A 57,671-nucleotide genomic window follows, 5' to 3' on the forward strand; every position below is an offset into this window, starting at 1 on the left:
CACCTGAGAAAATGCATCAACAAAATATTCTAAAAAGAAAAACATATAAATCAAAAAACCTGAACAATAAATCTATTGTTCAGGTTTAATTAATTATTTTTAATCTTTAATAATCTGTATTGATTATTTAGGACTAGACAAGAGTGGAATAATCAAATGTCGCTCAATATACTTCCGCAACAACCCCATAAGAGTAGAATAATCAAATGTCGCTTAATATACTTCCGCAACAACCCCATAAGAGTAGAATAATCAAATGTCGCTCAATATACTTCCGCAACAACCCCATAAGAGTAGAATAATCAAATGTCGCTCAATATACTTCCGCAACAACCCCACAAGAGTGGAATAATCAAATGTCGCTCAATATACTTCCGCAACAACCCCATAAGAGTGCAATAATCAAATGTCGCTCAATATACTTCCGCAACAACCCCACAAGAGTGCAATAATCAAATGTCGCTTAGCGACCTATTTGAAGGCGTTTAGGCCAGTAACATCCATTCCTGTAATTAGTAAGTGAATATCGTGCGTACCTTCATAAGTAACCACGCTTTCTAAGTTCATCATGTGTCTCATAATAGAATATTCGCCACTAATTCCCATACCACCTAACATCTGTCTAGCGTCACGAGCAATCGTTAAAGCCATATCCACATTATTTCGTTTCGCCATAGAAATTTGTGCGGAGGTAGCGGTTCCATTCTCACGCATCACACCAAGACGCCAAGCTAATAACTGTGCTTTTGTTATTTCGGTAACCATTTCTGCTAATTTCTTTTGTTGTAATTGAAACTGTCCAATTGGCTTACCAAACTGAATACGCTCTTTACTGTAACGTAAAGCAGTATCGTAACAATCCATGGCAGCACCAATCGCTCCCCAAGCAATACCAAAACGAGCAGAATCTAAACACCCTAAAGGAGCGCCAAGACCAGATTTGTTTGGTAATAAGTTTTCTTTTGGCACTTTTACGTTGTCGAAAATTAATTCGCCAGTAGCACTCGCACGAAGAGACCATTTGTTATGTGTTTCCGGCGTAGTGAAACCTTCCATGCCACGTTCTACAACGAGACCATGAATACGTCCGCTTTCATCTTTTGCCCAAACGACAGCGATATTGCAAAAAGGTGCATTAGAAATCCACATTTTTGCACCATTTAAAAGATAATGATCTCCCATATCTTTAAAATTGGTAACCATTGCACCCGGATTACTACCATGATCAGGTTCTGTTAATCCAAAAGAACCAATCCATTCTCCCGAAGCTAATTTTGGTAAGTATTTATTGCGTTGTTCTTCGTTTCCGTATTTCCAGATTGGGTACATCACTAAAGACGATTGTACAGAAGCTGTACTACGAACTCCAGAATCACCACGTTCTATCTCTTGCATGATTAAACCATAAGAAATTTGGTCTAATCCAGCACCTCCATATTCTTCCGGAATGTAAGGTCCGAAAGCGCCAATTTCGGCCAATCCTTTAACTATTTGTGTTGGGAATTCTGCTCTTTGCGCATAATCTTCAATAATAGGAGAAACATCACGTTTTACCCATTCTCTTGCGGCATCACGAACTAATTTGTGCTCTTCGGTAAGTAATTCATCAAGGTTGTAATAATCTGGTGCTTCGAATAAATCGGCTTTCATTCTAATTATGATATTTTAAGCTTCTAATTTTTGAGAATTACCCAAAATAGAAGGCGTTATTTTATAAGTTTAACAAAAGTAACGAAATCGTTTTCATTGCCAAATATAAATATCACATTTTAAGATAAAAATCTTTCGTCAAATTTATGTAGTCTTCTGTGTATTGGTGTCTTGCGGTTTCTATAATGAGTTCTTCTTTCTCTATATCGCTTTCGCGGAAAGAAAATTCTAAAAGACTTCGTTTAATTTCGGAAGTAGACGAACCCTGAACATGTAAAATTCTATTCGGAAATAATTTGGACTGGGAAGCCAACGCTATAAAATTTGCTTCTTCCTTAAACGGAATAATAACCGAGAAAATACCGTCTTCTATTAATAAGGAAGCAACACTTTCTACTAAATGATCAAAAGGCATGGCATCTTGAAACCTTGCTAAATCACGTTGTACGTTTTCAGTTTTAAAGTCTTCGGAATAAAAAGGAGGATTTGATATAATCAAATCATATTTATCTTCAATCTCTTCGGTGAACTCTTCTAAAGCAGCGTGATAACAAAAAAGGCGGTCTGCCCAAGGTGCATTTTCAAAATTATCAACACATTGTTCATACGCATTTTCATCAATCTCCATCGCATCTATAACTTCTGCTTGACTGCGTTGTGCCAACATAAGAGACAGAACACCTGTTCCTGCTCCAATATCCAGAATGGCAAAAGGGTTTTGTTTTACAGAAGTCCAAGCACCAAGTAATACCGAGTCTGTACCAATTTTCATAGCACATTGATCTTGATTTACTTGAAATTCTTTAAATTGAAAAGGTTTGCTCATAATAAAAGGCCTTCCTTTTGGGAAGGATTTAGGATGGGATTATTCTTCTAAATACAAATCAATCAATCCTTCAGGGGTTTCCACAAGAATTACTTTATTTTCTTTATCCACTTTTTTAATAAAATGGTCGTTCATCGGAATTAAAATTTCAATACCATCTCTATCTATTTCAAAAAGGGCCTGTGCTGTGGTGTCGTTAATTCCTGTAATAATTCCAACATCACCAAAGTTGGTGTCTTTTACAGTAAAACCTATAATCTCATGAAAGTAGAATTTATCACCTTCTAGTTTTGGTAGAAATTCTAGAGGTAAATATAGATTACTCTTTAATATGGCATCTGCATCTTCTTCTGTGTTTACGTCTTCAAACTTGATACGTAATAATTCCGATTTATGTAATTGTGCATTTTCAATAAAAAAAGGAATAAGGTTTCCTCTTAAATCTATAAAAACAGATTCTAAACCATCATAAATATCTGGTTCATCTGTATCTAGTTTTACTAGAATTTCACCTTTAAAACTGTATTTTTTTACAATTTTACCTAGAAAAAAACAATCTTCTTTTTTCATAATAATGCAATTATTTTGTCACACTGAGCGCAGTCGAAGTGTTTCGTACTAGTATAACATAAAGGTTTCGACTGCGCTCCACCTGAAATGGATTGAAAAGTGGAGTGTTTATATATGTAATAAACAACATTATTTCCAATAAAAAACTCCAATACAATTGTATTGGAGTTTAAAAGTATAAAAAATATTTTTTTTATTCTTCTTCGTTAGATGCTTCTTCTGCAGGAGCATCTTCTGTAGTTTCTTCTACAACTGGAGCTGCTGCTGCAATTCTAGCTTCGTTAGCTGCTTTTTCAGCTTCAAAAGCTTTCGCTTTTGCATCTGCTTCCACCTTAGCTAAACCATCTGTTTTTGCACCAACTTTACCTTCTTTTTCTTCTAACCAAGCAGTAAACTTCGCTTCTGCTTGCTCTTCTGTTAAAGCACCTTTAGTTACTCCACCTTTTAAATGTTTTTTTAACAAAACACCTTTGTAAGATAAAATAGCTTTCGCTGTATCTGTTGGTTGTGCACCATTTTCTAACCATGTTACTGCACCATCAACATTTATTTCAATAGTTGCTGGGTTAGTATTTGGGTTGTAAGCACCTAATTTCTCTAGGTATTTACCATCTCTTTTCGCGCGAGCATCTGCTGCTACGATCCAGTAATAAGGTTTTCCTTTTTTACCGTGTCTTTGTAATCTAATTTTTACAGGCATAATAATTAATTCATTGAGGTTCTCGACCTCTGGTTATTAATAAGTGTGCAAAGATACTATAAATAATTTATATTCAACTTTTTATATTAATCATTTTTTTATGCTATTTTTATGCTCTCAAATTATATAAAATTTATGAAAAAGATATTCCTATTTGTTATTTCCGCTTTATTTATGGTGAGTTGTGGTGAAGAACTTGAATCTAATACGCCAGCTTTACAAGGTAAAAAAGATGGTACGTTATGGAAAGCAGATTATTATAGTGCTGAAATTAATAGTAGCGGACAGTTAATCATTAACGGAGGGAGAGGAAGTGAAATCGTTACCTTAAAAATAGGAGCGGCTGTTGGTACTTATGTTTTAGGAGAAGGAAGTGCTAGTGAAGCTGTTTTTACAAGTATTCAAGATGTGATGCATTCTACAAATAATGAGCCAGATGAAATTATTCAAATTTATCCGGCGGATGGGGAAATTGTAATTACAGATTATGCAGATTCTGGTAATAAAGTGTCGGGTACATTTTGGTTTAATGCATTTTCGGACTCTGGTTTGAATAAAGTGAATTACAGTCAAGGAGTTTTTTACCAAATCCCAGTTTCTGGAGGTGGAGGTTCTACTGTTGTTGCTTGTGATGATGCGGTTGCTGCTACCGAAGCGGCTTTAGTAATTTATAATGCTACAGATAATACTAGTTCCAATTATCCTCCTGCGTGTAATGCGTATAAAGCGGCATTAATGCAACAAATTACTAGTTGTGGTGATGATACAAATACTTTACAAGATATTATAGATGGTTTAGATTGTACACTTCCTTGTGATGTAGCTACCGCTAATACCGATGCAGCTTTTGCAATTTACGATGTTACGGATAGCTCAAGTGCTGATTTTGCTTCCGTGTGTAATGCGTATAAAACAACATTAGAGCAACAAATTACTAGTTGTGGTGATGATACAAATACCTTACAAGATATAATAGACGGTTTGGATTGTGGTGTAGGTACAACTCCTGGCGTATGTCAAACCTGTTCTATCACTTCATTTCCAGATACAGAATATTGTGATAATGGTGATGGGACAATGACGGTGTCTATTGCTGGAGCTCCGGGATCTACTTTAGATGTTCCAGGAGGTTCTTTTAGTGCTTATATGCAAGCACTAGAAGGGGCAGGGTATTCTTGTAACTAAAAGATTTAAAATATATATTTAAAAGCGCAATCCATTTGGTTGCGCTTTTTTTTGTTTAAAACTGTTTATAACTTTCCGCCGCTAAAAGGTCAATTTTTCGTAATTTTATCGTTCTCTTTTATTTATAAGAAAACACCTCTATGTACTTAATTTTTGATACCGAAACTACTGGTTTACCGAAACGTTGGGACGCTCCAATTACCGATACCGATAATTGGCCTCGATGTATACAAATAGCTTGGCAACTGCACGATGCTATGGGAAACTGTATCGAAAGTCAGGATTATTTAGTACAGCCAGAAGGATTTAATATTCCGTATGATGCAGAGAAAATTCATGGTATTTCTACCGAACTAGCACAAGAACAAGGTGTGCCTTTAGCAACCGTTTTAGAAAAATTTAATGAGGCTTTAGGTAAAACGAAGTTTGTTGTTGGACAGAATGTAAAGTTTGACCTGAATATTATGGGAGCGGAGTTTGTTCGTGGAAACGTAGCAAATCCATTACAAGAACTTCCTGTTTTAGATACCTGTACCGAACATACCGCAAGTCTGTGTGAGCTTCCAGGTGGTAGATACGGTAAATTTAAATTACCAACCTTAACCGAGTTGCATCAGTTTTTATTTGATGCTCCTTTTGGTGAAGCGCATAATGCAACTGCCGATGTCGAGGCAACCACGCGTTGCTTTTTTGAGTTAGTTAGAAGAGAAGAATATACACAAGAACAGTTAGATGTTCCCGATGATTATTTTCAGAAGTTTTCCGAAGAGAATCCAAAAACCATAGCGTTAATAGGTTTAAAACATATTAATCTGAAGCGCGAAAGTGCTAAGATTAATGAGCGATTACAAAAAGCACAAGCGACAGATATTTCTTCCGAAGAAATAAAAGAAAATATAGCGAGTCTGCAAACTGTAGATTTTACGCATTTGCATAATCATTCGCAGTTTTCGGTATTACAATCTACTATTAGTGTTCCAGATTTAGTGGCTTCCGCAGCAGAATATAATATGTCTGCAGTCGCACTTACAGATCATGCGAATATGATGGGGGCTTTTCATTTTGTGAAAGCGGTAAACAATCATAATAAAAGTGTAAAAGCTAAAAATGAAGAAGCTGTAGCAAGAGGAGATGCGGCAACATTAAACGAAATGAAACCCATTATTGGTGTGGAGTTTTTTGTTTGTGAAGACCATTTAGATAAAACTAGAAAAGATAATGGGTATCAAATTGTACTTATTGCTAAAAATAAAAAGGGGTATCACAATTTAGCCAAATTATCGTCGCATGCCTTTGTAAATGGATTTTACTATTTGCCAAGAATTGATAAAAAACTGATAGAAGAATACAGGGAAGACCTTCTTTGTTTAACAGGGAATCTTTATGGTGAGGTACCAAGTAAGGTTTTAAATGTAGGAGAAAATCAAGCGGAAGAATCCTTATTATGGTGGAAAGAACTGTTTGGTGATGATTTATATATAGAGTTAATGCGTCATAATCAAGATGACGAAAACAGAGTGAATCCTGTTTTAATTAATTTCGCTAAGAAGCACGATATTAAACTCGTAGCTACCAATAATACCTACTATTGTAAAAAAGGAGATGCGAATGCACACGATATTTTGCTGTGTGTAAAAGATGGTGAAAAACAAGCGACTCCTATTGGTAGAGGACGTGGTTATAGATATGGAATGCCAAATCAGGAATACTATTTCAAGTCTCCTGATGCCATGAAAAAATTGTTTAAAGACGTTCCGGATGCGATTTCAAATATACAGGAAGTTGTAGATAAAATTGAACCTTTTCAGTTGGCTCGTGATGTATTATTGCCGGCGTTTGATATTCCAGAAGAATTTGTTTTTGAAGAAGACAAAGCCGATAACGGAAAACGTGGTGAAAATAAATTCCTTAGACATTTAGTGTATGAAGGTGCTAAAAAGCGCTATGGCGAAGAACTTTCAGAAGAAGTTGTAGAGCGTTTGGATTTTGAGCTTAGCGTTATTGAAAAAACCGGATATCCTGGGTATTTCCTAATTGTAGAAGATTTTATCCGCGAAGCCAGAAATATGGATGTTTCTGTTGGTCCTGGTCGTGGTTCGGCAGCAGGTTCTGTGGCAGCATACTGTTTAAAGATTACCAACATTGATCCTTTAAAGTATAACTTGCTTTTTGAGCGTTTCTTGAATCCGGATCGTGTAAGTATGCCGGATATTGATATCGATTTTGATGATGAAGGTCGTGGTCGTGTGATGGATTACGTTATCGAGAAATACGGAAGCAATCAGGTGGCGCAAATTATTACCTATGGTACGATGGCTGCCAAATCTTCTATTCGTGATACTGCACGTGTTTTAGATTTACCATTATTTGATGCGGATAGAATAGCTAAGTTAATTCCTAATATGTCTAAATTAGGAAAGATTTTTGGAGCCGACGAAAAGAAGCTGAAAAGCATGTTTCGTGCGGAAGATTTAGAAAAAGTAAATGAACTTTTAAATATTTCGGATGGAGATGATTTACCTGCCGAAACCGTAAATCTAGCAAGAACACTAGAAGGTTCGGTTCGTAATACCGGAATTCATGCCTGTGGTGTAATTATTACACCAGATGATATTACCAAGTTCGTTCCAGTTTCTGTAGCAAAAGATTCTGGTTTATATGTCACACAATTTGATAACTCGGTTGTAGAAGATGCCGGACTATTAAAAATGGATTTCTTGGGGTTAAAGACTTTAACTTTAATAAAAGATACCGTAAAGATTGTAAAGGCAAAACATGATATTCTATTAGATCCAGATAGTTTTCCTTTAGATGATGTAAAAACCTACGAACTCTTCCAAAGAGGAGAAACCGTTGGTGTTTTTCAATATGAATCGCCAGGAATGCAGAAGCACCTTAAAGATTTAAAACCAACGGTTTTTGAAGATTTAATTGCCATGAATGCATTGTATCGTCCTGGTCCAATGGAATATATTCCTAGTTTCGTAAAACGTAAACATGGAGATGAAGAGATAGAATATGACCTTCCAGCCATGGAAGAATATCTAAAAGAAACCTACGGTATTACAGTATACCAAGAGCAGGTAATGCTACTTTCCCAAAAGCTAGCAGATTTCACGAAAGGGGAAGCCGATGTACTGCGTAAAGCGATGGGGAAAAAGCAAATTGCGGTTCTAGATAAGATGAAACCAAAGTTTATTGAGCAAGCAAGTGCGAAAGGGCATGATGCCAAAAAACTAGAGAAGATCTGGAAGGATTGGGAAGCCTTTGCAAGTTACGCCTTTAATAAATCGCATTCCACATGTTATGCTTGGATTGCCTATCAAACCGCATATTTAAAAGCACATTATCCTGCAGAATATATGGCAGCGGTACTTTCAAATAATATGAACGATATCAAATCGGTTACCTTCTTTATGGAAGAATGTAAACGTATGAAATTAAATGTTCTTGGTCCAGATGTCAATGAAAGTTTCTATAAGTTTTCTGTAAATCAAGATTATGCCGTTCGTTTCGGAATGGGCGCAATTAAAGGGGTTGGTCATGGTGCTGTAAAAACCATTGTAGATAATAGAGAGAAAGAACCCTATAAGTCCATTTTCGATTTAGCAAAACGAATCGATTTACGTGCAGCAAATAAAAGAGCTTTCGAAAACTTAGCATTAGCAGGAGGATTTGATGGTTTTGGAGATGCGCATAGAGCGCAATATTTTCATGATGAAGGCGACGGCATTACCTTTTTAGAAAAAGCCGTAAAATATGGTGCAAAACACCAAGAGAATGAAAACTCAGCACAGGTAAGTTTGTTTGGAGCCGCTAGTGATGTGCAAATAGCAGAGCCCGAAATTCCGCCATGTGAAGAATGGGGAACCATGGAGAAACTAGCGCAAGAAAGAGAAGTAGTAGGTGTTTATATTTCGGGACATCCTTTAGATGACTTTAAAACAGAAATGAAAACCTTCTGTAATGCCAATATTTCGTTATTTAATGATCTAGATACTTATGTAAATCGCGAACTTACTTTTGGTGGTGTAGTTAGAGATATACAACATCGCGTAAGTAAACAAGGGAAAGGTTGGGCGATGTTTACTATCGAAGATTATACCGATAGTTTTGAGTTTCGAATGTTTGGGGAAGAGTATCTAAAATTTAGACATTTTTTAATGCAAAACAATTTTGTGTATGTGAAAATATTTATCCGTGAAGGTTGGGTGAATAAAGACACCGGAAAGAAAAGTGATCCTAGAATGCAATTTAATAGTTTTCAGCTGTTGCACGATGTGATGGAAACCTACGCTAAAAAGCTATCTATTCAATTAAATATTAAAGAATTAGAAGTCGAAAAAATTAGAAAACTAAAGGAGTTATTACAAATGCATCCTGGAAATCAAGCGTTAAATTTTGTGGTTTATGATAATGCCGAACAAATAAAGCTTCCTATGATTAGCCGAAAACAGAAAGTAAAAGTAAGTCAAGAATTGTTGAATGAATTAGATGATCAACAGGTGTATTATAAGTTGAATTAGAACGCGCGCAAAGGATGGATGCGGCATCCTTTTTTGCTATTAAAAGCAAAAAAGATATAGTGGAAAGCCTGGTTTATGCGCCCAAATAAAAAACGAATATAGACATAACCAATAAAGCGATAAATAGAACAAATTGGCAGTTTGTAAGCTTTGGCAAAATTTTTGACTAATATTGCATATTAACATGAAGTAAAACTCAATTAAAACATAAAATTATGGCATTAGAAATCACAGATGCAAACTTTGAAGAAACAGTATTAAAAAGTGACAAACCAGTAATGGTTGACTTTTGGGCAGCTTGGTGTGGACCATGTAGAATGGTAGGACCAATCATTGACGAAATAAGCACAGAATACGACGGTAAAGCAGTTGTAGGTAAGTTAGACGTAGATGCAAACCAAGAATTTGCAGCCAAATATGGTGTGCGTAACATACCAACGGTTTTAATTTTTCAAAACGGAGAAGTTGTAGGTCGTCAAGTAGGTGTTGCTCCAAAAACTGCGTATGCAGAGGCAATCGATGCGCTTTTATAGTATATAAAGTAAAAGAAAAGATAAAAGGTTTGCTGTTATGGCAAACCTTTTTTAGTTTAGGGCTATTATAATTATGGCGTTTTTTCGTTTGCAAAAAAAGCAAAAGAAAACCAGGCTTGGAGTTTATCCTGAGCGGAGTCGAATGGGCTAAATCTTTTTATTTGACTACTTCTCGACTAGTTATACTAGCTACCTTCAAACAAAATATATGTTGTTTGAAGGTAATGCTCGAAGAGACAAATAAAAAGGATATCGCTGCAATCCTTAACGCAAACCACCTCGACTTTATGCTTTTGTATAAAGCCACTCCTTCTTAAAAAAGGAGGAGAGTAACACATATAAAATGAACTTAAGAGACGAACTTAATAAAGCTGGCGGATTTAAAAACCTGGAACTCCTTGCCAAGCAAGTGGTAGAAGGTTTTATTTCTGGTATGCATAAAAGTCCGTTTCACGGCTTTTCAGCAGAATTTGCAGAACATAAAATTTACAATCAAGGTGAAAGTACTAGACATATTGATTGGAAGCTTTTTGCAAAAACAGATAAGCTATACACCAAACGTTATGATGACGAAACGAATCTGCGTTGTCATATTATTCTAGATAATAGTAGTTCTATGCATTATCCTGAAATGCAAGATTTTTCTATTAACCATTTAAATAAAGTGGCTTTTTCTGCATTAGCGTCTGCATCATTAATGCATATGTTAAAAAAACAACGGGATGCAGTAGGATTAAGTATTTATAGTGATGCGTATGATTTTTATGCGCCAGAAAAAGGAAGCGAACGTCATCATCAAATGTTGCTAGGTCAACTTAGTGATGCGGTAGTTACAAAGGCGCTAAACAAGAAAACCGAAACGTACAACTATTTACACCTAATAGCTGAAAAGATGCATAGAAGGTCTTTAATATTCCTTTTTACAGATATGTTTCAAACTAGTGAAGATGAAGTGAAGCTATTTGAAGCATTACGCCATTTAAAGCATAATAAACATGAAGTAGTGTTATTTCATGTATTTGATAAAAAGAAAGAGCTAAGCTTCGATTTCGATAACAAACCAAAGCGTTTTATGGATGTGGAAACTGGAGAGTACATAAATTTATACTCAGAAACGGTAAAAACCAATTATGAAAAGGCAGTTTCAGAATATTTTGATACCCTAAGATTGAAATGTGGTCAATACAGAATAAAATATGTGGAAGCAGACATAAATAAAAATTATGATAATATACTGACAACCTACATGATAGAGCGACGGAATTTTATTTAATGATTTTTTTTTAAAAAAAACCTTAAAAAATGTTTGAAATACTAAATAAGCAATGTATATTTGCACTCGCAATAAAGCAACGGTCTGGTAGTTCAGTTGGTTAGAATACCTGCCTGTCACGCAGGGGGTCGCGGGTTCGAGTCCCGTCCAGACCGCGAAAATTGCTAAAGCTTCTCTTCGGAGAAGCTTTTTTTAGCAATACCATTTAGTTGTGTTGTTTGATAGATGTTAAAGTCTATCAATGGTTTAAGTAGTTAAACCGATGGAAAGCTTTCCTTTTTCACTTGTGAAATTGTGAAGCTTTTTTATTTTAAAGCATTTTCTATTTCTATATAAATTATATAAAATCTTAAACCTGAATGCCTTCATTCGGGTTTAAGATTTTATCATTAGTCAATTTACGTTCTAGAATAATGCAAGTCTTCAAGTATGGAACTACAAAATATGGAGGTATTTATAAAGCCCTATTTCAAAGTCTCCCAAGTAAAAGAAGCTAGTAAATTAGATTTTTTTTGTTTAAATATATTGTGTTGTTTGATAGGTGTTTAGGTCTATGGAGTGGTTTACATAATGAAACCAATACATAGCCTTCTTGTTTTACTTGTGAAATTGGGTTGCTTTTGGATTTTAAATACTTTTTTTGCACAATATAAATATAAATTGTACATTTGACCGACGAAATAAGCGTTTTGTCGTATTTTTTGTTTTCTTAATTTAGTATTTCTATATATTTGATAACCTTAATTGGATTTTTCAAAAAATTAGAAATCAACCTATTAAGGTTCTTTAATTCATTTTATTTATTCCCTCAATAAATTCAAAATAGATTTAGTGTCTACTTTGTTTTTTTACAGTAAGTTTTCTATTTCTCTTGTATAAAGATATTTGCCTTAGCAGATGCTTTGTATAAAGTATATATAAAAGATTATTAACTATAAAATTAAATAAAATGAAATCCCTAAAAATTACAGTATTAGTAGCAGTAGTATGTGCAATCTTCGCATCTTTAACTCCACAAGACAAACCAGCTCACGAAAAAGATAAAAATAGCGAGACTATTGTAAAAGTGACTCTTAAAAAAGAAAAAAAAGGAATTAAAATTCCACAACAAAGTTAAAATATATTATTTTTAAAAAAAGGGTGTTTCTAAAGAGATATGGAAACCCCTTTTTTATTTAGCTATTTATTTATTTTGAATGCTGTTTAATTAAAAAAGTATAAATTTGATTTAATACATAAATAAGTCATTGAATAAACTTTTACTTTTTATCATTACAGTGCTGTATGCATCTAATTTATTTTCTCAAAATAAAAAAGTAGATAGTATTGTTATATTACGAAATCTTGCGAATAACAACGAGATTGAAGTTGATATGCGTTTTGAATATGCTAGAAAAGCGATTAAGAATTCTATAGTTACCAATCAGGACTCTACGGTGTTAACTAGCAAAAGGGTGCTCTCTTACCTGTTTCTTATCCATGGAGACTATGATTCGTTATTTAAAATTAATCATGAAAATTTAAAATTAGCAACTAAAATACAAGATTCTATAGCGCTTGCAAATACAAACAATATTCTTGGTTTGTATCACCATATCAATGAGAAGCATGATAGTGCTTATTACTATTATTTTAAAGCCGTTAAATTATTTGAATCTTTAGAGGATATAAAGAATCAAGGAGAAGTATTAGCCAACATGGCAGATATACAAGAAACGGAAAGAGATTATATAGGTTGTGAAAACAATGCTATTCGATCCATTGCTTTAATAGAACAGTTGCCTGAGAACGATTATAACCTAGAAACCTTATGGTACGCAAATAATCTAATAGCAATAGTTTCTGCCGAATTAGAACAGTATGAGAAGGCATTAGAATATTATAATAAAACACTTGCTATTTGTGATAGAATGAAGGATTCTTACGAGAAAAGATTGTTTTCTAATATCAATATAGCTGCTTTGTATAGAAGAAAAGGAGATTATATTACAGCAGAAAGACTTTATGAAAAGTTATATAAAGATACTACTGTTTTTGAGTATGATCCAACTTCTTATTCTATAATTCTGTCTGGATTGGCTAATGCAAAATTTATTAATAAAACAGCTAGCAATAGCGAAGTGCATCAATTATTTAATAAAGCGTACGCTATTAGTAAAAAAGAAGCCGATGATGTTGGCCTTTTATCTATTAGTATGGATGTATCCGAATTTTATTTAGAAACTAAAAATCTAGATAGCGCTAGATATTATGTAGATAATGCGTATCAAATTGGTAAAGAATTAGTAGCAAATGAAACGATATTAGAAGCACTTCTATTAAAATCGAAAATTGAAACAGGAGAAAAAGTTAAAACAAGTCTAGATGCCTATATAAAATTAAGCGATAGTTTACAAAAAGCAGAACGCTCTATTAGGAATAAATTCGCAAGAATAGATTATGAAACAGATCAAATAAAAGCAGAAAAGGAGCAAGTTTCCAAAGAACGATTTTTGTTTTTATTGCTCTCCATAGGTTTGTTTGTAACGCTTGCTCTATTGTATGTGGTAATTACACAACGCTCTAAAAATAAAGAATTAAGGTTTGTTCAAGAACAGCAAGAAACGAATGAAGAAATTTATAATCTCATGCTTTCACAACAAGATAAAATTGATGAAGCTAGAAGTACCGAAAAGAGAAGAATTTCTGAAGAACTTCACGATGGTATTTTAGGAAGACTTTTTGGAACTAGGCTGAGTTTAGATAGTTTAAATAGGAGTACTACCGAAGATGCGATGAAGTCTAGAGAGAATTATATAGATGAGTTACAAGCTATCGAGCAGGAAATTAGAAAAGTGTCTCATGAGTTAAATACCGATTTTGTTTCCGGGTCCGGTTTTGCAGATATTATTAAGGCATTATTAGAAACGCAAACAAGAGCTTATGAGTTAGACTATAAGCTTATCCACAGTGATTCTATACATTGGGATAATGTTACCAATAAAACTAAAATTCATATCTATAGAATATTACAAGAATCCCTTCAAAATATATATAAACACGCTAATGCTTCCTTAGTAGAAATTAGCTTTAGTATAAAAAATAATGTAATTTGTATCGCAATTTCAGATGATGGTTCTGGTTTTGAAGTAAGCAAATCCAAAAAGGGAATTGGTATTAAAAATATTACCTCCAGAGTCAAAGAAATTAAAGGAGTATTAAAAATTAAATCGCAAATAAATAAAGGAACAACCATTACCATTAAAATTCCAATCTAGCAAAAACGCCCTAACTGAATGCAAGAAATAATTAAAATATTAATGACAGATGACCACCCTATGATTATAGAAGGTTATCAAAACACACTGTTAGCGACCAAAAAAGAAACCCAAGAATTGCAAATAGATATTGCAAATACCTGCGATCAATCTATAGCGTTAATGCAAAAGTCTAAAGAGGAGGAAAGTCCTTATGATATTTTGTTTATGGATATTAGCTTACCTCCTTCGTCTGACGGAACCATAACTTCGGGAGAAGACCTTTCTAAATACGCTAGAGACCTTTTGCCAGATGCTAAAATTGTTATCCTTACCATGTTTAACGAGCCATATAGAATACATAATATCATTAAAGAAATTAAACCGGAAGGTTTTGTTATAAAAAGTGATTTAACTTCTAGAGAATTGGCTAGTGCATTTCAGGCCGTTTTAAATAATCCTCCATTTTATAGCACCACGGTTACCAAATATTTAAAAACAGCTTTAGAATCTGAAATTGAAATAGACGACATTGATCGAAGAATTTTGTATCTACTTTCTCAAGGGATAAAAACAAAAAGCTTAACAAAACATCTTGGTATTTCTACTAGTTCTGTTGAAAAAAGAAAAAAGAGCTTAAAAGAAGTTTTCTCTATCACAGATAGCCAAGATGAAACCTTACTAAAGGAAGCTAGAAATAAAGGTTTTCTATGATTTTTGTGCGAATTATCTTTTTCTAAATGTTAATTTTTGAAATTTATTCATTTTTTTGAAACCTTCAAAGTCTTGAAAAGCTTGAATAGTGTGGTTTTTCCGTAAGTCAATTACGGTTTTTCCGTAAGCGTGTTCTGTATATTATATCTATCTTAGTACTATCAACAACGCATAGTTAGTTAATCCCCTCAGATAAAATTATGTTGATTATAGCATGAACTAAGTCTTATAATTTCATTTTTATGAAATTGTAAGACTTTTTCTATTCCCACGTGTTTGTTAAAAGCTGAAAATACTGGCTTTATATTCCCAAAAAGTCATAATAAAAAATCCAAAGTAAACGATAGCAACAATAAACTTTAAAAAAGTTCCTGTTAAAAAACCTAAAAAAGAACCAAAAGCCGCTTTTATGGCAGTTTTAGAATCTGCTTTATTAAGTAGTTCTCCTATAAGTGCACCAACAAAAGGCCAAATTATAATACCAAAAACACCAAATATTGGAAAAAATATAGAAATCAATAAGCCAACAGTAGTACCAATCATGCCCATTTTACTTCCTCCAAATTTTTTAGTGCCAAGCGCAGGTATGATATAATCTAAAGCAAAAACAAGTAGTGCTATTATTAAGGTAATAACCAAAAACCACTGATCATTTGGTACCGCTGTGGTAAGATGTAAAAGTAAAAGTCCAATCCAACTCATTGGTGGGCCAGGAAGCACAGGAAGAAAACTACCAACGAGTCCAATAATTATAAATAGAAAGCCCATAAAGGCTAAAAATATATCCATGTATTTTTTCTTATAAGACGAAGATAATTAAACAATGTTACATTTTTGTAACTAAAAAATTAGTTCAAACTAAAAAATTAGTTATATTTGTATTGTTGAACTAAAAAGTTAGTTATAAATATGAAGCAACTTACAAAAGCAGAAGAAGATATAATGCAAGTACTTTGGCACCTTGAAAAGGCGAATGTAAAAGCAATAATTGAGGAGCTTCCAGAACCTAAACCAGCGTATAATACAGTATCCACAATTGTTAGGATTTTAGAAAGTAAAGGCTTTGTAGATTATGAAAAAAAGGGAAAAGGACATATTTATTTCCCATTGCTTCAACAACAGGAATACAGTAATCAATCTATAAATAAATTAGTAGATAATTACTTTCAAGGCTCTTTTAAAAGCATGGTTTCTTTTTTTATGAAAAAGAACGATATAAGTTTAAATGATTTAGAATCGGTACTTAAAGAAATAGATAAACAAGAATAATATGTTGCACTATATATTACAAACCATCGTTTTTCAATTGCTGTTTTTAGTAGTTTATGATCTGTTTTTAAAAAGAGAAACCTTTTTTAATTATAATAGAATATATCTGTTATCCACGGGATTGCTTTCTTTGATATTGCCTTTTATTCAAATGGAAAGTTTTAAAAATATAGTTACTCAAAAATATAGAATACTACTTCCAGAAGTCATTTTAGGTGATGCTAATAATGTCAATGCAATAACGGTTGTAAATCAAGACGTGTATGCGATTTGGAATTATATTTTATACATAGGGATCTGTATTGCAGCATTCGTATTTGCTTATAAAATCATTCAAATAATACGGTTGATTATTGATAATCAGAGATATAAAAAAGGGAATTTAATAGTTGTAAGATTAAAAGAAAGTAATACCGCTTTTTCCTTTTTTAATTATGTGTTTTTGGGTGAAGATATTGAAGAGAAAGACCATGATGCAATTTTTAAACATGAGCAAATTCATGTACTACAAAAACACACCTTAGATTTATTGTTTTTTGAAATATTACGAATTCTTTTCTGGTATAATCCAATGGTTTATATGTATCAAAATAGAATAGCAAACGTGCATGAGTTTATTGCCGACAAAAAAGCAGCTAAAAACAATAACAAGAAATATTATGAGAATTTATTATCACAAATTTTTAATGTGAAACAAATCTCATTAGTCAATCCATTTTTCAAACAATCATTAATCAAAAAACGAATCGTTATGTTACAAAAATCAAAATCAAAAAAGAGAAACCTTATCAAGTATGCTATGCTATTGCCAGTACTTGCGTGCATGTTAATTTACACTTCCTGTTCACAAGAAGAAGGAACAGCAGTACCATTAGATCAGGATATGGAGCAAGTGGTTGAAAAATTTAGAAACCAATTACAAACAGAAAATAGTACATTAACAAAAGCAGAGCGTCTGGAACTAGCAGAATATATTATTGACGAATTTAAAGCCAATGTTGAAGATAATGGTAAAACAAGTTCTGGAAGTATTAGTGCATCTAGCATTACTAGCAGTGATGAGGTCCCTTTTTCCGTTATAGAAAACGTTCCTGTTTTTCCTGGATGTGAAGGAGAAGTAGATAACAAGGAAAGAAAGAAATGTATGGCTGGAAAAATTAGCAATTTTGTAAACAAGAACTTTAATATAGGTTTAGCGCAAGAATTAGGATTAAAATCAGGGAAACACAGAATTAGCGTTCAGTTTATAGTAGATAAAAACGGGGATGTAGTCGATGTAAAAGCAAGAGCACCACATCCAAAATTAGAAGTAGAAGCGATTAGAATTGTAAGCTTATTACCTAAAATGAAACCGGGTATGCATCTGGGTAAAGCGGTGTCGGTTCCTTACGGATTTCCAATACAGTTTCAAATAAATGAATAAACTTCTTTCCTTTTTTTGTCTATTTATAATTTTTAAAACCGAAGCGCAAACTTCGGTTTTAAAAATTGCAGATAGTTTATATGTTTATGGTAATTATTCTCTTGCTATAACAAATTATAAGCTACATAAAAAACAACAAGAAGTATCTTATAAATTAGCGCAAGCATATCAAGCAATAGGGAACCATGAGGAAGCTTTAAAATATTACAAACGAGATGCTCTTTTTAGTCCAGAAAATCAATTAGCGAAATATCAATATGCTAAACTATTAGCAAAAACAAAAAAATTTAATGCAGCATCTGGTTTGTTTTATGAGCTTATAGATTTAGATTATAAAAATCCAGAGTATCATTATCAACTAGGTTTAGTTTTAGAAAAATTAAAAGATTCTTCTAGTCAGAATAGATTTTATAGTGCGTATCAATTAGATAGCACGCACCAAAAAGCTATTTATCAATTGGCTAAGTTTCAGCTTAAAAATAAAAATTATGCACTTGTAGAAAAGTATACCAATATTGGACTACAAACATATCCTAATAATGCAGAGCTTATCAGCCTAAAAGCGCAAAGTTATTATAGCCAAGAAGAATATAGAAAGGCAATAGAAAGCTTGGTTCGATTAATTAATTTAAATGAAACTTCTTTATTTATATATGAAAAATTGAGTTTTAGTTACGCTAAAATCGATGCTTATGATAAAGCAATAGAACACCTTTTGATTGCTTTAGAAATGGAACCTCAAAATGCTTCAAATGTATTTATATTAGGTCAAATGTATGATAGGAAAGGAAATCCTGAAATAGCAGAAAAGTATATGAAGCAGGCTCTGGATTTATTCGATATTCCATTGGATGATAAATTTATACAGTTAGCGGTTGTACTCAATCAGCAAAAAAAATATAAGGAAGCTATAGCTATTTTAAATACGGTGATACATGAAAATCCAGGTAATATGCGCGCATGTTTTTTTATGGTAATGGCAAAAGATAAGTATTATAAAGATGTAACAGCCAGGTTAGAAGCCTTTCAAGCCTTTGAAAATAGTTTTCCTAACAATATATATTCTTCCATTGTAGAACAGCGAATATCCCAATTGAAGTCCGAAGAATTTAATACCATAGAAAATTAAAATTGTAAAATTGTGTTTTTATACTATCCAATATTGGATAAAGGTACTTCATCGTATTTTCGTGCATTTCCTTTGTTTTTTTTATAATTCGGAATTTTGTAGCGTTAAAATCTATTTTTTTTATTTATTTCGTAGAATGAGAAATAAAGTACTATTTATAATTGGGCTGTTATTTTGTACAATAACGGTGTCTTCGCAAGTAAATTTAAATTGCCAGCAAACGTGTGTTGTTGAAAAAACAGAATATACAGGAGCGCTTTTAGGCGTGCGATTAAAACCAAATTGTGGAGATAAAGGAGCTTATATTGCTGAAATAGTAACTAATTCTGCGGCAGACAAATCTGTTTTAGAAGTTAATGATTTGATATTGTATGCAGAGGATATAGAAATAAAGTTTCCTAAGCACTTTATAGATATTGTTGCAAAAAGCAAACCATTTCAGGAAATTCATTTGGTTTATGAAAGAAATGCAAAGGTATATTCTACACAAGTAGTTTTAGACGCCAAAACTTCAAAAATAGTAAAACAAGAAGTGTGTTGTGATACTTTTAATTTAAAGGAAAGCATAGCGATTTATCCTAATCCTGCAGTTAAAAACCTACATGTAACCTTTAAGGAAGCCGTTCAAGAAAACTATACTTTTGAAATTTTCAATTTAAATGGAGTCCGTTTTTTTAGCGAAGAAAACGCCAAATTAAATAACAACCTTACAAAAGCTATTTCTGTAGAAAATTTAGAAGATGGTGTGTATGTTTTAAAGATCCAACAAGGTTCTAACGCGCACTCTAGTATGTTTGTGGTTAAGAAATAATCACATTTAATTTATAAATTGTACATTTCGGTTTTCTTTAACATATGCAAAGGATTCTGCTTTTTTTATTGTTTTTAGGAGTAACTTCCTGTAACTATTTTAATGTGAAGAAAACATCTTCAGAAGCTATTCTTGAAGAAGAACTACAAACGTTTAACTGGAATGAAGTGGACGTGTACCCAAGTTTTGAAACCTGTACTACTTCTTCAGATCAAGAAAACAAGAAAAAGTGTTTTCAAAATACCTTAACCGAAGCTATTTATAAGCATTTAGCTGCAGAGAAAATAGTAGTGACGCAAGACATTCAAGATACTATTTTAGTGCATTTTCAAATCTCTGAAACTGGCGAGTTACATCTTATGGATGCGAAAATGGATTCTGTAACGATTCTAGAAATCCCCAATATGAAAGTTTTATTACATCAAAGTTTAGATTTTCTTCCGGAGATATATCCCGCAATTAAAAGAGGACAACAAGTAAAAACGCAGTTTACACTTCCTATTAAAATTCAAGTAGATTGATTTTTTAATTCTTGAAATTGAAATTCGGAAGGATTTTTAATACCTAATCGCTAGCTTTTTCATCAACCTTAAAATTTCTACATACAACCAAACTAAAGAAACTAAAAGGCCCCAAGTGGCAAGCCATTCTTTACTTTTTGGAGCGCTATTTTTTTGTCTTTCTATATATTGAAAATCTAGAAGTAGTGTTAATGAAGCTACAATTGCAGCAATAACATTAAATGCAATAGCGATTAAAGAAGTCCCCCAAATAAAGGACTGAAATCCAAAAAAGTTTAAAATCCAAGAAATAATATATACTAAAAATATACTGGAAGCCGCGGTGATAATAATGCTTTTTAGTTTTTGTGTAACTACTATAATTCTAGTTTGATACAGCAAAAGTATGGTAAAAAAAGTGATGATAGTAACACCAATTGCCTGGTAAGGCATATTCGGAAATTTGGCATGCGCAAAACTACTTATTCCTCCTAAAAAGAAACCTTTGGCAATGGCATATAAAGGCACCAAAAAAGGAGCCCAATTGTGTTTGTAAGATATAATGACGCTAATAATTATAGAAGAAATTATTCCGCCATAAAGAAACCATTGCATGTCAAAGCCAGCTCTGTAAAGACTCCAAACATATACGGTGATTACTGCAATAATAGCGATGCAAAAAAGCGATTTAATAACAATACCAGAAACTGTCATTTTAGGAGCAGACGATTTTTTATCCTTCCAAAAGTAATTAGAAAAAGCAGGATTGGATGTTTTATCTAAACGCATAGTGTATTCATATTTCGTGTAAAACTACAAAATATAAAGGGGAAAACAGTTATTTGCTGAAAGCCCTACCTTTCCATTTATAATTAGAAAAAATGGAAACAAAAACAACGTAAACACTAAAAAAGGGATATAGAAAACAGCTGAATAAATAAGACGATAAAAAAGATTCTTGATGATAAAAACGAACCGTTTTAAACAACAATAAAAAGTCGATACTACACTTGATTAAAAATAGATATAAAAGTATTTTAAAATTAAAAACACCAACAATACTAACTGTCAATGCAGCAATAAGGGAAGCATTCATTAGTAAAACAATTAGCCCGGCTATTTTAGCAAAACTATTTTTATAATTAGCAGATTTTGAAGCCCAACGTACACGTTGCGAAATTAATTTGCTAATCGTTTTTTCAGCTTCGGTAGTTACAACTGCGTGTTCACATTTTAAATAATGTACTTTTTTAGCATCTTGTTTTACAGCCTTTTCCAATAAGAAAATATCATCTCCACTTGCAATATTCGTGTTCCCTTGAAAACCGTTCACCGTTTTAAAAAAATCTTTTTTATACGCTAAATTTGCGCCATTACATAAAAAGGGTTTATGTAACCCAAAACCACCAATGGTTGCACCTTGAAGGCTTAAGAAATCTAGTAATTGGAAGCGATCTAAAAATGAATTTACATGGCTATACGTGACGGGAGCAACTATAAAATTCGCATCGTTTTTCTGTATAAACGCATCTAAAGTATCTAGCCAAAATTTGGATACAATACAATCTGCATCTGTGGTAAGGATCCAATTGTGTTTCGCAATTTGTATGGCAGAAGTGATAGCATCTTTTTTAGGTGAATTACTTTTTCGTTTGTTCTTAATAATCTTTATGTTAGTTCGAGTGTATTTGTCGGCAGATAAATGGGTGTCGAGAATGTTTTTAATAACTGCAACCGAGTTATCTTCAGAAGCATCATCTATCAAAATAACTTCAAATAAATGTTTCGGGTATTTTAAGGCTGCAATAGATTTTAAAAGTTTCGGTAAATTTTCAGCTTCGTTTCTAAACGGAATTAGTATAGAAAACATAGTTTTAACTTCTACATCTTCCAAAGAAAAAGGCTTTACTTTATCAAAACCAATGGCTAAACTTCCTATTAAAAATAAGTAAGCAATGGTAATAGCAACAAATAGTAAAAGGATCATTCTGCTTTGTTTTTTGGAAGTTTAAAGGTAAGCACATAAAAGCTCCCAAGTATACTTGGGAGTACGAAATTTAAAATCCACATGAGTAGAATAATACTTAGAATGGTAAATGCATCGATACCAATTTTGGTAAAAATATAAACAGCTACACTTCCTTTAATAATAACGTCTAATATAAATATGGAAGGAATTACAGACGAAATTAAATACATACTTGTTATGGCAATCATGGCTTGAAAATACGAAAGGCCAACACCAAAAAGATCAAGTAAAAAATAAAATTGAAACGAAAAAACCAAGTATCTTAAAAGCGATACTATAAAACTGGACACTATTATTTTTCTTGCAATATTTTTAACGAAACTTTTTACTTTCTCTATAGAAAACCCTTTTATTTTAAAACGTTTTTGTTTTAACCCTAAAACAGAAAATATAGAAATAACGGCTATAATAATTAAGAATCGCGGTACTCTTGAAAAGTTAAAATCGACCGGATATGCCATGGCAAAATAGTACAAACCAAAAATACCAAAAAGCAAGGTGATGGACATTTGCATCATGTTTCCAATAAAGTTTAAAAGGACAACCCGTTTTCTGTGTTCAGTAGTAAAATATAAAGCTTTAGCACCATAATCACCTATTCGATTTGGTGTTAAAAGTGACGCTGTTAAAGCACCTAAACTTTGTTTTAAGGCTTCATAAAAAGATATTTTTTTAATAGAAGATACTAAAATTCGCCATTTTGAAATTTCTAAAAACCAATTAAAAATGCTTATAAAAAGTAAAAAAATCACGTTTTTTAAAGAGAAAACATTGTTTTGGTTCGAAAAAGCAACAAATTCGTTGAAGTCTAAATCGTTGTTTGTGGTTAGTTTATTATAAATAAAATAAAAAGCACCAATTACAATACTTAATTTAATAAGTACAAAAAAGAATTGTTTAGTTTTGTATGGTAATGTTCTATACATGATGTGCTAAAATGCGCAAATTAAAACAATATTGCCTTATGATAATACCAATTCAAATATTTAAGTCCGCCATATTCTTTGTACTACTAAGTTTTATATCGTTTTCTGGATTTTCACAAAGCGAAACAAGCACTTGGAAGGCACAATTTGCTGTCGGAATTAATAGTCCGAGTCAAAGCGCATTTGTTTCTACCTTTGAAGCAAAACCTATAAATTTCCCAACAGTTCATATGGGCTTACAACGTATGTTTAGCAGAAACCTTGGCGCTAAATTAGACTTTGGTTATAACCGACTTTCTAATGCAAGCAATTCACCAGAATTTAAAGTAAACTACTCTAGAGTTAATGTACAGGCGGTTTATGACCTTGGTAGTTTTATTCGATTACCGCAAAACTATGCTATTATAGCCCATGCCGGACCAGGATTTACTTTTGTAAAACCATTAGGAGAGTATACAGATAATAAAGAATCCTTTTTAAATGCAATGGCTGGTTTGGAGTTTCATTACGGAATTTCCCAAAGCCTTTCTTTGTTTTTAGACACTTCTTATATTTATGCCTTTAGTGGTGATTATGATAATATTGGTGATGGATTTGGAACTTTTAACGGAAACCTTTTAACAGCAACTATTGGTATTTCTATTTCATTAAGTGGTTGTTATTATTGTGAATAATGAACGAAGACAGAATTATTTTAGGAATAGATCCAGGTACGACCATAATGGGTTTCGGACTAATACGAGTACGGAACAAGAAGATGGAATTCTTGCAATTAAACGAATTAGATTTAAAGAAATATAAGGACCATTATCTAAAACTGAAGCTTATTTTTGAGCGTACTATCGAATTGATTGATACACATCATCCAGATGAAATTGCTATTGAAGCTCCTTTTTTTGGGAAGAACGTACAAAGTATGCTGAAGCTTGGTAGGGCGCAAGGAGTTGCAATGGCTGCAGGTCTTTCCCGTGAAATACCAATTACCGAATATCTACCAAAAAAGATAAAAATGGCAGTTACCGGAAATGGTAATGCGAGTAAAGAACAAGTTGCAAAAATGCTTCAAAGTTTGTTAGGTTTAAAAACCTTGCCAAAGAATTTAGATTCTACAGATGGTTTGGCTGCTGCAGTTTGCCATTTTTATAATTCAAATAAAGTTACGGTTGGTAAAAGTTATTCTGGTTGGGATGCTTTTGTAAAACAGAACGAAGATCGTGTGAAAAAGTAGTTGCATAGAATCGTTTTTAATTTGTCTTTCCGCACCGGATGCGGAATCTATTTTTAAATAAATTATAACCTAAAACCAAAAGTTATCTCAGGCATATACATACACATACCATTTTGCAAGCAAGCGTGTCATTACTGCGACTTCCATTTTTCTACTTCTATGAAGAAGAAAGACGAGTTAATAGATGCACTAATTTTAGAGTTAGAACTTCGTAAAAACGAATTGCAAGATCAAGAAGTAGAAACTATTTATTTTGGAGGAGGAACACCGTCATTACTTACTGATGAGGAATTAGTTTTGTTAATAGAATCGGTATATAAGAATTACAAAGTTTCTGCAAATCCGGAAATTACGCTAGAGGCAAATCCAGACGATTTAACCGAACAGCGAATTATAGCATTATCAAAAACACCAATCAATAGATTGAGTATTGGTATTCAGTCTTTTTTTGAAGACGATTTGAAAAGCATGAACAGAGCACATCATGCAGAAGAAGCAGAAAAGTGTCTGGAATTAGCAACGCAATATTACGATAATATTACAATTGACTTGATTTATGGGATTCCAGATATGCCTCTTGATAAATGGAATGCAAACTTACAAAAGGCATTTGGTTTTGGCGTGAATCATATTTCAAGCTACGCTTTAACGGTAGAACCTAAAACGGCATTAGCTACTTTTATTAAAAAAGGAAGTTATCCACCAATAGACGAAGAGCTAGCATTAGAACATTTTAATCATTTGGTTGCCGAAACCGAAAAGCAAGGTTTTGTGCATTATGAAATTTCAAACTTCGGTAAACCCAACTATTTTTCTAAGCATAATACAAGTTACTGGCAAAGTAAAAGCTATTTAGGTATTGGTCCGTCGGCACATTCGTTTAACAAAACACAACGTAGTTGGAATGTTGCAAACAATACCAAATACATACAATCTATACAAAACAAAAAACTACCAAATACAGTAGAAATCTTAAGTGTTCAAGACCAATATAACGAATACGTAATGACAGGATTACGTACTATTTGGGGTGTTTCCTTACAAAAAGTAGAAAACGATTTTGGAGTAGATTATAAAAAATATTTATTGCAGGCTTCACAAAAATATATTGACGAAGGATTACTTGTCACTTCGAGTGATTTTGATGCGAATCAAAATAGTATCGAGAAGTTAAAAACAACGCAAAAAGGTAAGTTTTTAGTAGACGGAATTGCTTCGCAGCTATTTATGATTTAGTATATTTGGGTATAAAAATTAAAAATCACTAAAAAAAGAATTTATTAGATGATGGAATTATCTCAGACTAATTTAAAGTCAATTTATAAAAATGAGTAAAAAAAATTATTCAAAATTATCTATTATAATTTTTACTTTACTAATCTTTAATTGTAGTTCATCCCACGATAAAGATAATGAAAGTGTTTTAACCATTTCTAATAAAGCAAGAATTGCAGGTGTTTGGTATGAATTTGGTCAATGTCAAGATCAAAATAGTTTTATGTTTAATGAAGATTTAAGTTATCAACTTCTAAATTCAGGAAATATAGATTGTAGTAATAATGAAACGAGTACTTATAAATACACAGGTACTTATAATATTGTAGATAATGAGTTATTTTTTTATCAATTAACCGATGGAATTATTATTCAAGGCAATGGCGTTTCTGTACAAGAATTTGAATTGTTTGCTTCTAGAAAACAGACAATAGAAGTGTTAGATGATTCATTTTTACAGATTAAAACGACTATAGTTACAGATTCCGGAGTAGCAACTTTTAGCGATGTTTATGAACGATAAAAAAGAATAAATGATAGCAACCATAGAAACCAATTCAAAAAAATATAAAATAGATTTTTCTAAACCATTAGATATTTCTATTCCGCTAATAGCATCTGTAAAAAATGTAAATGCATGGTATTTAAAGGAACCGACAATAGAGCCAGTTCAAGATAACGGTTGGATAGCAAGTGTAAAAGAAGGTGCAAGCATCAATTTTAATAATATATGTTTCAATCCGCATGCGCATGGTACACATACTGAATGTGTTGGTCATATTGTAGAAAAAGTACACTCTGTAAATACAAGTTTAAAGAAGTTTTTCTTTCTAGCGGAAGTCATTACTGTAGCTCCAGAAAAACTAGGTGACGACTTTGTAATCTCTAAAAAACAGATCCAATTTGCCTTAGGAAACAAAAAACGAAAAGCGGTAGTGATACGTACGTTGCCAAATACAAGTGAGAAATTGTCTGCGCAATATTCACATAGCAATCCGCCTTATTTATTAGAAGATGCAGCAGTTTATTTAAGAGAAAAAGGCGTGGAGCATTTACTTATAGATTTACCAAGTGTGGATAAAGAAAAAGATGAAGGCAAGCTTTTAGCGCATAATGCTTTTTGGAATACCAAAGGAAAAGTGCGATTGAGCGCAACCATAACCGAATTTATTTTTGTACCAAATAATGTGGAAGATGGCACGTATTTTCTTAATTTACAGATAGCTCCTTTTGAAAACGATGCTTCACCAAGTAAACCAATTTTATACGCACTTTTAAACGATTAATTTTTGGTACATTAATTGCTTATTATAGAATAAAACCAATCAAATAAATGGAAGCCTTTTTAGGAATTATTATAGGAGTATTAGCAAGTTTAGGTGTTGTTACTTATTTTAAATCGTTTAAAAATAAACAACTTGTAAACTCGCAATCGCTACTATTATTAGACAAAGTAAAAACAGTTTGTAAATTTATAACTGTGGAAGGCGATTTCGCTGAAATTTACCATTACGAAGATGTGAAAGAACGTTTTTTAAAAATGGTAAATAGTAAGAAGAAAGCATTAATAGTAATAAACGCTAAGGCATATGTTGGCTATGATTTAAGTAAAATTCAATTGGAAGCAGATAATAAAAACAAACGGATTATTCTAGCACATTTTCCGCAGCCAGAAGTATTATCTGTAGAAACGGATTTGAATTATTACGATAAAAAAGACGGTTACTTTAATAAGTTTGAAGCTTCCGATTTAACCGGATTAAACCAAGAGGCTAAACAACATATTTTAGACAAAGTTCCCGAAAGTGGTTTAATACAAGCCGCACAAAAAGAAGCTTTACAAACCATCAATTTAATGGAAAGTATAGTAGAAACTATTGGTTGGAAACTCGATTATTCCGCGTTAAAACTAGAAGAAGCTCCTGTGAAAAAATTGAAAAATTAAAATTCTCCTTTTCGCTGGAAAGGCTGGTGTGTTATTATGAATATAGAACAACTTCGAGAATATTGCCTAGCTAAAAAAGGAGTTACAGAACATTTTCCTTTTGATGAAACAACACTGGTATTTAAAGTGCTAGGTAAAATGTTTGCCTTAACTTCTTTAAAAGGTTGGGAAGTCGGTACGCAATCTATAAACTTAAAGTGTGATCCAGAGTATGCACAAGAACTTCGTGCAACATACCAAAGTATTGAACCAGGTTATCACATGAGTAAAAAACACTGGAATACCATACAAATACATACCACCGAATTACAACCTTCGTTTGTAATACAACTAATTAATCATTCTTATGACATGGTTGTTAAAGGGTTATCTAAAAAGCTTCGCGATTCTTTATCCTGATGTATGAATAATATTGCGATTTTTCGCATTCAACAATTTATACCGCAGTTCATCGAACATATTAGGTGTAACTAATAATAAATCACATATTTACAGAGATTGATAGCGCTTAATATTTTATAATTTAAAACATTTAAAAGATGGCACTAGAAATCACAAATTCACTTGACGCGTTTATAGTTACAGGAATTCTTAACAAAACAAACGTAAAAAAATTTCAAATTTATTTCAAAAATATATTTAGCACCACGAATGAATTGGTGATAAATATTGACGAACTTAAAAGTATAGATAATGAAGGCGTCTCTGCTTTCGAAGATATCTACAAACAATCCTTAAAAGCACATAAACCCTTTTTCATTACAGGTTTAGGTAGTAAAGAAATATTCGATCATATCACCACTATTGACGCAGCGTAATTAATAGTAAGTATTCGATTATAGCACCAAATTCTATTACTAAAAAACAAAACCATGAAACTTATAATTACAAATAATGACAATATATATAGGGTAAAAGGAAACCTGATAAAGATGAATATATCCATTTTTAAAAACGGATTAAAAGATATTTTTAATCAAGCAGATGATGTTATCTTAAATCTACAAGAATTAAGTGCAATAGATAATCAGGGCGTAGTTGCCATAGCGCAATTACATAACGAAGCACTTTCTAAAAACAAAAAACTCTCTATAGTTGGCTTGGGTAATGGTCAAGTATCCAATCGCTTTAAATCAAGTCAAGTGGCTTAACACCATTTCTTCTTGCTGTATTGTTGGAATAAACGTACTTTTGTTTTTCAAAAATTTACTGAAATGAGTTTAGAAAGAGAATTAAATAAACGAGCAGATGGCAAGTGTGAATTATGCCAAAATGAAGAGCATTTACAACTATATACTTTAGCGCCTAGAAAAGATCAAAGCCTAATAGAAACACTTACAGCTTGTAAAACATGTGTAGATCAAATAGAAGATCCAGAAAGTACAGATCCTAATCATTGGCGTTGTCTAAATGATAGTATGTGGAGCGAACACCAAGCAGTCCAAGTTGCAGCATGGCGAATGTTATCCCGTTTAAGAAAAGAAGGATGGCCACAAGATTTGTTAGACATGATGTATCTGGAAGAAGACGTTTTAGAATTTGCTAAATCTACAGGTGAAGGAGAAGATGAAGAAGGAAAACTAATTCACAGAGATGTAAATGGGGTTGTTCTAGAAACTGGAGATTCTGTAGTGTTAATAAAAGACCTTAAAATAAAAGGATCTAGCCAAGTTGCTAAACAAGGTACTGCTGTTAGAAATATACGTTTAGACCGCGATAACGAAACCTATATTGAAGGTAAAGTTGGTCCAACACTAACCGTTATAATTACAGAGTACGTTAAGAAAATATAATAGTATGACGTTAGCTTTTGCAATCCTACAAGGTGAAAAAATCTTGTAGGATTACAAAACGTCAGGCTATCTACTATATCTTTTTTACGAGTTCTCCATACCTTTTGTATTGCAAACACAAAACATGCGAACTAACCTGAAAAAGGCTAGAACTATCTATGGATAGTCGAATTTCTATTCTTAACGTAAATAGATTGTTATATATAAGTAAGTTAGAAATTAGACGAAGTTCTCTTTTCTAATACTTCCTAATTGTTTTTATTGCTTTTTAATTGCGACGGACTTTTTCCTTTTATCGCCTTAAACTGTCGGTTGAAATTCGAAATATTATTAAAACCCGAAAGCTCTGCTATTTCTGTAGTCGAATACCTGTTTCCTGAAAGTAAAAGTTTGCTCGCATGTTCAATGCGCAATTCATTTAAAAACTGAAAATACGTTTTATTCGTTCTCTTTTTAAAATACTTACAAAAGGCATTTTTGGTCATATTGGCAACTTCAGAAATAGAACTTAAAGTAACCTCTTTATTAAAATTATTCATCGTGTATTCAAAAACATTACGCATTCTATAGCCTTCATTGTCGCTATATTTCTTGTCATAAATAAAAGAAGATAAACTTTTGTAATTAGCTTTCGATGTAATTTCTAGTAGCTGAAATAGTGCAAGAAATCTATTTAGTTTCGATGCGTTTTCTAGTTGCAAAAACAAAGCCTTTATTTGCTCCTGTTTCGAGGTAACTCTAAAACCATGCCTTGCGCGTTTAAAAAAATGCTGTAGTTCTTTTAACTCTTCCAATTCAAAAAAAGGAGCACCAAAAGACTGTTTCGTGAAAAATAAAGAAAGCATATGTGATTTTATAGACACCTTCGAATCGCTCTTAAAAACATGTGGAATATTGCTTCCTATGATTAAAATATCATTCTTCGTATAATAATTCACAGTATCTCCTACTACCAAAGTTCCTTCGCCTTCTACAATAAAACTTAACTGAATTTCTTCATGTTGGTGTAGCTTATCATAAAAAGATTCTCCTGCATCGATTTGAAAAATTAAAGCATCTTGCTCCGGTTTCGGTATTTTAAAAGGTAGTACTTTCATAGTACAAATATACGCAAATACTATTCCTATATAGTTTAAACGTTTACAAATAGAATAATATAGTATCATATATGGATAAAACCTTATCAATAAATACAAACGTATTCTAGTAATTTTACCACTTTAAAACGTAGAAATTATGAGTATAAAATGGGAAGGCGTAATGCCAGCAGTAACGACAAAGTTTACAGAAAACGACGAGTTAGATCTTAAAACTTTTAAAATTAATATTCAGGCACAACTAGATGCAGGAGTACATGGTATTGTACTTGGTGGTACTTTAGGAGAAGCAAGTACTTTAACCGATAGTGAAAAAAGAATCCTAACCAGAGAAACCGTAGCGTTTGTGAATGGTAAAATTCCAGTGCTAATAAATATTGCAGAACAGACTACAAAAGACGCTATTCAATGCGCGAAAAAAGCAGAAGAAGATGGTGCGCAAGGTTTAATGCTTTTGCCTCCAATGCGTTATAATGCGGGAGATAGAGAAGTTGTAGAATACTTTAAAGCAATTGCAAATAGCACGAAACTTCCTATAATGATTTACAATAATCCTGTAGATTATAAAATTGAAGTAACGCTAGATATGTTTGAAGAACTTTTAGCAAACTGTCCAAATATTGAGGCTGTAAAAGAATCAACTAGAGATACCACTAATATTACAAGAATTAAAAATCGCTTTGGTGATCGATTAAAAATTATGACAGGCGTAGATACAATCGCTCTAGAAAGCTTGATTCTGGGAGCCGATGGTTGGGTCGCAGGTTTGGTATGTGCATTTCCAGCCGAAACCGTTGCTATTTATGAACTTCAAAAAGCAGGAAGAATTCCAGAAGCCATAGAAATATACCGTTGGTTTATGCCATTATTAGAGTTAGATATAAATCCTAAATTAGTGCAAAACATTAAGCTCGCAGAAATGGCAACAGCTATTGGTACAGAAAACGTTAGAGCACCAAGATTACCGCTTCATGGCGAAGAGCGTATACACGTATTAAAAGTAATTGAAGAGGCACTAAAAAGTAGACCAACATTGCCAGATTATAAAAATTTGTAAAGGGTTTTGGGTGTTCCCAAACTTCGCTTAAGCTGCGTTTGGTCAGGCTTTACGCTATATCTTTTTTTGCCATATATGGCAGCAAAAAAAGGATGCCGTTGCAATCCTTAACACAAATACAGAACATGAAAGAAGCAAGTTAACAAACATAAAATAATGCTAGAAATAAGACCAACCTGTGAGAATTGTAATAAAAAACTACCATTCGATGCGCAAGATGCCATGATATGCACCTTCGAGTGTACTTTTTGTAAAGAATGTGTAGATACTATTTTAGAACATGTTTGTCCGAATTGTGGTGGCGGATTTGAAAAACGACCAATCCGTCCAGAAGTAGTATTACAAAAATATCCAGCATCTACTAAATTGGTTCACAAACTAGTAGATATAGAAGCAAATTTAAAACGAATGAATAACTAAAAGAAACCTTCCTTTTTTGGGAGATTTATAAGGGATTATGATAACAGGAAAAAACTACATAGGAAACAAACAGTCTGCATCTGGAGATAAAACATACAGAACATTTAATCCGCAATTAAATGTTGAAAATAAACATGTTTTTACAGAAGCAACTCCAGAAGAAATAGAGGAAGCGGTAACTTTAGCATCCGATGCTTTTAAAACTTTCCGAAATACTTCAGGAGAAAAAAAAGCAGCATTCTTAAATGCCATCGCCGATGAAATTTTAGCGTTAGATGACATATTAATTCAAACCTATTGTTCCGAAACCGGATTGCCAGAAGGACGTGCAAAAGGAGAAAGAGGTAGGACTGTTGGACAATTGCGCAGTTTTGCAGACTTGGTAAAAGAGGGTTCTTGGGTAGAAGCAGCAATAGATACTGCGCAACCAGAACGTCAACCAATGCCAAGATCTGATATTCGTAAAATGCTAGTACCTTTAGGACCTGTAGTTGTTTTTGGTGCAAGCAATTTTCCGTTAGCATATTCTACTGCTGGTGGAGATACTGCAGCAGCATTTGCAGCTGGTTGTCCAGTACTTGTAAAATCGCATCCAATGCACGCAGGAACTGGAGAATTAGTGGCTTCTGCAATTCTAAAAGCAGCACAAAAAACAGGAATGCCTAATGGTGTTTTTTCCAATTTAAATTCTAGTGGTATCGAAGTCGGACAACAATTAGTAAAGCATCCTGGCGTAAAAGCGGTTGGCTTTACTGGTAGTATTCGTGGCGGACGTGCTTTATATGATTTGGCTGCAAAACGCGAAGAACCAATTCCTGTATTTGCAGAAATGGGAAGTGTCAATCCCGTAATAATACTTCCGGAAGCATTAAAAAATAGACAAGAAGGTTTAGCAAAAACATACGCAGGTTCTATCACTTTAGGAACAGGGCAATTTTGTACAAATCCTGGTTTATTACTTGGTATTGAAAGCGAAAATTTATCCAGCTTTATTCAGAATTTGTCCAATGAAATTATAAAGATAGAACCATCCGTAATGTTACATCCAAACATTAGTGCTGCGTATGAAAGCAATAAACAAAAAGCAATTTCACAAGCCGAATTAACGGTTACAGCGAATTATGAATCCGAAGTGAAAACTAATTATGCAAAACAAACGGTTACAACCGTTTCTGGTACAACATTTTTAGAAAACCCAACCTTGCATCAAGAGGTTTTTGGACCGTATTCTATAGTTGTACAATGTGAAAATGCCGAAGAATTAGAAACTATAATTTCTCAATTAGAAGGACAATTAACAGGGACTTTAATTGCCGATTCTGGAGAGGCTTCTAATTATCCTAAAGTAATTGCAGCATTACAAAATCGCGTCGGACGTGTTATTTTTAACGGTGTTCCAACAGGAGTGGAGGTTTGTCCTTCCATGGTACATGGCGGTCCATATCCATCCTCAACCGATAGTCGTTTTACAGCAGTTGGGATACATTCCATAAAACGTTGGGTAAGACCTTTTAGCTATCAAGATTGGCCGAATGAATTACTGCCAAACGAACTAAAAAACGAGAATCCGTTGCAGATTTCTAGATGTGTAAATAACAAACAAACAATAGCTAAAATATAAATCTAATTTCCTGCAAGGTTTTAAAACCTTGTAGGTATTTTTAATTGGTTTTCCTTTTTACAGAAGATAATTATGAAAAATACATTTGTTTGTATTGATGCACATACTTGCGGAAATCCAGTACGGGTAATAAAAAGTGGTGGTCCAAATTTAATAGGTAATTCTATGAGCGAAAAACGCCAGCATTTTTTAAAAGAATACGATTGGATTCGTAAAGGATTAATGTTTGAACCTCGTGGTCATGATATGATGAGCGGAAGTATTTTATATCCGCCGCATACCTCGGAAAACGATTTTGCAATTCTGTTTATAGAAACTTCTGGCTGCTTACCAATGTGCGGCCATGGCACCATCGGAACGATTACAATTGCTATTGAAGAAGGTTTGGTGGTGCCTAAAATACCAGGAAAAATTAAAATGGAAGCTCCTGCAGGTTTGGTAGAAATAGAATATCAGCAAACCAATAATAAAGTAGATTGGGTAAAACTTACCAATGTGAAAAGTTATTTAGCTGCACAAGATTTAACGATTGAATGTCCAGAATTAGGAGAAATAATGTTTGATGTTGCTTATGGTGGAAACTACTATGCTATTGTAGATCCGCAAAAAAACTTTTCTGGAGTACAAGATTATACAGCTTCTAAAATCATTCAATATTCGCAAATAGTTAGAGATAGAATCCGTGAGAAATACCCCAATCAATTTATACATCCGGAAAATAAAACGATAAAAGATGTTACACATATACTTTGGACAGGTAGTCCAATTGATGTAACTTCATCTGGAAGAAATGCTGTGTTTTATGGTGATAAAGCAATAGATAGAAGTCCTTGCGGAACAGGAACTTCGGCAAGATTAGCACAGCTTTATGCTAAAGGAAAATTAAAAATTGGAGAAGCATTTGTACACGAAAGCTTTATAGGAAGTAAATTTATAGGGCGCGTAGAAGCCGAAACTCTTTTAGATGGCAAGAAAGCGATAGTGCCAAGTATTCAAGGTTGGGCAAAAGTATTCGGGTATAATACCATTACTATTGATGCTGCAGATGATCCATATGCGTTAGGTTTTCAAGTGATTTAATTCTTCAGATCTTCGTGGTTTTTTTAACGTTAGAAGGTCTCTAAAAGGATACACTTTAAAAAAGTATTTTAAAGAAATGAGAATAAACAAGAGTGAAATTTTAGAAAAACATTGTTATACAGAATTGGTGTATCAAAGAATTAATAAGAAGCTGGGAACCCAATTTTCAAAAGAAGAAAGTGAGACGCTTATAAAAAAGGTGTTAAAAGAAACCGATCTAGAATACTATAAAAAAACAGGAAAGAACTTCTATATTTCAAATAGCCAACATCAGATAAGAATTACAATAAATTCTAATACGTTTAGAGTGATTACTGTGGACAAAATTAAAAATAAAGAAGCTTAAAATAAGGTAGCAAATGTCAAAAAAGGTAGTGATTATTGGTGGCGGAATTATAGGCTTATGTTCTGCATATTATCTTCAAAAAGAAGGTTTTCAAATAACGATAATAGATCAGTCTAATCTAGATTCTGGTGCGTCCTATGTAAATGCTGGTTATTTATCACCCAGTCATCTTGTGCCACTTTCGGCACCTGGAGTTATGAAAAAAGGCCTGAAATGGATGTTGGATTCTTCTAGTCCGTTATATATAAAACCAAGATTAGATGTCGATTTTTTTAAATGGACTTTAGCTTTTAATAAATTGTGTACCGCCAATCACGTTAAAAAAGCAATTCCAGCTATAAAAGCAATTACGCTATTAAGTCAGGATTTGTATGATGCTATTAAGCGTGATGAAAACTTTACATTCCATTATGAAAAGAAAGGATTACTAATGTTATGTCAAACGGAAGCGATGCTAGAAGAGGAAATGAAAACAGCGCATTTAGCAAAAAAGGAAGGTTTAGACGCCAGGGAATTATCTCTATCGGAGTTGAAAAAAATAGAACCCAATGTAAACTTAAATGTAAAAGGAGCAACCTATTATCGATGTGACTCGCATACAACACCACAGGAATTTATGAAAGAAATGAAAGCGCATTTAAAAAATGTTGGGGTTACCTTTTATACCAATGAAAAAGTGGAAGATGTAAACGTTTTAAATGGACGTATTTTGGAAGTAAAAACAAATAAACAAATAGTAAAAGCAGATGAATTTGTGTTGGCTGCAGGTTCTTGGAGTCCTATTTTAAGCAAGAAATTAGGAATTAAATTACTAGTGCAAGCGGGAAAAGGGTACCGAATAAATACAACACAGCAAACAGGAATTACAATGCCGTCCATTTTGGCCGAAGCAAAAGTTGCTGTAACGCCAATGCGCGGTTTTACGCGTTTTGCAGGTACTATGGAGATTGCAGGAATAAATCACACTATTAATAAAGTTCGGGTAGATACTATTGCCAATGCAGCGACTCGTTTTTATCCAGAAATAAAACTCACGGAAGAAGAGAAAAACAGTGCAGCTGCTGGCTTACGACCAGTATCACCAGATGGATTGCCGTATATAGGTAAATCTACCAAATGTAACAATTTATCTATAGCTACAGGACACGCAATGATGGGTTGGAGTATGGCGACAGCAACGGGAAAATTAGTTTCCGAAATTATTTCAGATAAGAAAACTTCATTAAATTTACATTCTTTTCACCCAGATAGAAAATTTTAATATGAAATACCAACCAATTCCGAATACTTTATTCCAAAAAAATAGAAGTCATTTTATTTCTAAAATGGAACCAAATACAATTGCTATCCTAACATCCAATGACGTTAAGCATAATAATGCAGATGATGTTATGGGCTTTACGCAAAACAATGATTTGTTTTATTTGTCGGGAATAGACCAAGAAGAAACCATTCTGGTTTTATATCCAGACGCGCATAAAAAAGAGAACAAAGCCATTCTTTTTGTCAAAGAAACCAATGAGCAAATAAAAATTTGGGATGGTGAAAAACTAACGAAAAATCAAGCAACGGATATTTCTGGAATTTCTAGAGTAGAATGGGTGCAAGACTTCGAAATGCTTTTGCAATACATGGCTTTTGAAGCAGACGGTTTTTATCTTGGGCATAATGAATATTTAAAACGTGCAACAAAAGATCAAGAAACCCAGCAAGATCGAATGATTCAATGGTGTAAAAAGAAATATCCTTTACACGCGTATCATAGAGCGGCAAAAATAACGAGAGATCTGCGTCCAATAAAATCGGAAGTAGAAATTGCACAAATGCAAAAAGCTGCAGATATTAGTGTTGTTAGTTTTAAGCGCGTTTTGAAAGTATGTAAACCAGATATAAACGAATACGAGTTAGAAGCAGAACTAATCTATAATTTAGTGAAGTCTGGTGCTGTACGACATGCTTTTAAACCTATTGTAGCTTCTGGTAAAAATGCCTGTGCGTTGCATTATAATACCAACGATGCTATTTGTAAAGATGGCGAAATGGTGTTAATGGATTTTGGCGTTTGCTATGCGAATTATAATAGTGATACTACACGCTGTTTTCCGGTAAATGGCAAATTTAGCAAAAGACAAAAAGAAGTATATAGCGCTGTTTTACATTGTTTAAAAGAAGGATCTAAGCTTTTAAAACCTGGAGTACTTCCTGCAGATTACGAGTCTCAAATGGCAAGTTTGGTAGAAGCGGAATTGATAAAACTAGGATTGTTAAATGCAGATGCAGTAGCAAATCAGGATCCAGAAAAACCATTGTATAAAAAATATTTCATGCATGGTACTGCACATCATATCGGATTAGATGTACATGATGTTGGCTTGTATTCTCGTCCGTTAGAAATAGGAATGGTACTTACTTGCGAACCTGGGATTTATATTCCAGAGGAAGGAATTGGTTGCAGATTAGAAAACGATTATGTAATTACTGAAAACGGAAATAGCAATTTAACGGAAGCAATGCCAATAGAAATTGAAGACATTGAAGCTTTAATGAATAATAAAAAATAGTATGATAGGAATAGGAGGATCTACAATAAAAGCAGAATTAGCAGCAATTAAATCGACAGCGCATTTAGTACAGCCCATTCAAAAAGAAGAATTTCAGCAACGAATGGACAAAGCGTGTCGGATGATGCAAGAGCAAAATGTTCCTGCGTTGTATCTAAATGCTGGTACCAATTTATTCTACTTTACAGGAATGAAATGGAATGCAAGTGAGCGCATGGTTGGTGCTCTATTATTTCCAAATGGAAAGCTAATTTATATTGCTCCGGAATTTGAAAAAGGAACTATTTTTGACTTTATGCTAATAGAAGGAACGGTGCATGGTTGGGAAGAACACGAATCTCCTTACCAATTATTTGCAACACTTTTAGAGGCAAACGGCGTAGCGTCTGGAGCAATTGCTATGGATGAAGCAACACCATTTTTTGTTTTTGACGGTATTAGAAGTTGTCAAGATGCTTATGAATTAGTGAGTGCGAAAGCTATTACTGCAGGTTGTAGAATGATTAAGTCGGAAGCAGAAATTGCTATTATGCAACATGCTATGAACATCACTTTAGAAGTACATAAAGCGGTAGCAAGAATTTTATACGTAGGAATTTCGGCAAAAGAAGTAACCGATTTTATTAACGATGCACATATAAAATATGGAGCGACTTCCGGATCTTATTTCTGTATTGTACTGTTTGGAGTAGATTCTTCTTTTCCGCATGGTGTAAAAACCCCAAAAGATCTAGAAGAAAACGAGGTGGTTTTGGTAGATACAGGTTGTATGCTGCATGATTATATTTCCGATATCACAAGAACTTATGTTTTTGGAAAAGCAGATGAAGAACAAACACGTATTTGGAACATTGAAAAAGAAACACAACAAGCTGCTTTTGATGCTGCACAATTAGGAAATACTTGTGCGGATGTGGATAATGCTTCTCGAGTGGTTTTAGAATCTCACGGATTAGGGCCAGATTATAAATTGCCAGGATTACCACATAGAACAGGACATGGCATCGGTTTAGGAATTCATGAATGGCCATATATTGTTAGAAACGACAAAACCGTTTTAACAGCAGGAATGACTTTTAGTAATGAACCAATGATTTGCGTTCCAGACAAATTTGGTATCCGATTAGAAGATCATATTTACATGACTAATGCTGGTCCGAAATGGTTTACAAAGCCAATGCATAGTATCGATAATCCGTTTGGTGTTTAGAGAAATCGGAAGAAAATGTATCGCTACTCATTTTCTACCTTATTCTTTTAACCAACCATCAATAATGCTGTAAATTTTAGTTTTGGTTTCCGGATCAAAACTTTTAATTCTTGTAGTGTGACTTCCTTTTGGATTTACAAATTTATAAACTTCTCTTTGGGAAGCATCTTTAGTAAGTTCCACAGCAGTTGCACTCCAAGAATCATATTCGCCATAAATAAACAACATGTCTTCTGCAGAAGTATCTAAAAAAGATTTAATTTCTTGCATCGGTTTTAGATTGTAGTTTTTGGAAACGCCTTCCGGAAAAGCCCAATCAAATTTGTAAATTTCTTCGGTGTTTAAATAGGTTTTAAAAGGAGCGGTTTCATAACCATAAATCCCTTGTTCTGTCAAAGCAGCCCAAAAATAAGGTTGTAAAGCTTCCACAGATTTTTCATCAAAAAAACCATAACCTACAACATCTATTAAGTGGTTGTAGATGTTTTCAATAGTTAGATTTTCGGTAGGAATACTATCTATTGGAGTTCCCCATTGCCAAAAAGCAAATGCGTATTCCAAGATGGTATAATCTATCGCTTTCTCTACACCAAACTCCCAAGTCATGCCTTTTTCTTCTCCAACATTTTTCATCCTTTCTAAAAGGGCGCTTCTGTTTTCAAAGCATACTTTTTGAAAGGCTGTAATCTTTTCACGAGCTTCTTTTGTGCCTACATTTTTTAGAAACGAATACACTCTAGGATCTTCTCTTTGGTAATTTAACGGACCAACATAACAGACACTTGCATCTACATTTTTCGGAAAATATCTTCGGTGCGCCATCGTCGTTTGGCAACCTTTAGAAATTCCTGTCGTAACAAATTTGGCCTCAGGATATATTGCGTTTTTTATGGCAGTAATAATATATTCTTGGTCTTTCGCGGCGTTCGCAATGGTTAACGTATTCCAATCTATATTTTCAGGACGCGAATTATTAAAGTAACGATGTTCAATAGCTAATTGATTTGCTTGGTAATGATCTGCTAGTTCGCCGGCTTTTTCTGAGCCAATTCCGTAACCACGAAGCTCTACAATTACAGGTTTGTTTTTGTCTTCAAAACCTAAAAATACACGTTGTTTAAATGTGCCTTTAGATACGTCGTTATGGTCTATTGGTTGTTGAAACCAGATTTCGTAATTTTCATCAAAATGACTGGATTGCTCATGTTTTTCAATGCTTACCACATTTTTTATGGAAGCCAATTTTTCGAAATTTGAAACTTCGATAGCAATTGCAGTCGGAGTTTTATCTGCAACTTGCGAAGTTTTACAACTAATAAATAATATTACTAAAGATATTAAAAAGTACGATCGAATATATTTCATGTTAGTCTTGTTTTTAGTTTTTTAGAAAATTAGCAAGAAGTATCTGCTACAATTTTCCATTTCCCATTTATTTTTTTAAATATAATCATAAAAACACCATTAGCATCTCCTACTTTTCGTTTTAAATAGTATGCTCCCATAACCCAATAATTGCCATTACTAATTTTTGAAATATCCTTTATTGTAAAGGTTAAAGTCCCAGCATATTCTTTTGTAGGGTATCCTTTTTTGTAGTTGTCTAAAGTCTGTTGCCATCCTTTTGTGATACCGTTACTACCATAAAATTTTAAAGAATCACTTTTCCAATAGCCTTGCATAAAACCTTCCAAGTCATTATTCGACCAAGCTTTTTCTTGTAGTTTCATAACTGCTACAATAGCTTCTTGGTCTTCTTTTACCGTAGTTTGAGAATTACAAATGGTAACACTAATTAGACAAAGTAAAAGAATTATTTTTTTCATAGTTTGAAGTGTTATTTTAAAATAAATCCATCTTTCATGGGATCTTTAGGATCTATTAAAAAAGTTTGTATTCCTGTTGTATATGCGGTTCCTTCTACTTCTGGAATTACAGCTTTGAAAGTACCATAATCTTCTTCAGAAATTATAGAACCTTTAAAAACAGAATCTGTAATACTTTCAATGGTACTAGTTTATCCGCCAGTAAACATTTCAATGGTTTTTAGATACACCAATTTTCGGGCGGAATAAAATCCGTTTTCCAAAGTGTATTTGGATATGCTTTATGCATTTGTAAATTTATTATAATAATAATTAGCGGCAGCTAAATCTTCTATAGCATGTCCAACAGATTTAAAAACGGTAATTTCATTTTCGTTCTGTCTGCCTTTGGTTGTGTTAGAAGTTAAGCCGAATAAATCGCCTTTTATGTCTTCCTCTTTAAGCGTTCCATTTTTTAGTGGAATAACAATGTCACCGCTTTCTTTTAATCCGCCTTGAAAAGTATCTACATAAACGGAAGCTTTTTTAATGGTAGCATCATCAGCTTCACGCATGTCCGGTTTATACGCGCCAACTAAATCAATATGTTGTCCTTTTTTTAAATATGCACCTAGAATTAATGGTGTTTTAGAAAGTGTAGCACAGGAAATAATATCTACATCTGCTATTTTTTCTTCGATAGTTTGGATGGCCTGAACGGTGAAGTTTTCATTTTTTAAGCTGGAAGCAATTGCTTTCGCTTTTTCATAATTTCTTCCCCAAATATAAACGGTTTGTATAGGCCTTACGGAAGCATGTGCTTGAATTAGATTAGCGGATAAAGCACCTGTTCCAATCATTAGCATGCTACTTGCATTTTGTTTGGATAAGTAAACGGATGCCAAAGCCGAAGCCGCAGCTGTGCGCTTAGCGGTTAAACTTTTCGCTTCTAATATGGCCTTAATATTTCCTTTAATGGCATCTAAATAAATATAGACTCCTTGAATAGCTGGTAAATTAAATGGACCGTTTTCTGGACTAACTGTAACTATTTTAACTCCCGCATTTTTATTTGGATGCCATGCAGGCATTAATAGAAGAGAGGAGTCTTTGTTAACTGTTGGATTTGGAAAATCATGATGATGACGCATGGGTACCAGAATGCTCTTATTGGAAAAGCACTGTTTTATTTCTTGAATCAATTCTGTAAAAACAGTATTTTGTTCCATGAAATCCGCATCGATTTGTAGTATGTTTTTCATAACTTTAAAAGTAATGAAATCTTAATCACTATATATATGGTAATCGAATAAAATTCTATTTATTATGGTTCATATAGTACTAGTTGATGTTTCCTATTTTATAATATCTTCGTTTGTTTGGCATAAAAAGCATCTTGTTGTTTTTTCATAAGCTCGCGAGCCATTTTCTTTTTATAAGCATAAAGCTCTTCCTCTGCTGCAATGTCTTTATACACTTTATCGTTTATGGAATTATCTGCATCAAGCATTCTTTTTTCTTGGTGCACTTGTTGTGTGGTCCAGGTTCTAATTTTATGTTCTTCGTTTTCAAACTTAAAATCGTATTCTCCTTTTGGTGCTAGTAATTTTGCGATAATAGGAGAGGTTTCAATTGCTAAAAACAATAAGAATATGAATAGACTTGGTAGCCAAGGCAATTCATTTAATGCGTTTACTCTTGCCATTAAACCATCAAAACCATCAATAATAGGTTGTGTGGTTGCAATTTGTGTATCATAATCGGTTTTAAGTTGTGCGATTTGCGTTTCGGTGGTTGCTATTTTTTCTTTGTTGGTTGTTTTTAATTCCTGCAATTCCGCTAAAGCGATATCATGCTTATCTCGTTTTTCTTTGTACACAGGACCTTTTCCTAAAAGTTTAGTTCCAGCAGTTCCTTCTGCTTCATTAATAAAGATGTCATATAATGCATTAACCTCTGTTTCTTTAGTCTCGATTTGGGTTTGTAAAGTGCTGATGTTCTTTTCTAAAGCTTCCGTTTCTGGAGAAAATTGTAAAGCAATTTGGTCTTGATTGGCTAGCGTAAGTTCGTTTTTTTGTTCTAAAAGGACTTGATTAATTTCCTTTTCAAAAATCTTTAACTCTAACGGTTTTGAGATTACAATAGCGATGATTAATGCCAATACCATTCTTGGTGATGCTTGGATAAATTCATCTATAAAACGTTCCCTTTTCTTTATGGTAGAAACAATAAAACGATCTAAATTAAAAATGAGTAATCCCCAGATTAAACCGAAAAAGATGGCAGCATATAGGTTATCGAAAACAGTAAAAAGCGCATAACTAGAAGCTATAAAAGCCATAACTGCTGTAAAAAATACAGTGGCTCCAATTCCTGCATATTTATTTTGCTCGCCATTTGAGCAGTCTTTTAAAATGTTGGTGTCTGCGCCAGAACAGATAATGAAAAATTGTTTTAACATGATTAGATTGATTTTGATGGATGGATGATTGTCTATTAGAACGCTAACTATACTATTTTGTTACAGTTTTTCTCAAAAAAAAGACCCTTCAGGTTTTTAAAACCTGAAGGGTCTGCATATTAAAATGGATACCTCTAATTTAAAAGTTCTCCTTTTTCATTTACTTTTTTTCCATATCTATTAAAATAGGAAATTTTTTTATTTTTAACCGTGTAGAAATAGGTGGTGCCATTTATGGTTACATAGCCATTTCTGTTTTTCTGTGTATTCGATTTAACTTCTTGTACTGTTTCTACTTTAGTAATTACTTTTCCGTTTTCATCAGTGATTACAGGTTGTGTCGTAATATTTACCATTGGTCTTTCTACATTTTTAGTTTGTGTAGAAATACTTAAATCGTCATCGTTTTTCACTATTTCAATGGCTTCATCGGAGGTTATTTTCTTTCCTTCATAATAAAAATCAGCATTTTCTTTTGCCATTTCTATAACGTGATCGATAGGTGATTTTGGTGGTGGTGGCGGAGGAATCATTCTTACAGAAACGTGACCATTTTTAATCTCGTATTTCTGATTGTACTCTTCATGAATTCTCTCGTATTCTGCTCTTTCTTCTTCCGTTGCATTACCTGGAATTGGAGGTGGAGGCGGTGGAATCATTCTTTCAGAAACGTGACCATTTTTAATCTCGTATTTCTGATTGTACTCTTCATGAATTCTCTCGTATTTTGCTCTTTCTTCTTCCGTTGCATTACCTGGAATTGGAGGTGGTGGAGGTGGAATGTTACTTACTTCTCCTTTTTTTACTTTCGGTGCTGGAGGTGGAGAAGGAAAGTTTGGAAAAGGTTCTGCTTCTGCCTTTTGCTTTTCAGTCATTAAACTATATACATATTCTAATTTTTCAACCTCTTTACGTTCGATAAATCTTTTGTCTTCTGGTTGATTGTTGTATTTTTTTGCAAGTTTGTTGTATTCTGCAAGTTGTTTAGGTGTTGCTTTATCTTGCTTTTTGGTTGTATGGTTTCTAGGTGTGATATTTAGTTTTAAATACCCGGAAGCTCTCAGTTGTTCTTTTATATCTGTTAAAAATCCCATTTCCAAATTATCTTCCAATTTAATGGTAACTACAACTGTTTTTTGTTTGTCTTCAAAAGTGAATTTAGGATGGAATTCTTTAAGTGTGTTTTGTAAATTTTCTAAAGATGTAACTCTATCGTTTACAGTAATTTTTAAGTCTTTAGTAATCTGTATTTCTAAGTTTTCTGAATTATTAATTGCCTCATTAGATATTTGCTCATTTTTGTCGGTCTCTTTTTCTACTTGCTTTGTAGTACTAAAACTAAAAATTAAGATAGCTAATAATGGAAGTAGTAATAAACTACGAAGCCAAAAGGTCTGTTTGGATGTTTGTGTTTTCATAACTGTAAATCGTTTTTTGATGGATGAATAATTGATTGCGTGTTCTAGGGTTAATGCTTGCTGGTTTGATGAGAACGATAGCAAGGTTTTTTGATACGTTGTACTTTCTATTCCTTGATTTATAACCGCTTGATCTGCTAGAAATTCATGGTTTAGTTTGATGTCTTTTTTTAATAAATATACTAATGGATGAAACCAAAATATAATTTGGAGCACCTCTATGAAAAGTATGTCTGCACTGTGTTTTTGTAGTGCATGTGTTTGCTCATGAAGTAAAACTTCTTTTGGTATTTCATTATTTTCAAATTTGGTTTTGTTTAAAAATATATAGTTGAAAAAAGTGTGCGGTATTACCAAATCTTTTAATAATACACTTATAAAACGCGAAGTTTTCTGTTTTGGATTGCGCTTTATTTTTATTAAAATTCCGGTGAGACTGTATATAAATCGGATGGAGAATAGCAATACACCAATTCCGTAAATACACCATAATAGGATTGGTACATAACTAGTAGATTCTATTAAATCCAGATTTTGTATTTCCTGAAAAGGAGTGAATCCCGTAAAATTATTTACCATACTTTGTGGTTCGATATATTCTATAAAAGTGATAAAAGGAATTCCTGCGGAAACCAAAATAACTCCTAATAAATACATGCGTTTAAAGTGATGGTTGCTGGTTTGCTCTAAAAACACTTTATAAAAAGCGATAAATGCCAACAAACAGAGACTAGATTTTAAAAGCGCTATTTCCATAATTATTTAATTTGTTGATTCTACTTTTAACGATAAAACTACTGTGGTTTGTTTTCTATTTCTTGATCTATTATAGCTCTTAAATCCTCTAATTCTTTTTTAGATAGATTGGTTTCTTTGGTGAAAAAGGAAGCGAATTGTGAACTACTATCGTTAAAAAAGTTTTTTATTAGTCCGTTTACGTGTTTTGAGAAGTAATCTTTTTTCTTGACTAGCGGAAAATATTCCCGAGAATTACCATAAACCGTATAATTAATAAAATTTTTATCTTTCATACGTTTTAAAAGTGTTGCAACCGTAGTATTTGCAGGTTTAGGTTCTGGATACGCTTCTAGTAAATCTTTCATAAAAGCTTTTTCTAATTTCCAGAGGTGATTCATTAGATCTTCTTCTGTTTTTGATAATTGCATCTCTACATGTTTAGATTGTTCTCTACAAATGTAGAGAATAAAATTCAATTCTACAAGTGTAGAGTTGGAGTATTTTTAATTGCATTACCTTTACTCTAAAAATTAGTGCATTTTATTTTATGAAAAAGTTACATTTTGTTATTATATTCTTTCTTTTTATCAGCTCTTTTGTGAATGGTCAAACCATTACAGAAGTAATAAATCAAATGGATTTAGATTCTTTACAGCTTACCATAAGAGAATTTACAGGAGAGCAGCCGACTATAATTAATGGAAATACAGTTACTATTGCGAATAGAATACATTCTAATAATGAATTAGCTGCAGATTATTTATATGAGAAATTAGATAAGTTAGACAATCTAACGGTTGCCAACCAATTAATTAACGGGGAAGCAGGAAGAAGAAATATTATAGCTACACAATTAGGAAAAACAAATCCGGATAACATATATATTATTTGTGCGCATTATGATTCTGTTGCAGGTTTTTGTGCCGATGATAATGCCTCTGGTACAGCAACGGTTTTAGAAATTGCTCGAATATTATCTACACAATGTTTAGATAATACCGTTGTATATGCACTTTGGGATGAGGAAGAGATTGGCTTGGTTGGCGCTTCTCATTATGCCAATTTAGCTGCTGCTAACAATGACAATATTTTGGGTGTTTTAAATATTGATATGATGGGTTATGATGGGAATAATGACAATAATTTTGATATTGATGTTAGAGATATAGCAAACTCTTTAACCATGAAAGATGATCTTATTTCTATTTTAAACAATCCGGATTACGGATTCACATTAGAAGTTAATGTAGTAAACCCAGGAACTACAGCTAGTGATCATTCTAGATTTTGGAACCAAGGATTCTCTGCAGTGTTGGTGGGAGAATCTTGGGAAACCAATGACCAAACCCCTTTTTATCATAGTTCGGATGATAAATATAATACCTTAAATTTCCCATATTATCATGAGCTTTCTAAGTTGATTATGGGATATATGGTAACCAAAGCTGGTCTTGTAAATGTAGATAATACCGTGACTCAAACAGGAAATACGTTAATTTCTAATCAAAATGCAGCTACTTACCAATGGGTCAATTGTGATACTAATGCAAATGTGACTGGAGAAACAAATCAAAGTTTTACTCCTTTAATAAATGGGAATTATGCGGTGGAAATAACTTCTGGATCTTGTGAAGAAAAGAGTACTTGTTTTGTATTTGATGCTCTAGGTTTAGAGGAATTTGACGCGTATGAAATTACACTATATCCTAATCCAGTACACACAAATTTAGTTATGAAAAGAGTTTCTGTTTTAGAGGATGTAACTATAGAGATGTATGATATTACAGGGAAAATTATATTAAATAAAACTTCTTCTGAAAGTAAAATGATATTAGATGTAAGTGCTTTAAGCAATGGTGTTTATTTCTTAAAAGCAACTACAAATAATAAATACAGGATTACCAAAATACTAAAAGATTAAATACTCTTTTTGTGTTTAGAGCGTATACTTTCTATAATAACAGTCGCTAGTATTAAAGAACCGCCAATATAGGTATTAAGTGTTGGTATTTCATTTAGAAAGAAATAGGCTAAAATGATTCCGAAAATTGGTTGTGTACTACTAATGATACTTGCGGTACTCACACTAAAATACTTCAACTTTTTAATAAATAAGGTGTGCCCAATAGCTGTGCTTATTAAAGCGAGCATAATAACATAGGGATATTGCGTTTTTATATTATTGCTGTCTTGGAAAAATAATACTGGTGCCAGAATAAGGCTTAATATTACTAGCTGATATACCATTAAAGTTATTCCGTTGTACTTCACGACGTGTTGCTTTAAGATAAGTGTTCTTATGGCGTAACAAAATGCAGAAAGTACACCGAATAATATACCTTTTACATTTGTGTTTTCTAGATTAAAATCCGGGGCTAATGTGTAAAGACCTAAGAGGACTAATAGACCTAAAACAATATGCATTGGGTCAAATTTCACTTTAATGAACAAAGGTTCTAAGAGTGCGATTATTATAGGAAATGTATATAGAGAAAGTACACCTAAGGCTACGTTAGATAGTTTTAGCGCATAGAAATAAGTGATCCAATGTGCTCCCATAAAAAAGGCACTAATACTAAAAGTTAGCACATCCTTTTTTCCGTTTATTCTTAGGTTTATTTTTTTGTATTTACAGTATGCAAAAAGAATAATAAGTGCTAAAATACTTCGCCACCAAACCGTTATTTCGGTTGGCATATCAATATATTTACCTAAAACACCAGAAGTACTTATAAATAATGTTGCTAAGGTGAGCTCTAATAAATGATTAACGTGATGGTTGTTTTTCATATTATGGTTGCGGTAACTCTTGTGTTAGCGATTATAATGGCATCCTTTTTTTTGCTGCCGTATATGGCAAAAAAAGATATAATGAAAAGCGCGACCTCCTTATGCTTATTAAAAAAGCAGAAGGAGGTAACACCCAAATACTATTTATTTAATGCTGTAAAATAGTGGTAGAAATAAGGAATCGTTTCAATACCTTTTAGGTAATTCCATACGCCGAAATGCTCATTTGGCGAGTGAATGGCATCGCTGTCTAAACCAAATCCCATTAAAATAGTTTTACTTTTTAGTTCTTTTTCAAAAAGTGAAACAATAGGAATACTTCCTCCGCTACGTTGCGGAATTGGCGTTTTTCCAAAGGTTTCTGTATAGGCTTTACTTGCCGCTTTATAACCAATACTATCGATTGGTGTTACATAACCTTGTCCGCCATGATGCGGCGTCACTTTCACAGTCACCCCTTTAGGAGCAATACTTTCAAAGTGTTTTTTAAAGAGTTGGGTGATTTCTTCCCAGTCTTGATTTGGTACTAAACGCATCGAAATTTTAGCAAATGCCTGACTTGCAATTACCGTTTTTGCTCCTTCACCTGTATAACCACCCCAAATACCGTTGACATCTAAAGTTGGTCTTATCGAGTTTCTTTCGTTGGTAGAATATCCTGCTTCCCCATAAACGGCATCAATATCTAATGCTTTTTTATAGTTGTCTAAAGAGAAAGGTGCTTTCGCCATTTCTGCTCTTTCTTCGGTACTAAGTTCTTCTACATTATCATAAAAACCAGGAATGGTAATATGATTGTTTTCATCATGTAACGAAGCAATCATTTTGGTTAATACGTTGATTGGGTTTGCAACTGCTCCACCATAAAGACCAGAATGTAAATCTCTATTCGGACCAGTAACTTCTACTTCTACGTAACTTAAACCACGTAACCCTGTGGTTATAGAAGGTGTGTCTTTGGCAATCATTCCAGTATCGGAAATTAAGATAACATCGTTACTTAGTTTTTCATGGTTTTCTTTTACAAAATCGGCAAGACTTGCACTACCAACTTCTTCTTCTCCTTCTATCATGAATTTCACGTTACAAGGCAATTGGTTGGTTTGCGTCATAAGCTCCATGGCTTTCACATGCATGTACATTTGTCCTTTGTCATCACAAGCACCACGAGCAAAAATAGCACCTTCTGGATGTAGTTCTGTTTTCTTGATTACAGGTTCGAATGGAGGAGAATCCCATAAGTTAATAGGATCTGGTGGTTGCACGTCATAATGACCATAAACGAGCACTGTTGGCAAGTTTTTATCTATAATTTTATCGCCATATACGATAGGATATCCTTTAGTTTGACAAATTTCTACGTTTTCACAGCCTGCTTTTTCAAGACTGGACTTAATTTCGTCTGCTGTTTTTAAAACGTCTTTCTTGTATGCGGAATCTGCGCTAATAGACGGAATTTTAAGTAGTTCGATCAATTCGTTTAAGAATCTATCCTTGTGCTGATCGATATATTTTTTAATGTCTTTCATAATAAATTTACGGTTTTTGTAAAAGTACAAAAAAGAGGTATAATTTTCTTTATTTAGATGTTATGAATATTAAAAGTATTGTTTATATTTGCAATCCGAAATTATCGGAATAAGTTGCAGGCGTGGTGGAATTGGTAGACACGCTAGACTTAGGATCTAGTGCCGCGAGGTGTGAGAGTTCGAGTCTCTCCGCCTGTACAGAGTAAAAAAGCTGACTTTAACGAGTTGGCTTTTTTGTTTTATAAGATTTTTGAAAGTATGGAGACGAGAAGTTTATGGGGAGCGCAGACGAAGTGAGTCTCTCCGCCTGTACATAATAGAAAAGCTAACTTTAACGAGTTGGCTTTTTGTTTTATAAGATTTTACAAGAAATGAGTATTTCTTTGGTTGAATGAAGCAAAGCAGATTTATAGCGCTTATTTAATTTTACGCTAATATTTTTAATATTGGATATTTTGACCAAATACTTGCAATAGTATGACTCTAAATTAGTTTATTTACAACTGAAATAGTAGGTGATTTGTTGGATAGCAATTCCATTATCACGTTATTTCCTTAAAATCACAATTCTGAATAATTATATTTATAAAAAAACAATATGTATCATCAAAGCATAACAAAGCAGTTCACTTATTTTTTTCTAATTTTATTTCTTTTCTCCACAGTGTATAGCTGTAAAAAGGGAGAGGATAAAAAATTATCTGAACCCGAAGCTGAATTTAAGCCAATTTCAAAAATCGAAGCACCTGAAGGAATGGTTTGGGTGCAAACAAAAACCTTTTTACAAGGAGCAAAAGAATCTGACAATTATGCCATGCCAAGAGAAAAACCAGCGCATATGGTAACTGTAGATGGTTTTTATATGGATATTACGGAAGTTACCAACAAGCAATTTAAAGCATTTGTTGCGGCTACAGATTATATTACCATTGCAGAACGCGAGATAGATTGGGAAGAAATGAAAAAAGAATTACCTCCGAATACACCAAAGCCGCACGATTCTATTCTACAACCAGGGAGTTTAATTTTTAATAAAGATGTAAATGCTGTGGTAAATATGGAAAACTATGGGCAATGGTGGGCATGGGAAACGGGAGCTGACTGGAGACATCCGGATGGGCCAGCATCTACTATTGAAGGGAAAGATGATTATCCTGTAGTTCATGTGGCGTACCAAGATGCTTTAGCGTATTGCAAATGGGCCAACAGACGATTACCTACTGAAGCAGAGTGGGAATCTGCTGCGCAAGGGACTAATGCCAATGCCATTTTTACTTGGGGAAATGATCCTACCCGTTTAGATGCTAATGCAAATACTTGGCAAGGTGTATTCCCTACTAAAAATGATTCTAAAGACGGATTCGAATTTATTTCTCCGGTAAAATCGTATCCTCCAAATAGTATTGGTTTATATGATATGGCTGGAAATGTATGGGAAATTACCAGTGATTTTTTCAGTGTAAAATATTATCGTGAATTAGATACTTCTAAAACTATTGTAAACCCTAAAGGAGCGGATGCGCATTTTAATCCTGATAATCCATATCAAGTAGAACACGTAATGAAAGGTGGGTCTTTTTTATGCCATGCTTCTTACTGTGCTAGTTTTAGAATTTCAGCAAAAATGGGTGTTTCTGAAGATTCTGGATCCGATCATATGGGCTTTAGAACGGTTGCTACACCAAATATGTTAGCGACTGAAGAATAATAAAGCTTTTGTATATATAACTAAAAAAAGGGAAAGTTGACTTTCCCTTTTTTTTATATTATAAAAATATTGGTAATACATAATAGGTATCACCATCTCTAAAACGGTTAGTCTATCAAAGAGAATTCTTTGGATACTCTTGTAACTCTCATATAAAAAGCACCCCAATCCACATCTTCATCCGTTGTAAACCAAGCACTCAAATCTGTTTCTCCTTTAGTGAAATTACCTTTAAAGGTTAATGCTTTAGCATCTTTTGTTACATCCATAGTTTGTTCCCAAGCACCAATTTTCACACCACCAGATTTGAAGTTCATTGTTCTACCTTCAGCAATAGCTTCGGTAGAAATAGTTCCTTCTTTTCCTGCTACTGCAGCATTAATGGCTAGGTCAGATTCGAATGGCCATCTGCTTAATTCAATAGTATACGTTCCAGACTGCTCAAATGCTACTGTAAATTCACCACCTATTGGATTCTTTTGTGCTTCTCTAATATAATTCTGATTCCACGGAATTTTTGAATCGTGAACATGTGTATCATGACAAGTTAATTCTATAGGATTTTGATTATCGGAACCTAAAACAATGATAGGAAACTGATTAAATTCTGTAGAAACAGAACTCCACCATGCATTATAATAGCCTCGCATTTGTTCTACTTTTTCAGGAAACTGCGCTGCTAGATCATTTTCTTGACCTGGATCTTTAGAAACATCGTACAATTCGGTACCATTAACCAATCTCATTTTGTCTGACATCACCGCACTTTTTCTCCATTTTATTGGACTTTGAACACGTTGCGAATCGGTGATAAGATAGTCTCTACCAATGGTTTCTTTTGTTCCTAAAATCAGTGAAGAAATATCGGAACCATCCATTGCTTTTTGTCCTTCAGGTAATTCTAAATTACATAAGGTGGCTAAGGTTGGTAAAATATCTAAATGTGCTGTTAAATCAGTCACATCTTTACCGCCGTTAATATTTTTTCCAGGATAGGATATAAAAAATGGCACGCGATGTCCACCTTCATATTCACTATTTTTAGTGCCTTTCATTCCTGCATTGAAACCATATAATTTACCTCCTACTGTTTTGTACCCAGAAGCTGTTCCATTATCCGTCATAAAAATAACAATCGTATTATCTGCAATTTTTAAATCTTCCAATTTCTTTTGAAGCTTCGCAAAGTTGTCATCGACATTGGTAATCATTCCATAAAATATTTTTTGAAACTCTGGAATGTCTAAATCTTTGTATTTGTTATAATAGGCTTCTGGCACATTATAGGGTAGGTGAGGTGCATTCAGAGAAATATAGGTGAAGAATGGTTCATCTTTCTTGTCTTCAATATATTTTATAGCTTCATCAAACCAAACATCTGTACAATACCCTTCAAACTTTGTAGGTACCCCATTTTTAAAATAAGTGTCATCAAAATAATCATTATCCCAATAATCTGGTGTCTGACCAACGCCACCACCACCATGTGTAATGGTGTATTTAAAGCCTTTGTCTTGCGGTCTAGAAGGGTAGGTGTCTCCTAAATGCCATTTCCCGAATATTGCGGTTTCGTAGCCATTTTCTTGAAACACATCTGCCATAGTAACTTCATCTTCTCTTAAAATAGAAACACCACCAATCGTGTGCCAAACACCAACTCTATTTGCATAACGTCCAGTCATTAAACCGGACCTTGAAGGCGCACAAGTTGGACCAACATGAAAGTCTGTTAAACGAACAGATTCATCATGAAATTTATCCAAAGCAGGAGTTTTTACTAAGGTGTTACCATGCGCACCTAAATCGCCATAACCTTGGTCATCTGTAATGATAACAATAACATTAGGCTGCTTTGTTTTTTCGGTCGTAACTGTTTTTGTTGATTGAGAGGTACATGAAAATGTAAATCCCATAAGTGCCATTAATACTACTATTTTTTTATTCATTTTAATGTTATTTATTGATACTAATCTATTTAGGTAATTCTTTTTTCCAATCTTTCCACAGACCTTTAAGTTCACTTACTCGTTGCTTATTAGTGTCTGCTATATTCGTTTTTTCAAATGGGTCTTTGGTAATATTGTAGAGTTCTTCTTTATTAATGTCTTCATTAAATAAAAGTTTCCAATCGCCTTTTCTAACAGCTCCTTGTGCCCAATGATCTGTTTTTACTTTTGGAAAACGCCATTCCCAAAATAAAGGTTTTGTTCGTGTAAAGCTATTATTTTCTAAAATAGAACTTATATTTTCGCCATCAATATTATAATTTTTTGGCAATTCGGTTTGAGCTAAGCTTGCAAAAGTTGGTAATAAATCTACTGTAGAAAGTATACTTGTAGAATCTACTTTATTTTCTTGAACGTGATTTTTCCATTTTACAATAAAAGGCACGACCACGCCTCCTTCATAAATATCCACTTTTCTTCCTTTTAAACCTGCTGTAGAACCAGCTTCCTTAGAAGGTCCCCATCCTGCAGGACCGTTATCACTTGAAAAAATAATTAATGTGTTGTCATCTAATCCCATTTCGGATATGGATTCTAATAATCTTCCAATATGAAAATCGGCATCTTTTAAAACCGCATAATACGTTTCTTTACTAGGTGATAAATCTTTAAAAGATTTGCGTTGTTCTTCGGAAGGCCACAAAGGTGTATGTGGATCTTTTAACCAAAGGTTCACAAACATGGGTTTTTGGCCTTTATTTCGTTTTATAAAATCGATCGTTTCATCTACAGCAATTCGACTCGAACTTTGTACCCAAAGCGTATCGGTATCCATAAATCGCGTGGTTGGCCATTTTTGATCTCCTTTCCAAGTTGGTCCATTTCCGTTCCAAACTCTGGTTTCGTCATAACCATATACTTTAGGTTCTGGTGCTGAAGGATCTCCATGAGGTTTGCCACCACCTCCTAAATGCCATTTACCAAAATGTGCGGTTTTATAACCCGCTTTTTGCATAGTTTGCGGTAGATAAGCAGGTAAAGAATCATTTAAATAATTGGGCATGTTACGTTTTGCGTTCACTTCATTTCCTGCAAAATGCCCATGAACTTGATGTCTTGCTGGATAGTGACCTGTTAACACCGAAGATCTGCTTGGAGAACACACACCACTTGTGACATGAAACTGTGTAAATCGTGTTCCTTCAGAAGCCATTTTATCTAGGTTAGGAGTGACCACTTCTGTATTTCCATACACTCCTAAATCTCCATAACCCCAATCATCTGCGAAAATAAAAATGATGTTTGGCGTAGTATCTTCTTGCGCTACTATAACTTCTTTTTTAGCGTTATTGCAAGAAAACAACATAATTGCAATCCCTAAAAGTGCGATATGTTTTAATAGACTTATTCTCATTTCCATATTAATTTTCAAACGTTTCTTTTTTCTGTTCCTTACTTAATACTGTTGCCAACTCATTGACTTTTTTAGGAAATTGACTAGCTAAATTAGTCTTTTGCCCAATATCATCTTTAAGGTTGAAAAGTTGTATGGTATCCTTATCGGTTTCAAAACGTTGCCCTTCTTTAAACCATTTTGGTATTCTAGCGTGATAACCATCTTTATTATTAATGTACAACCAATCGCCTTTTCTAACGGCGTATTTGGATGTATAGGTATTATGAATAATATTTTCTCTAACAGCCTTATTATTTTCAGTTAACCACAACTCAGAAAAATTATAACTATCATGATGAAAACCTTTTGGTAACTGACTATTTGTAATAGACGCTAAGGTATTTAGAATATCTATCTGACTAAATAATTGTGTGCTTTTCGTTCCTGGTTTAATGTTGTTTGGCCATTTTACGATAAAGGGCACATGATGTCCACCTTCATAAACATCTCTTTTTACACCTCTAAATGGATGCGAACTATCGTGATCGTAATTTTTAATACGATTATAGGCATAATGCTCAGAGCCATTATCTGATGTGAAAATTACAATGGTATTTTCATCAGCATTAATAGCTTTTAGGGCATTTAAAATTTGTCCAACAGCATCATCGGTTTGATACACCCAATCGCCATAAGGACCTGCATTACTTTTTCCTCTAAATTCTTCATTCGGAATTATTGGTGCATGCGGAGAAGGGAAAGCCATATATAAGAAGAACGGCTTTTCTGCTTTTTCTTGATTTTTTATAAAAGTGACAGCAGAACTTGTAACCGTTGGTAAAACATTATAAAAATCCCAATCCTTAACTGCTGGTCCTGGTCGTAATTCCCAATTGCCCTCTAATGCGAAATCTTCTTTTGGATGTTGTAAAGTCTCTGTTGGTGCTTCTTTAACTTTATCATTTTCTATCCAAGTATATGGTGGGAAATTAATAGTACCATCACCAAAATAGGAATCAAAACCAATAGATAAAGGTCCGTTAGGAATCCTTTTATTCCAATCATAAGCTTGCGCTGGCCAAATTTCGACGTCCTTCTTTCCGTGTTTCGCTTTTACTTTTTGCGTGAAATCTTTTTTTCGAATAGCTTCCCAGTTCCAACCTAAATGCCATTTTCCTATAGCTGCTGTATGATAACCGTTTTCTTGAAGAATTTTAGGTAAAGTCACCTGATTTTCTTTAAAAACAGATGCACCCATTGCATGTACAATGTCATTAAAATCTCTCCAATGATATCTACCCGATAAAAGCGCATATCTACTTGGCGTACAAACGCCAGAAGAACTATGGGCATCGGTCATTAAAAGACCTTCTTTGGCTAGTTGATCTAAATTTGGAGTTGGTATTTTGGATTGTGGATTTTGAATAGCTAAATCGCCATAACCCATATCGTCAGCATAAAATAGGATGATGTTGGGTCTATCCTTTTTCTCGGTTGGTTTTGCTGATTTTGTTTGTTGTTGACAAGCGGTTAAGCACACCAATATTAAAATATAAAAGTAGGCGCTTATTTTCATGGTTTTAGCTTTGTTTTTTCCAGTCAATGGTTGCTTTCTTATTTTCTAAATCGACCCAAATACTAGCATGCTCGTAATTTCGGGTTAAAATCCATTCATTTACCTGCATATCGTCTAAAGGTTTCCCTAAAGGTTGGTCAAATTCTGGATACCATAAAAGGGATCCCATATGTAAGCGATACCCCCAATTGTAACTAATATAAGAATGTTTTTGTGCTCCAGCTAAAAAAGAGGCTAATGCAAAAGTTAGATGTTCTTTAGAAAGTTTCTCTTTTTCTTTTTCAGATTTAGCCATAAATTTTTTGTCTACCCATGCATTCTCTGGCCATGTCTTAAACACTACAATTTTACCACTTTTACCTGCTTTTTCCATTTCTTGGATATCCTTAAGCATACTTTCTTTCGTTTTGCTATTAAAATATCCAAAATGTTCAATCATGATGGCATCTGTATAATCTGGAAAATCATTTCCGCTATTCCTAATTGGTGTGGAGCGTATTCCGTTATAAACGATCAATTTTTCCTCTCCAATTTTAGCTCTGGTTTCTTGAATTAAATCTTTTAAGCCTTGCTGAATGGCATCAAATTTTTCAGCTCCCCATAATTGTTTATTTCCTGGATTAGTTACTTGCACTAAGCCATCAAAGAAAACACCATCGATGTTTTTATTATTTAAATTGTCTTTAGCTACCTCTGACCACCAATCTCTAACTTCTGGATTAGATAAATCATAGCGCTTTATTTTTTCATTTTTTAAATCTAATTCGCCTGTTTTTGTTTTAAGCCACCAATCTGATTTTGTTTGATAGTCTTCATGCGCTTTATACATACTGTAATCTAAAAACGCATTCCAATAGAATACCACTTTCATATCTGGATTTAGATGCTTTAATACTTTCGCATCGGCAGCAATCGATTCTTCAGAATGTTTATATTTAGGAAAACCATGCGCCTTTTCTAATACCGTAAAGTTAGAATGAGACGCTATAAATTTTGCTTCCGATTTGGTTAAGAGATCCCCTTTTTTTCCGAAGTGAAAAGCTACAGGAACCTTGTCCCAACTAAATTCTGGAAAATGGGTATCACTTTGAGAAAAGGCTGTTTGAACTAAAAACAAACCAATTAAAAATAGACTTTTATGTAGAGTAGGGGACTGCATATGGTTACTTTATTGGTAAGATTTTAATAGACTTTAGACTTGATGTTTTTGAATCGCCTTCAACTAATGACGTTTTGATGATGTGATTACCAGCCGTTTTAAATTCTAAAATTCCCATTCTGCGATACGCGTATTTATCGGTTGCCGCTTGCTGGTTTTGAATTTTAACACCTTCATCTGTAGTCGTTTTCCATACTAAACGTCCTTCCCCT

55 protein-coding genes and 2 tRNA genes (1 of these 57 running past the window's edge) are annotated in these 57,671 nt (G+C 33.4%); 34 read left to right on the forward strand and 23 right to left on the reverse strand.

Going from position 1 to position 57,671, the window contains the following annotated elements:
* Positions 1-471: 471 nt before the first annotated feature.
* The 4 genes from ACVCXO_RS10880 to ACVCXO_RS10895 form a co-directional block, all read right to left on the reverse strand.
* Positions 472-1,650: an acyl-CoA dehydrogenase family protein gene (locus ACVCXO_RS10880; RefSeq protein ID WP_452229616.1), complete on the reverse strand. Its 1,179-nt coding sequence runs from the start codon at positions 1,648-1,650 to the stop codon at positions 472-474.
* 112 nt (positions 1,651-1,762) lie between these two features.
* Positions 1,763-2,476, reverse strand: coding sequence for a tRNA1(Val) (adenine(37)-N6)-methyltransferase (locus ACVCXO_RS10885; RefSeq protein WP_452229617.1), 714 nt, complete (start codon positions 2,474-2,476; stop codon positions 1,763-1,765).
* A gap of 39 nt (positions 2,477-2,515) precedes the next feature.
* Positions 2,516-3,046 carry a ribosome maturation factor RimM gene (gene rimM, locus ACVCXO_RS10890; protein ID WP_452229618.1) on the reverse strand — a complete coding sequence of 177 codons (531 nt, stop codon included), beginning with the start codon at positions 3,044-3,046 and terminating at the stop codon, positions 2,516-2,518.
* Positions 3,047-3,239: 193 nt separating this feature from the next.
* Positions 3,240-3,746: a 30S ribosomal protein S16 gene (locus ACVCXO_RS10895; protein WP_452229619.1), complete on the reverse strand. Its 507-nt coding sequence runs from the start codon at positions 3,744-3,746 to the stop codon at positions 3,240-3,242.
* A gap of 135 nt (positions 3,747-3,881) precedes the next feature.
* Here ACVCXO_RS10895 and ACVCXO_RS10900 point away from each other — a divergent pair, with 135 nt between their 5' ends.
* The 8 genes from ACVCXO_RS10900 to ACVCXO_RS10935 all read left to right on the forward strand — a co-directional run bounded on the left by ACVCXO_RS10900 (position 3,882) and on the right by ACVCXO_RS10935 (position 15,213).
* Positions 3,882-4,931: a DUF6252 family protein gene (locus ACVCXO_RS10900; protein ID WP_452229620.1), complete on the forward strand. Its 1,050-nt coding sequence runs from the start codon at positions 3,882-3,884 to the stop codon at positions 4,929-4,931.
* 140 nt (positions 4,932-5,071) lie between these two features.
* Positions 5,072-9,457: a DNA polymerase III subunit alpha gene (dnaE, locus tag ACVCXO_RS10905; RefSeq protein WP_452229621.1), complete on the forward strand. Its 4,386-nt coding sequence runs from the start codon at positions 5,072-5,074 to the stop codon at positions 9,455-9,457.
* 215 nt (positions 9,458-9,672) lie between these two features.
* Entirely contained in the window at positions 9,673-9,990 is a 318-nt protein-coding gene (gene trxA, locus ACVCXO_RS10910) for a thioredoxin (RefSeq protein ID WP_452229622.1), read from the forward strand.
* Positions 9,991-10,333: 343 nt separating this feature from the next.
* Positions 10,334-11,263, forward strand: coding sequence for a DUF58 domain-containing protein (locus ACVCXO_RS10915; RefSeq protein WP_452229623.1), 930 nt, complete (start codon positions 10,334-10,336; stop codon positions 11,261-11,263).
* Between the two features lie 81 nt (positions 11,264-11,344).
* Positions 11,345-11,418 (forward strand) — tRNA-Asp (locus ACVCXO_RS10920).
* Between the two features lie 794 nt (positions 11,419-12,212).
* Positions 12,213-12,380, forward strand: a complete 168-nt coding sequence (locus tag ACVCXO_RS10925) for a hypothetical protein (protein WP_452229624.1) — start codon at positions 12,213-12,215, stop codon at positions 12,378-12,380.
* Between the two features lie 130 nt (positions 12,381-12,510).
* Positions 12,511-14,520 (forward strand): ATP-binding protein, encoded by a 2,010-nt coding sequence (locus ACVCXO_RS10930; protein WP_452229625.1) that lies wholly within the window; start codon positions 12,511-12,513, stop codon positions 14,518-14,520.
* Positions 14,521-14,538: 18 nt separating this feature from the next.
* Positions 14,539-15,213 (forward strand): DNA-binding response regulator, encoded by a 675-nt coding sequence (locus ACVCXO_RS10935; protein WP_452229626.1) that lies wholly within the window; start codon positions 14,539-14,541, stop codon positions 15,211-15,213.
* A gap of 279 nt (positions 15,214-15,492) precedes the next feature.
* Here the strand turns inward: ACVCXO_RS10935 and ACVCXO_RS10940 are convergent, their stop codons facing one another.
* Complete coding sequence (locus ACVCXO_RS10940; RefSeq protein ID WP_452229627.1) at positions 15,493-16,002, reverse strand: DUF456 domain-containing protein; 510 nt, start codon at positions 16,000-16,002, stop codon at positions 15,493-15,495.
* A 120-nt stretch (positions 16,003-16,122) separates the two neighbouring features.
* On the opposite strand from ACVCXO_RS10940, the gene ACVCXO_RS10945 reads away from it, so the two are divergent.
* The 5 genes from ACVCXO_RS10945 (at position 16,123) to ACVCXO_RS10965 (ending at position 20,366) form a co-directional block, all read left to right on the forward strand.
* A complete protein-coding gene (locus tag ACVCXO_RS10945; protein WP_452229628.1) occupies positions 16,123-16,482 on the forward strand; it encodes a BlaI/MecI/CopY family transcriptional regulator in 360 nt (119 codons plus the stop codon).
* A gap of 1 nt (position 16,483) precedes the next feature.
* Positions 16,484-17,905: a M56 family metallopeptidase gene (locus tag ACVCXO_RS10950; RefSeq protein WP_452229629.1), complete on the forward strand. Its 1,422-nt coding sequence runs from the start codon at positions 16,484-16,486 to the stop codon at positions 17,903-17,905.
* Positions 17,898-19,034 carry a tetratricopeptide repeat protein gene (locus tag ACVCXO_RS10955; protein WP_452229630.1) on the forward strand — a complete coding sequence of 379 codons (1,137 nt, stop codon included), beginning with the start codon at positions 17,898-17,900 and terminating at the stop codon, positions 19,032-19,034. Before ACVCXO_RS10950 ends, ACVCXO_RS10955 begins: the two co-directional genes overlap by 8 nt.
* Before the next feature lie 136 nt (positions 19,035-19,170).
* Positions 19,171-19,845, forward strand: coding sequence for a T9SS type A sorting domain-containing protein (locus ACVCXO_RS10960; RefSeq protein ID WP_452229631.1), 675 nt, complete (start codon positions 19,171-19,173; stop codon positions 19,843-19,845).
* A 44-nt stretch (positions 19,846-19,889) separates the two neighbouring features.
* Complete coding sequence (locus tag ACVCXO_RS10965; RefSeq protein ID WP_452229632.1) at positions 19,890-20,366, forward strand: hypothetical protein; 477 nt, start codon at positions 19,890-19,892, stop codon at positions 20,364-20,366.
* A 36-nt stretch (positions 20,367-20,402) separates the two neighbouring features.
* Here the strand turns inward: ACVCXO_RS10965 and ACVCXO_RS10970 are convergent, their stop codons facing one another.
* Genes ACVCXO_RS10970 through ACVCXO_RS10980 form a run of 3 tightly spaced genes read right to left on the reverse strand, consistent with a single transcriptional unit; the run spans position 20,403 to position 23,300 of the window.
* On the reverse strand, positions 20,403-21,134 hold the full coding sequence (locus tag ACVCXO_RS10970; protein WP_452229633.1) for a Bax inhibitor-1/YccA family protein: 732 nt from the start codon (positions 21,132-21,134) through the stop codon (positions 20,403-20,405).
* Positions 21,135-21,183: 49 nt separating this feature from the next.
* Positions 21,184-22,332: a glycosyltransferase family 2 protein gene (locus ACVCXO_RS10975; RefSeq protein ID WP_452229634.1), complete on the reverse strand. Its 1,149-nt coding sequence runs from the start codon at positions 22,330-22,332 to the stop codon at positions 21,184-21,186.
* Entirely contained in the window at positions 22,329-23,300 is a 972-nt protein-coding gene (locus ACVCXO_RS10980; protein WP_452229635.1) for a lysylphosphatidylglycerol synthase domain-containing protein, read from the reverse strand. Before ACVCXO_RS10980 ends, ACVCXO_RS10975 begins: the two co-directional genes overlap by 4 nt.
* Positions 23,301-23,338: 38 nt before the next feature.
* Between ACVCXO_RS10980 and ACVCXO_RS10985 the strand changes: the two genes are divergently transcribed.
* The 10 genes from ACVCXO_RS10985 to ACVCXO_RS11030 all read left to right on the forward strand — a co-directional run bounded on the left by ACVCXO_RS10985 (position 23,339) and on the right by ACVCXO_RS11030 (position 29,541).
* A complete protein-coding gene (locus ACVCXO_RS10985; protein WP_452229636.1) occupies positions 23,339-23,974 on the forward strand; it encodes a cell envelope biogenesis protein OmpA in 636 nt (211 codons plus the stop codon).
* Positions 23,974-24,528 (forward strand): crossover junction endodeoxyribonuclease RuvC, encoded by a 555-nt coding sequence (gene ruvC, locus ACVCXO_RS10990; RefSeq protein ID WP_452229637.1) that lies wholly within the window; start codon positions 23,974-23,976, stop codon positions 24,526-24,528. The genes ACVCXO_RS10985 and ruvC overlap by 1 nt, the downstream gene beginning before the upstream one ends.
* 84 nt (positions 24,529-24,612) lie before the next feature.
* A complete protein-coding gene (gene hemW, locus ACVCXO_RS10995) occupies positions 24,613-25,764 on the forward strand; it encodes a radical SAM family heme chaperone HemW (RefSeq protein WP_452229851.1) in 1,152 nt (383 codons plus the stop codon).
* A gap of 91 nt (positions 25,765-25,855) precedes the next feature.
* Complete coding sequence (locus tag ACVCXO_RS11000) at positions 25,856-26,326, forward strand: hypothetical protein (protein WP_452229638.1); 471 nt, start codon at positions 25,856-25,858, stop codon at positions 26,324-26,326.
* Positions 26,327-26,336: 10 nt separating this feature from the next.
* On the forward strand, positions 26,337-27,089 hold the full coding sequence (locus tag ACVCXO_RS11005; RefSeq protein ID WP_452229639.1) for a cyclase family protein: 753 nt from the start codon (positions 26,337-26,339) through the stop codon (positions 27,087-27,089).
* 47 nt (positions 27,090-27,136) lie between these two features.
* The gene (locus tag ACVCXO_RS11010; RefSeq protein ID WP_452229640.1) at positions 27,137-27,748 is read left to right on the forward strand and encodes a DUF4230 domain-containing protein; all 612 of its coding nucleotides are present in this window, start codon (positions 27,137-27,139) and stop codon (positions 27,746-27,748) included.
* Positions 27,749-27,784: 36 nt separating this feature from the next.
* Complete coding sequence (locus ACVCXO_RS11015) at positions 27,785-28,147, forward strand: MmcQ/YjbR family DNA-binding protein (RefSeq protein WP_452229641.1); 363 nt, start codon at positions 27,785-27,787, stop codon at positions 28,145-28,147.
* Positions 28,148-28,287: 140 nt separating this feature from the next.
* Positions 28,288-28,566: an STAS domain-containing protein gene (locus tag ACVCXO_RS11020; protein ID WP_452229642.1), complete on the forward strand. Its 279-nt coding sequence runs from the start codon at positions 28,288-28,290 to the stop codon at positions 28,564-28,566.
* Between the two features lie 54 nt (positions 28,567-28,620).
* Positions 28,621-28,899 (forward strand): STAS domain-containing protein, encoded by a 279-nt coding sequence (locus ACVCXO_RS11025; protein ID WP_452229643.1) that lies wholly within the window; start codon positions 28,621-28,623, stop codon positions 28,897-28,899.
* 63 nt (positions 28,900-28,962) lie between these two features.
* The gene (locus ACVCXO_RS11030) at positions 28,963-29,541 is read left to right on the forward strand and encodes a PhnA domain-containing protein (protein WP_203460054.1); all 579 of its coding nucleotides are present in this window, start codon (positions 28,963-28,965) and stop codon (positions 29,539-29,541) included.
* A gap of 248 nt (positions 29,542-29,789) precedes the next feature.
* Here ACVCXO_RS11030 and ACVCXO_RS11035 read toward each other — a convergent pair whose 3' ends face one another.
* Entirely contained in the window at positions 29,790-30,638 is an 849-nt protein-coding gene (locus tag ACVCXO_RS11035) for an AraC family transcriptional regulator (RefSeq protein ID WP_452229644.1), read from the reverse strand.
* A 139-nt stretch (positions 30,639-30,777) separates the two neighbouring features.
* On the opposite strand from ACVCXO_RS11035, the gene ACVCXO_RS11040 reads away from it, so the two are divergent.
* From ACVCXO_RS11040 to ACVCXO_RS11075, 8 genes are all read left to right on the forward strand, one after another.
* Positions 30,778-31,695 carry a dihydrodipicolinate synthase family protein gene (locus ACVCXO_RS11040; RefSeq protein WP_452229645.1) on the forward strand — a complete coding sequence of 306 codons (918 nt, stop codon included), beginning with the start codon at positions 30,778-30,780 and terminating at the stop codon, positions 31,693-31,695.
* A gap of 156 nt (positions 31,696-31,851) precedes the next feature.
* Positions 31,852-32,115: a DUF1272 domain-containing protein gene (locus ACVCXO_RS11045; protein ID WP_452229646.1), complete on the forward strand. Its 264-nt coding sequence runs from the start codon at positions 31,852-31,854 to the stop codon at positions 32,113-32,115.
* A 37-nt stretch (positions 32,116-32,152) separates the two neighbouring features.
* On the forward strand, positions 32,153-33,736 hold the full coding sequence (locus tag ACVCXO_RS11050) for an aldehyde dehydrogenase (NADP(+)) (protein WP_452229647.1): 1,584 nt from the start codon (positions 32,153-32,155) through the stop codon (positions 33,734-33,736).
* A gap of 69 nt (positions 33,737-33,805) precedes the next feature.
* Complete coding sequence (locus ACVCXO_RS11055; RefSeq protein ID WP_452229852.1) at positions 33,806-34,816, forward strand: 4-hydroxyproline epimerase; 1,011 nt, start codon at positions 33,806-33,808, stop codon at positions 34,814-34,816.
* Between the two features lie 76 nt (positions 34,817-34,892).
* Complete coding sequence (locus ACVCXO_RS11060) at positions 34,893-35,162, forward strand: DUF3781 domain-containing protein (protein WP_452229648.1); 270 nt, start codon at positions 34,893-34,895, stop codon at positions 35,160-35,162.
* A 13-nt stretch (positions 35,163-35,175) separates the two neighbouring features.
* Positions 35,176-36,423: an NAD(P)/FAD-dependent oxidoreductase gene (locus ACVCXO_RS11065; protein WP_452229649.1), complete on the forward strand. Its 1,248-nt coding sequence runs from the start codon at positions 35,176-35,178 to the stop codon at positions 36,421-36,423.
* Position 36,424: 1 nt separating this feature from the next.
* Positions 36,425-37,723, forward strand: a complete 1,299-nt coding sequence (locus tag ACVCXO_RS11070) for an aminopeptidase P N-terminal domain-containing protein (RefSeq protein ID WP_452229650.1) — start codon at positions 36,425-36,427, stop codon at positions 37,721-37,723.
* A gap of 1 nt (position 37,724) precedes the next feature.
* The gene (locus ACVCXO_RS11075) at positions 37,725-38,933 is read left to right on the forward strand and encodes a M24 family metallopeptidase (protein WP_452229651.1); all 1,209 of its coding nucleotides are present in this window, start codon (positions 37,725-37,727) and stop codon (positions 38,931-38,933) included.
* Positions 38,934-38,972: 39 nt separating this feature from the next.
* Here ACVCXO_RS11075 and ACVCXO_RS11080 read toward each other — a convergent pair whose 3' ends face one another.
* The 7 genes from ACVCXO_RS11080 to ACVCXO_RS11110 all read right to left on the reverse strand — a co-directional run bounded on the left by ACVCXO_RS11080 (position 38,973) and on the right by ACVCXO_RS11110 (position 45,783).
* Positions 38,973-40,298, reverse strand: coding sequence for a S28 family serine protease (locus tag ACVCXO_RS11080; protein ID WP_452229652.1), 1,326 nt, complete (start codon positions 40,296-40,298; stop codon positions 38,973-38,975).
* Positions 40,299-40,327: 29 nt separating this feature from the next.
* Positions 40,328-40,759 (reverse strand): YybH family protein, encoded by a 432-nt coding sequence (locus ACVCXO_RS11085; protein ID WP_452229653.1) that lies wholly within the window; start codon positions 40,757-40,759, stop codon positions 40,328-40,330.
* A gap of 11 nt (positions 40,760-40,770) precedes the next feature.
* Positions 40,771-40,941: a proline racemase family protein gene (locus ACVCXO_RS11090; RefSeq protein WP_452229853.1), complete on the reverse strand. Its 171-nt coding sequence runs from the start codon at positions 40,939-40,941 to the stop codon at positions 40,771-40,773.
* Between the two features lie 99 nt (positions 40,942-41,040).
* Positions 41,041-42,000, reverse strand: coding sequence for an ornithine cyclodeaminase family protein (locus tag ACVCXO_RS11095; protein ID WP_452229654.1), 960 nt, complete (start codon positions 41,998-42,000; stop codon positions 41,041-41,043).
* A gap of 98 nt (positions 42,001-42,098) precedes the next feature.
* Complete coding sequence (locus ACVCXO_RS11100; protein WP_452229655.1) at positions 42,099-43,199, reverse strand: DUF4407 domain-containing protein; 1,101 nt, start codon at positions 43,197-43,199, stop codon at positions 42,099-42,101.
* A 134-nt stretch (positions 43,200-43,333) separates the two neighbouring features.
* Positions 43,334-45,373, reverse strand: coding sequence for a M56 family metallopeptidase (locus tag ACVCXO_RS11105; protein WP_452229656.1), 2,040 nt, complete (start codon positions 45,371-45,373; stop codon positions 43,334-43,336).
* A 38-nt stretch (positions 45,374-45,411) separates the two neighbouring features.
* Entirely contained in the window at positions 45,412-45,783 is a 372-nt protein-coding gene (locus tag ACVCXO_RS11110; RefSeq protein ID WP_452229657.1) for a BlaI/MecI/CopY family transcriptional regulator, read from the reverse strand.
* A 119-nt stretch (positions 45,784-45,902) separates the two neighbouring features.
* On the opposite strand from ACVCXO_RS11110, the gene ACVCXO_RS11115 reads away from it, so the two are divergent.
* Positions 45,903-47,276 (forward strand): M28 family peptidase, encoded by a 1,374-nt coding sequence (locus tag ACVCXO_RS11115; RefSeq protein ID WP_452229658.1) that lies wholly within the window; start codon positions 45,903-45,905, stop codon positions 47,274-47,276.
* Here ACVCXO_RS11115 and ACVCXO_RS11120 read toward each other — a convergent pair.
* Both ACVCXO_RS11120 and ACVCXO_RS11125 read right to left on the reverse strand, forming a co-directional pair.
* On the reverse strand, positions 47,273-48,145 hold the full coding sequence (locus tag ACVCXO_RS11120) for a DMT family transporter (RefSeq protein ID WP_452229659.1): 873 nt from the start codon (positions 48,143-48,145) through the stop codon (positions 47,273-47,275). The two genes, ACVCXO_RS11115 and ACVCXO_RS11120, sit on opposite strands and share 4 nt — an antisense overlap.
* Positions 48,146-48,285: 140 nt before the next feature.
* The gene (locus ACVCXO_RS11125; RefSeq protein WP_452229660.1) at positions 48,286-49,674 is read right to left on the reverse strand and encodes a dipeptidase; all 1,389 of its coding nucleotides are present in this window, start codon (positions 49,672-49,674) and stop codon (positions 48,286-48,288) included.
* 116 nt (positions 49,675-49,790) lie between these two features.
* On the opposite strand from ACVCXO_RS11125, the gene ACVCXO_RS11130 reads away from it, so the two are divergent.
* Both ACVCXO_RS11130 and ACVCXO_RS11135 read left to right on the forward strand, forming a co-directional pair.
* Positions 49,791-49,872 (forward strand) — tRNA-Leu (locus ACVCXO_RS11130).
* Between the two features lie 400 nt (positions 49,873-50,272).
* Positions 50,273-51,382, forward strand: a complete 1,110-nt coding sequence (locus tag ACVCXO_RS11135) for a formylglycine-generating enzyme family protein (protein ID WP_452229661.1) — start codon at positions 50,273-50,275, stop codon at positions 51,380-51,382.
* Positions 51,383-51,489: 107 nt separating this feature from the next.
* Here the strand turns inward: ACVCXO_RS11135 and ACVCXO_RS11140 are convergent, their stop codons facing one another.
* The 5 genes in view from ACVCXO_RS11140 to ACVCXO_RS11160 are tightly spaced (at most 25 nt apart) and all read right to left on the reverse strand, a layout consistent with a single transcriptional unit that may run on beyond the window.
* On the reverse strand, positions 51,490-53,328 hold the full coding sequence (locus ACVCXO_RS11140; RefSeq protein ID WP_452229662.1) for an arylsulfatase: 1,839 nt from the start codon (positions 53,326-53,328) through the stop codon (positions 51,490-51,492).
* A gap of 25 nt (positions 53,329-53,353) precedes the next feature.
* Positions 53,354-54,742 (reverse strand): sulfatase family protein, encoded by a 1,389-nt coding sequence (locus ACVCXO_RS11145; protein WP_452229663.1) that lies wholly within the window; start codon positions 54,740-54,742, stop codon positions 53,354-53,356.
* 7 nt (positions 54,743-54,749) lie between these two features.
* Positions 54,750-56,300 (reverse strand): sulfatase family protein, encoded by a 1,551-nt coding sequence (locus ACVCXO_RS11150; RefSeq protein ID WP_452229664.1) that lies wholly within the window; start codon positions 56,298-56,300, stop codon positions 54,750-54,752.
* 4 nt (positions 56,301-56,304) lie between these two features.
* A complete protein-coding gene (locus ACVCXO_RS11155) occupies positions 56,305-57,459 on the reverse strand; it encodes a putative glycoside hydrolase (RefSeq protein ID WP_452229665.1) in 1,155 nt (384 codons plus the stop codon).
* A 4-nt stretch (positions 57,460-57,463) separates the two neighbouring features.
* A protein-coding gene (locus ACVCXO_RS11160; protein WP_452229666.1) for an alpha-L-fucosidase crosses the window boundary here: on the reverse strand, positions 57,464-57,671 show its final stretch. 785 nt of this gene lie beyond the right edge of the window; only the last 208 of its 993 coding nucleotides appear in the window; the start codon falls outside the window, past its right edge; it ends in the stop codon at positions 57,464-57,466.

Source organism: Lacinutrix sp. MEBiC02404 (assembly GCF_053601575.1).

Bases quoted from the DNA above. Each gene is read 5' to 3' on its own strand.
- ACVCXO_RS10880 (WP_452229616.1), bottom strand. From the start codon at position 1,650: ATGAAAGCCGATTTATTCGAAGCACCAGATTATTACAACCTTGATGAA.
- ACVCXO_RS10885 (WP_452229617.1), bottom strand. From the start codon at position 2,476: ATGAGCAAACCTTTTCAATTTAAAGAATTTCAAGTAAATCAAGATCAA.
- rimM (WP_452229618.1), bottom strand. From the start codon at position 3,046: ATGAAAAAAGAAGATTGTTTTTTTCTAGGTAAAATTGTAAAAAAATAC.
- ACVCXO_RS10895 (WP_452229619.1), bottom strand. From the start codon at position 3,746: ATGCCTGTAAAAATTAGATTACAAAGACACGGTAAAAAAGGAAAACCT.
- ACVCXO_RS10900 (WP_452229620.1), top strand. From the start codon at position 3,882: ATGAAAAAGATATTCCTATTTGTTATTTCCGCTTTATTTATGGTGAGT.
- dnaE (WP_452229621.1), top strand. From the start codon at position 5,072: ATGTACTTAATTTTTGATACCGAAACTACTGGTTTACCGAAACGTTGG.
- trxA (WP_452229622.1), top strand. From the start codon at position 9,673: ATGGCATTAGAAATCACAGATGCAAACTTTGAAGAAACAGTATTAAAA.
- ACVCXO_RS10915 (WP_452229623.1), top strand. From the start codon at position 10,334: ATGAACTTAAGAGACGAACTTAATAAAGCTGGCGGATTTAAAAACCTG.
- ACVCXO_RS10925 (WP_452229624.1), top strand. From the start codon at position 12,213: ATGAAATCCCTAAAAATTACAGTATTAGTAGCAGTAGTATGTGCAATC.
- ACVCXO_RS10935 (WP_452229626.1), top strand. From the start codon at position 14,539: ATGCAAGAAATAATTAAAATATTAATGACAGATGACCACCCTATGATT.
- ACVCXO_RS10940 (WP_452229627.1), bottom strand. From the start codon at position 16,002: ATGGATATATTTTTAGCCTTTATGGGCTTTCTATTTATAATTATTGGA.
- ACVCXO_RS10945 (WP_452229628.1), top strand. From the start codon at position 16,123: ATGAAGCAACTTACAAAAGCAGAAGAAGATATAATGCAAGTACTTTGG.
- ACVCXO_RS10950 (WP_452229629.1), top strand. From the start codon at position 16,484: ATGTTGCACTATATATTACAAACCATCGTTTTTCAATTGCTGTTTTTA.
- ACVCXO_RS10955 (WP_452229630.1), top strand. From the start codon at position 17,898: ATGAATAAACTTCTTTCCTTTTTTTGTCTATTTATAATTTTTAAAACC.
- ACVCXO_RS10960 (WP_452229631.1), top strand. From the start codon at position 19,171: ATGAGAAATAAAGTACTATTTATAATTGGGCTGTTATTTTGTACAATA.
- ACVCXO_RS10965 (WP_452229632.1), top strand. From the start codon at position 19,890: ATGCAAAGGATTCTGCTTTTTTTATTGTTTTTAGGAGTAACTTCCTGT.
- ACVCXO_RS10970 (WP_452229633.1), bottom strand. From the start codon at position 21,134: ATGCGTTTAGATAAAACATCCAATCCTGCTTTTTCTAATTACTTTTGG.
- ACVCXO_RS10975 (WP_452229634.1), bottom strand. From the start codon at position 22,332: ATGATCCTTTTACTATTTGTTGCTATTACCATTGCTTACTTATTTTTA.
- ACVCXO_RS10980 (WP_452229635.1), bottom strand. From the start codon at position 23,300: ATGTATAGAACATTACCATACAAAACTAAACAATTCTTTTTTGTACTT.
- ACVCXO_RS10985 (WP_452229636.1), top strand. From the start codon at position 23,339: ATGATAATACCAATTCAAATATTTAAGTCCGCCATATTCTTTGTACTA.
- ruvC (WP_452229637.1), top strand. From the start codon at position 23,974: ATGAACGAAGACAGAATTATTTTAGGAATAGATCCAGGTACGACCATA.
- ACVCXO_RS11000 (WP_452229638.1), top strand. From the start codon at position 25,856: ATGAGTAAAAAAAATTATTCAAAATTATCTATTATAATTTTTACTTTA.
- ACVCXO_RS11005 (WP_452229639.1), top strand. From the start codon at position 26,337: ATGATAGCAACCATAGAAACCAATTCAAAAAAATATAAAATAGATTTT.
- ACVCXO_RS11010 (WP_452229640.1), top strand. From the start codon at position 27,137: ATGGAAGCCTTTTTAGGAATTATTATAGGAGTATTAGCAAGTTTAGGT.
- ACVCXO_RS11015 (WP_452229641.1), top strand. From the start codon at position 27,785: ATGAATATAGAACAACTTCGAGAATATTGCCTAGCTAAAAAAGGAGTT.
- ACVCXO_RS11020 (WP_452229642.1), top strand. From the start codon at position 28,288: ATGGCACTAGAAATCACAAATTCACTTGACGCGTTTATAGTTACAGGA.
- ACVCXO_RS11025 (WP_452229643.1), top strand. From the start codon at position 28,621: ATGAAACTTATAATTACAAATAATGACAATATATATAGGGTAAAAGGA.
- ACVCXO_RS11030 (WP_203460054.1), top strand. From the start codon at position 28,963: ATGAGTTTAGAAAGAGAATTAAATAAACGAGCAGATGGCAAGTGTGAA.
- ACVCXO_RS11035 (WP_452229644.1), bottom strand. From the start codon at position 30,638: ATGAAAGTACTACCTTTTAAAATACCGAAACCGGAGCAAGATGCTTTA.
- ACVCXO_RS11040 (WP_452229645.1), top strand. From the start codon at position 30,778: ATGAGTATAAAATGGGAAGGCGTAATGCCAGCAGTAACGACAAAGTTT.
- ACVCXO_RS11045 (WP_452229646.1), top strand. From the start codon at position 31,852: ATGCTAGAAATAAGACCAACCTGTGAGAATTGTAATAAAAAACTACCA.
- ACVCXO_RS11050 (WP_452229647.1), top strand. From the start codon at position 32,153: ATGATAACAGGAAAAAACTACATAGGAAACAAACAGTCTGCATCTGGA.
- ACVCXO_RS11060 (WP_452229648.1), top strand. From the start codon at position 34,893: ATGAGAATAAACAAGAGTGAAATTTTAGAAAAACATTGTTATACAGAA.
- ACVCXO_RS11065 (WP_452229649.1), top strand. From the start codon at position 35,176: ATGTCAAAAAAGGTAGTGATTATTGGTGGCGGAATTATAGGCTTATGT.
- ACVCXO_RS11070 (WP_452229650.1), top strand. From the start codon at position 36,425: ATGAAATACCAACCAATTCCGAATACTTTATTCCAAAAAAATAGAAGT.
- ACVCXO_RS11075 (WP_452229651.1), top strand. From the start codon at position 37,725: ATGATAGGAATAGGAGGATCTACAATAAAAGCAGAATTAGCAGCAATT.
- ACVCXO_RS11080 (WP_452229652.1), bottom strand. From the start codon at position 40,298: ATGAAATATATTCGATCGTACTTTTTAATATCTTTAGTAATATTATTT.
- ACVCXO_RS11085 (WP_452229653.1), bottom strand. From the start codon at position 40,759: ATGAAAAAAATAATTCTTTTACTTTGTCTAATTAGTGTTACCATTTGT.
- ACVCXO_RS11095 (WP_452229654.1), bottom strand. From the start codon at position 42,000: ATGAAAAACATACTACAAATCGATGCGGATTTCATGGAACAAAATACT.
- ACVCXO_RS11100 (WP_452229655.1), bottom strand. From the start codon at position 43,199: ATGTTAAAACAATTTTTCATTATCTGTTCTGGCGCAGACACCAACATT.
- ACVCXO_RS11105 (WP_452229656.1), bottom strand. From the start codon at position 45,373: ATGGAAATAGCGCTTTTAAAATCTAGTCTCTGTTTGTTGGCATTTATC.
- ACVCXO_RS11110 (WP_452229657.1), bottom strand. From the start codon at position 45,783: ATGCAATTATCAAAAACAGAAGAAGATCTAATGAATCACCTCTGGAAA.
- ACVCXO_RS11115 (WP_452229658.1), top strand. From the start codon at position 45,903: ATGAAAAAGTTACATTTTGTTATTATATTCTTTCTTTTTATCAGCTCT.
- ACVCXO_RS11120 (WP_452229659.1), bottom strand. From the start codon at position 48,145: ATGAAAAACAACCATCACGTTAATCATTTATTAGAGCTCACCTTAGCA.
- ACVCXO_RS11125 (WP_452229660.1), bottom strand. From the start codon at position 49,674: ATGAAAGACATTAAAAAATATATCGATCAGCACAAGGATAGATTCTTA.
- ACVCXO_RS11135 (WP_452229661.1), top strand. From the start codon at position 50,273: ATGTATCATCAAAGCATAACAAAGCAGTTCACTTATTTTTTTCTAATT.
- ACVCXO_RS11140 (WP_452229662.1), bottom strand. From the start codon at position 53,328: ATGAATAAAAAAATAGTAGTATTAATGGCACTTATGGGATTTACATTT.
- ACVCXO_RS11145 (WP_452229663.1), bottom strand. From the start codon at position 54,742: ATGAGAATAAGTCTATTAAAACATATCGCACTTTTAGGGATTGCAATT.
- ACVCXO_RS11150 (WP_452229664.1), bottom strand. From the start codon at position 56,300: ATGAAAATAAGCGCCTACTTTTATATTTTAATATTGGTGTGCTTAACC.
- ACVCXO_RS11155 (WP_452229665.1), bottom strand. From the start codon at position 57,459: ATGCAGTCCCCTACTCTACATAAAAGTCTATTTTTAATTGGTTTGTTT.